The sequence below is a fragment of the Ensifer sp. VA4 genome (genome assembly GCF_055710065.1).
Genome location: NZ_JBVQPO010000021.1, coordinates 1 through 54,079 on the forward strand (window position 1 = coordinate 1; position 54,079 = coordinate 54,079).

General features: G+C 60.8%; 57 protein-coding genes and 3 pseudogenes (1 of these 60 cut by a window edge). 30 read left to right on the forward strand and 30 right to left on the reverse strand.

Annotation, left to right across the window (positions count from 1 at the left end):
* Positions 1–167, reverse strand: a pseudogene (locus AC0C6X_RS27535) (molybdate ABC transporter permease subunit); the annotation flags it as partial.
* 419 nt (positions 168–586) lie between these two features.
* Between AC0C6X_RS27535 and AC0C6X_RS27540 the strand changes: the two are divergent.
* On the forward strand, positions 587–1,198 hold the full coding sequence (locus AC0C6X_RS27540) for an RBBP9/YdeN family alpha/beta hydrolase (RefSeq protein WP_472956231.1): 612 nt from the start codon (positions 587–589) through the stop codon (positions 1,196–1,198).
* Between the two features lie 318 nt (positions 1,199–1,516).
* Positions 1,517–2,923 carry an FAD/NAD(P)-binding protein gene (locus tag AC0C6X_RS27545; protein ID WP_472956233.1) on the forward strand — a complete coding sequence of 469 codons (1,407 nt, stop codon included), beginning with the start codon at positions 1,517–1,519 and terminating at the stop codon, positions 2,921–2,923.
* Positions 2,924–3,137: 214 nt separating this feature from the next.
* Here the strand turns inward: AC0C6X_RS27545 and AC0C6X_RS27550 are convergent, their stop codons facing one another.
* Positions 3,138–3,686 carry a flavin reductase family protein gene (locus tag AC0C6X_RS27550; protein ID WP_173518400.1) on the reverse strand — a complete coding sequence of 183 codons (549 nt, stop codon included), beginning with the start codon at positions 3,684–3,686 and terminating at the stop codon, positions 3,138–3,140.
* Between the two features lie 185 nt (positions 3,687–3,871).
* Between AC0C6X_RS27550 and ssuD the strand changes: the two genes are divergently transcribed.
* A complete protein-coding gene (gene ssuD, locus AC0C6X_RS27555; protein ID WP_472956234.1) occupies positions 3,872–5,053 on the forward strand; it encodes an FMNH2-dependent alkanesulfonate monooxygenase in 1,182 nt (393 codons plus the stop codon).
* Positions 5,047–6,492, forward strand: coding sequence for an FAD/NAD(P)-binding protein (locus tag AC0C6X_RS27560; RefSeq protein ID WP_472956294.1), 1,446 nt, complete (start codon positions 5,047–5,049; stop codon positions 6,490–6,492). The genes ssuD and AC0C6X_RS27560 overlap by 7 nt, the downstream gene beginning before the upstream one ends.
* Positions 6,493–6,591: 99 nt before the next feature.
* Here AC0C6X_RS27560 and AC0C6X_RS27565 read toward each other — a convergent pair whose 3' ends face one another.
* The 5 genes from AC0C6X_RS27565 to AC0C6X_RS27585 all read right to left on the reverse strand — a co-directional run bounded on the left by AC0C6X_RS27565 (position 6,592) and on the right by AC0C6X_RS27585 (position 9,970).
* Positions 6,592–7,305 (reverse strand): MOSC domain-containing protein, encoded by a 714-nt coding sequence (locus AC0C6X_RS27565; protein WP_472956236.1) that lies wholly within the window; start codon positions 7,303–7,305, stop codon positions 6,592–6,594.
* Positions 7,298–8,005 carry a glutamine amidotransferase gene (locus AC0C6X_RS27570; protein WP_472956237.1) on the reverse strand — a complete coding sequence of 236 codons (708 nt, stop codon included), beginning with the start codon at positions 8,003–8,005 and terminating at the stop codon, positions 7,298–7,300. Before AC0C6X_RS27570 ends, AC0C6X_RS27565 begins: the two co-directional genes overlap by 8 nt.
* 12 nt (positions 8,006–8,017) lie before the next feature.
* Positions 8,018–8,581 (reverse strand): redoxin domain-containing protein, encoded by a 564-nt coding sequence (locus AC0C6X_RS27575; RefSeq protein WP_472956238.1) that lies wholly within the window; start codon positions 8,579–8,581, stop codon positions 8,018–8,020.
* 48 nt (positions 8,582–8,629) lie between these two features.
* On the reverse strand, positions 8,630–9,178 hold the full coding sequence (locus tag AC0C6X_RS27580) for a carboxymuconolactone decarboxylase family protein (protein ID WP_173518395.1): 549 nt from the start codon (positions 9,176–9,178) through the stop codon (positions 8,630–8,632).
* Between the two features lie 210 nt (positions 9,179–9,388).
* Complete coding sequence (locus AC0C6X_RS27585; RefSeq protein ID WP_472956240.1) at positions 9,389–9,970, reverse strand: MarR family winged helix-turn-helix transcriptional regulator; 582 nt, start codon at positions 9,968–9,970, stop codon at positions 9,389–9,391.
* Between the two features lie 227 nt (positions 9,971–10,197).
* On the opposite strand from AC0C6X_RS27585, the gene AC0C6X_RS27590 reads away from it, so the two are divergent.
* The 4 genes from AC0C6X_RS27590 to AC0C6X_RS27605 all read left to right on the forward strand — a co-directional run bounded on the left by AC0C6X_RS27590 (position 10,198) and on the right by AC0C6X_RS27605 (position 14,243).
* A complete protein-coding gene (locus AC0C6X_RS27590; RefSeq protein ID WP_173518393.1) occupies positions 10,198–10,644 on the forward strand; it encodes a pseudoazurin in 447 nt (148 codons plus the stop codon).
* 114 nt (positions 10,645–10,758) lie between these two features.
* Entirely contained in the window at positions 10,759–11,289 is a 531-nt protein-coding gene (locus tag AC0C6X_RS27595) for an MgtC/SapB family protein (RefSeq protein ID WP_173518392.1), read from the forward strand.
* Positions 11,290–11,545: 256 nt separating this feature from the next.
* Positions 11,546–13,426 (forward strand): patatin-like phospholipase family protein, encoded by a 1,881-nt coding sequence (locus AC0C6X_RS27600; RefSeq protein ID WP_472956242.1) that lies wholly within the window; start codon positions 11,546–11,548, stop codon positions 13,424–13,426.
* 355 nt (positions 13,427–13,781) lie between these two features.
* On the forward strand, positions 13,782–14,243 hold the full coding sequence (locus tag AC0C6X_RS27605) for a histidine kinase (protein ID WP_173518390.1): 462 nt from the start codon (positions 13,782–13,784) through the stop codon (positions 14,241–14,243).
* A gap of 97 nt (positions 14,244–14,340) precedes the next feature.
* On the opposite strand, the gene ppk2 is transcribed toward AC0C6X_RS27605, so the two are convergent.
* From ppk2 to AC0C6X_RS27625, 4 genes are all read right to left on the reverse strand, one after another.
* Positions 14,341–15,198: a polyphosphate kinase 2 gene (gene ppk2 / locus AC0C6X_RS27610; protein WP_472956243.1), complete on the reverse strand. Its 858-nt coding sequence runs from the start codon at positions 15,196–15,198 to the stop codon at positions 14,341–14,343.
* Entirely contained in the window at positions 15,167–16,963 is a 1,797-nt protein-coding gene (locus tag AC0C6X_RS27615; RefSeq protein ID WP_247961043.1) for a SulP family inorganic anion transporter, read from the reverse strand. Before AC0C6X_RS27615 ends, ppk2 begins: the two co-directional genes overlap by 32 nt.
* Before the next feature lie 548 nt (positions 16,964–17,511).
* On the reverse strand, positions 17,512–17,712 hold the full coding sequence (locus AC0C6X_RS27620) for a hypothetical protein (protein ID WP_173518387.1): 201 nt from the start codon (positions 17,710–17,712) through the stop codon (positions 17,512–17,514).
* A gap of 430 nt (positions 17,713–18,142) precedes the next feature.
* Positions 18,143–18,631: a RidA family protein gene (locus AC0C6X_RS27625; RefSeq protein WP_173518386.1), complete on the reverse strand. Its 489-nt coding sequence runs from the start codon at positions 18,629–18,631 to the stop codon at positions 18,143–18,145.
* Between the two features lie 193 nt (positions 18,632–18,824).
* Here AC0C6X_RS27625 and AC0C6X_RS27630 point away from each other — a divergent pair, with 193 nt between their 5' ends.
* Positions 18,825–19,523, forward strand: coding sequence for a TetR/AcrR family transcriptional regulator (locus tag AC0C6X_RS27630; RefSeq protein ID WP_247961042.1), 699 nt, complete (start codon positions 18,825–18,827; stop codon positions 19,521–19,523).
* A gap of 91 nt (positions 19,524–19,614) precedes the next feature.
* Here AC0C6X_RS27630 and AC0C6X_RS27635 read toward each other — a convergent pair whose 3' ends face one another.
* Positions 19,615–20,586, reverse strand: coding sequence for a DMT family transporter (locus AC0C6X_RS27635; RefSeq protein ID WP_247961059.1), 972 nt, complete (start codon positions 20,584–20,586; stop codon positions 19,615–19,617).
* Positions 20,587–20,729: 143 nt separating this feature from the next.
* On the opposite strand from AC0C6X_RS27635, the gene AC0C6X_RS27640 reads away from it, so the two are divergent.
* The gene (locus tag AC0C6X_RS27640) at positions 20,730–21,659 is read left to right on the forward strand and encodes a LysR family transcriptional regulator (protein WP_173518384.1); all 930 of its coding nucleotides are present in this window, start codon (positions 20,730–20,732) and stop codon (positions 21,657–21,659) included.
* Between the two features lie 209 nt (positions 21,660–21,868).
* Here the strand turns inward: AC0C6X_RS27640 and AC0C6X_RS27645 are convergent, their stop codons facing one another.
* The 3 genes from AC0C6X_RS27645 to AC0C6X_RS27655 form a co-directional block, all read right to left on the reverse strand.
* The gene (locus AC0C6X_RS27645; RefSeq protein WP_173518383.1) at positions 21,869–22,324 is read right to left on the reverse strand and encodes a carboxymuconolactone decarboxylase family protein; all 456 of its coding nucleotides are present in this window, start codon (positions 22,322–22,324) and stop codon (positions 21,869–21,871) included.
* 23 nt (positions 22,325–22,347) lie between these two features.
* Entirely contained in the window at positions 22,348–22,764 is a 417-nt protein-coding gene (locus AC0C6X_RS27650) for a cupin domain-containing protein (RefSeq protein WP_247961041.1), read from the reverse strand.
* Positions 22,765–22,927: 163 nt separating this feature from the next.
* On the reverse strand, positions 22,928–24,136 hold the full coding sequence (locus tag AC0C6X_RS27655) for an NAD(P)/FAD-dependent oxidoreductase (RefSeq protein WP_247961040.1): 1,209 nt from the start codon (positions 24,134–24,136) through the stop codon (positions 22,928–22,930).
* A gap of 273 nt (positions 24,137–24,409) precedes the next feature.
* Between AC0C6X_RS27655 and AC0C6X_RS27660 the strand changes: the two genes are divergently transcribed.
* Positions 24,410–24,949, forward strand: coding sequence for an RrF2 family transcriptional regulator (locus AC0C6X_RS27660; RefSeq protein WP_173518380.1), 540 nt, complete (start codon positions 24,410–24,412; stop codon positions 24,947–24,949).
* Between the two features lie 185 nt (positions 24,950–25,134).
* On the opposite strand, the gene msrA is transcribed toward AC0C6X_RS27660, so the two are convergent.
* The 4 genes from msrA to AC0C6X_RS27680 form a co-directional block, all read right to left on the reverse strand.
* Positions 25,135–25,650, reverse strand: a complete 516-nt coding sequence (gene msrA / locus AC0C6X_RS27665) for a peptide-methionine (S)-S-oxide reductase MsrA (RefSeq protein WP_472956247.1) — start codon at positions 25,648–25,650, stop codon at positions 25,135–25,137.
* Positions 25,651–26,094, reverse strand: a complete 444-nt coding sequence (gene msrB, locus AC0C6X_RS27670) for a peptide-methionine (R)-S-oxide reductase MsrB (protein ID WP_173518378.1) — start codon at positions 26,092–26,094, stop codon at positions 25,651–25,653.
* 90 nt (positions 26,095–26,184) lie between these two features.
* Positions 26,185–26,340 (reverse strand): DUF1127 domain-containing protein, encoded by a 156-nt coding sequence (locus AC0C6X_RS27675; protein WP_173518377.1) that lies wholly within the window; start codon positions 26,338–26,340, stop codon positions 26,185–26,187.
* A gap of 96 nt (positions 26,341–26,436) precedes the next feature.
* A complete protein-coding gene (locus tag AC0C6X_RS27680; protein ID WP_472956250.1) occupies positions 26,437–26,973 on the reverse strand; it encodes a YkgB family protein in 537 nt (178 codons plus the stop codon).
* 259 nt (positions 26,974–27,232) lie between these two features.
* Between AC0C6X_RS27680 and AC0C6X_RS27685 the strand changes: the two genes are divergently transcribed.
* Positions 27,233–27,865, forward strand: a complete 633-nt coding sequence (locus AC0C6X_RS27685; RefSeq protein WP_247961037.1) for a TetR/AcrR family transcriptional regulator — start codon at positions 27,233–27,235, stop codon at positions 27,863–27,865.
* Between the two features lie 28 nt (positions 27,866–27,893).
* Entirely contained in the window at positions 27,894–28,802 is a 909-nt protein-coding gene (locus tag AC0C6X_RS27690) for a LysR family transcriptional regulator (RefSeq protein WP_173518374.1), read from the forward strand.
* Here AC0C6X_RS27690 and AC0C6X_RS27695 read toward each other — a convergent pair.
* Positions 28,799–29,755 carry an alpha/beta fold hydrolase gene (locus tag AC0C6X_RS27695; protein WP_173518373.1) on the reverse strand — a complete coding sequence of 319 codons (957 nt, stop codon included), beginning with the start codon at positions 29,753–29,755 and terminating at the stop codon, positions 28,799–28,801. The two genes, AC0C6X_RS27690 and AC0C6X_RS27695, sit on opposite strands and share 4 nt — an antisense overlap.
* A gap of 391 nt (positions 29,756–30,146) precedes the next feature.
* On the opposite strand from AC0C6X_RS27695, the gene AC0C6X_RS27700 reads away from it, so the two are divergent.
* Complete coding sequence (locus AC0C6X_RS27700; RefSeq protein ID WP_173518372.1) at positions 30,147–30,587, forward strand: VOC family protein; 441 nt, start codon at positions 30,147–30,149, stop codon at positions 30,585–30,587.
* Between the two features lie 95 nt (positions 30,588–30,682).
* Positions 30,683–32,002, forward strand: coding sequence for an epoxide hydrolase family protein (locus tag AC0C6X_RS27705; protein ID WP_247961036.1), 1,320 nt, complete (start codon positions 30,683–30,685; stop codon positions 32,000–32,002).
* A 112-nt stretch (positions 32,003–32,114) separates the two neighbouring features.
* On the opposite strand, the gene AC0C6X_RS27710 is transcribed toward AC0C6X_RS27705, so the two are convergent.
* Complete coding sequence (locus AC0C6X_RS27710; protein WP_173518370.1) at positions 32,115–32,420, reverse strand: hypothetical protein; 306 nt, start codon at positions 32,418–32,420, stop codon at positions 32,115–32,117.
* Between the two features lie 837 nt (positions 32,421–33,257).
* On the reverse strand, positions 33,258–35,675 hold the full coding sequence (locus tag AC0C6X_RS27715; RefSeq protein ID WP_472956254.1) for a TOTE conflict system archaeo-eukaryotic primase domain-containing protein: 2,418 nt from the start codon (positions 35,673–35,675) through the stop codon (positions 33,258–33,260).
* Positions 35,676–35,949: 274 nt separating this feature from the next.
* Between AC0C6X_RS27715 and AC0C6X_RS27720 the strand changes: the two genes are divergently transcribed.
* The 3 genes from AC0C6X_RS27720 to rpsU all read left to right on the forward strand — a co-directional run bounded on the left by AC0C6X_RS27720 (position 35,950) and on the right by rpsU (position 37,161).
* The gene (locus AC0C6X_RS27720) at positions 35,950–36,216 is read left to right on the forward strand and encodes an antitoxin (protein ID WP_173518368.1); all 267 of its coding nucleotides are present in this window, start codon (positions 35,950–35,952) and stop codon (positions 36,214–36,216) included.
* Entirely contained in the window at positions 36,213–36,650 is a 438-nt protein-coding gene (locus tag AC0C6X_RS27725; RefSeq protein ID WP_173518367.1) for a type II toxin-antitoxin system VapC family toxin, read from the forward strand. The genes AC0C6X_RS27720 and AC0C6X_RS27725 overlap by 4 nt, the downstream gene beginning before the upstream one ends.
* Before the next feature lie 280 nt (positions 36,651–36,930).
* The gene (gene rpsU, locus AC0C6X_RS27730; RefSeq protein ID WP_173518363.1) at positions 36,931–37,161 is read left to right on the forward strand and encodes a 30S ribosomal protein S21; all 231 of its coding nucleotides are present in this window, start codon (positions 36,931–36,933) and stop codon (positions 37,159–37,161) included.
* 480 nt (positions 37,162–37,641) lie between these two features.
* On the opposite strand, the gene AC0C6X_RS27735 is transcribed toward rpsU, so the two are convergent.
* A complete protein-coding gene (locus AC0C6X_RS27735) occupies positions 37,642–38,727 on the reverse strand; it encodes a nucleotidyltransferase family protein (protein WP_472956257.1) in 1,086 nt (361 codons plus the stop codon).
* A 355-nt stretch (positions 38,728–39,082) separates the two neighbouring features.
* Here AC0C6X_RS27735 and AC0C6X_RS27740 point away from each other — a divergent pair.
* Positions 39,083–39,467 (forward strand): annotated as a pseudogene (locus AC0C6X_RS27740) (type II toxin-antitoxin system RelE/ParE family toxin).
* Positions 39,430–39,753, forward strand: a complete 324-nt coding sequence (locus AC0C6X_RS27745) for a helix-turn-helix domain-containing protein (RefSeq protein ID WP_173518361.1) — start codon at positions 39,430–39,432, stop codon at positions 39,751–39,753. Before AC0C6X_RS27740 ends, AC0C6X_RS27745 begins: the two are co-directional and overlap by 38 nt.
* A 51-nt stretch (positions 39,754–39,804) precedes the next feature.
* Here the strand turns inward: AC0C6X_RS27745 and AC0C6X_RS27750 are convergent.
* Positions 39,805–40,491 (reverse strand): annotated as a pseudogene (locus AC0C6X_RS27750) (LysR family transcriptional regulator).
* On the opposite strand from AC0C6X_RS27750, the gene AC0C6X_RS27755 reads away from it, so the two are divergent.
* A complete protein-coding gene (locus AC0C6X_RS27755) occupies positions 40,490–40,855 on the forward strand; it encodes a helix-turn-helix domain-containing protein (protein ID WP_472956259.1) in 366 nt (121 codons plus the stop codon). The pseudogene AC0C6X_RS27750 and the gene AC0C6X_RS27755 sit on opposite strands and share 2 nt — an antisense overlap.
* Positions 40,856–41,389: 534 nt before the next feature.
* On the opposite strand, the gene AC0C6X_RS27760 is transcribed toward AC0C6X_RS27755, so the two are convergent.
* Together AC0C6X_RS27760 and AC0C6X_RS27765 are read right to left on the reverse strand one after the other, a co-directional pair.
* A complete protein-coding gene (locus tag AC0C6X_RS27760; protein ID WP_472956261.1) occupies positions 41,390–42,154 on the reverse strand; it encodes an EAL domain-containing protein in 765 nt (254 codons plus the stop codon).
* Positions 42,155–42,220: 66 nt separating this feature from the next.
* Positions 42,221–42,904: a hypothetical protein gene (locus AC0C6X_RS27765; RefSeq protein ID WP_472956296.1), complete on the reverse strand. Its 684-nt coding sequence runs from the start codon at positions 42,902–42,904 to the stop codon at positions 42,221–42,223.
* A 315-nt stretch (positions 42,905–43,219) separates the two neighbouring features.
* Here AC0C6X_RS27765 and AC0C6X_RS27770 point away from each other — a divergent pair, with 315 nt between their 5' ends.
* Positions 43,220–44,605 carry a sensor histidine kinase gene (locus AC0C6X_RS27770; protein ID WP_247961072.1) on the forward strand — a complete coding sequence of 462 codons (1,386 nt, stop codon included), beginning with the start codon at positions 43,220–43,222 and terminating at the stop codon, positions 44,603–44,605.
* A gap of 5 nt (positions 44,606–44,610) precedes the next feature.
* Positions 44,611–45,252, forward strand: coding sequence for a LuxR C-terminal-related transcriptional regulator (locus AC0C6X_RS27775; protein ID WP_173518357.1), 642 nt, complete (start codon positions 44,611–44,613; stop codon positions 45,250–45,252).
* A gap of 49 nt (positions 45,253–45,301) precedes the next feature.
* Here AC0C6X_RS27775 and AC0C6X_RS27780 read toward each other — a convergent pair whose 3' ends face one another.
* Complete coding sequence (locus tag AC0C6X_RS27780) at positions 45,302–45,784, reverse strand: hypothetical protein (RefSeq protein ID WP_173518214.1); 483 nt, start codon at positions 45,782–45,784, stop codon at positions 45,302–45,304.
* 657 nt (positions 45,785–46,441) lie between these two features.
* On the reverse strand, positions 46,442–46,822 hold the full coding sequence (locus AC0C6X_RS27785) for a hypothetical protein (RefSeq protein WP_472956265.1): 381 nt from the start codon (positions 46,820–46,822) through the stop codon (positions 46,442–46,444).
* Between the two features lie 125 nt (positions 46,823–46,947).
* Here AC0C6X_RS27785 and AC0C6X_RS27790 point away from each other — a divergent pair, with 125 nt between their 5' ends.
* From AC0C6X_RS27790 to AC0C6X_RS27820, 7 genes are read left to right on the forward strand one after another with little or no spacing between them, the layout of a single operon-like run.
* Entirely contained in the window at positions 46,948–47,874 is a 927-nt protein-coding gene (locus AC0C6X_RS27790; RefSeq protein ID WP_472956266.1) for an amino acid ABC transporter permease, read from the forward strand.
* The gene (locus tag AC0C6X_RS27795) at positions 47,871–48,635 is read left to right on the forward strand and encodes an amino acid ABC transporter ATP-binding protein (protein ID WP_472956268.1); all 765 of its coding nucleotides are present in this window, start codon (positions 47,871–47,873) and stop codon (positions 48,633–48,635) included. The genes AC0C6X_RS27790 and AC0C6X_RS27795 overlap by 4 nt, the downstream gene beginning before the upstream one ends.
* A gap of 31 nt (positions 48,636–48,666) precedes the next feature.
* Positions 48,667–49,527: an ABC transporter substrate-binding protein gene (locus tag AC0C6X_RS27800; RefSeq protein WP_472956270.1), complete on the forward strand. Its 861-nt coding sequence runs from the start codon at positions 48,667–48,669 to the stop codon at positions 49,525–49,527.
* Positions 49,528–49,550: 23 nt separating this feature from the next.
* Positions 49,551–50,357 (forward strand): GntR family transcriptional regulator, encoded by an 807-nt coding sequence (locus AC0C6X_RS27805; RefSeq protein WP_472956272.1) that lies wholly within the window; start codon positions 49,551–49,553, stop codon positions 50,355–50,357.
* Positions 50,354–51,094, forward strand: coding sequence for a BtpA/SgcQ family protein (locus tag AC0C6X_RS27810; RefSeq protein ID WP_472956275.1), 741 nt, complete (start codon positions 50,354–50,356; stop codon positions 51,092–51,094). Before AC0C6X_RS27805 ends, AC0C6X_RS27810 begins: the two co-directional genes overlap by 4 nt.
* Entirely contained in the window at positions 51,091–51,609 is a 519-nt protein-coding gene (locus AC0C6X_RS27815) for an ureidoglycolate lyase (RefSeq protein ID WP_472956276.1), read from the forward strand. The genes AC0C6X_RS27810 and AC0C6X_RS27815 overlap by 4 nt, the downstream gene beginning before the upstream one ends.
* On the forward strand, positions 51,606–52,550 hold the full coding sequence (locus AC0C6X_RS27820) for a carbohydrate kinase family protein (RefSeq protein WP_472956278.1): 945 nt from the start codon (positions 51,606–51,608) through the stop codon (positions 52,548–52,550). Before AC0C6X_RS27815 ends, AC0C6X_RS27820 begins: the two co-directional genes overlap by 4 nt.
* 167 nt (positions 52,551–52,717) lie before the next feature.
* On the opposite strand, the gene AC0C6X_RS27825 is transcribed toward AC0C6X_RS27820, so the two are convergent.
* Positions 52,718–53,770, reverse strand: a complete 1,053-nt coding sequence (locus AC0C6X_RS27825) for a sugar phosphate isomerase/epimerase family protein (protein WP_472956280.1) — start codon at positions 53,768–53,770, stop codon at positions 52,718–52,720.
* A 208-nt stretch (positions 53,771–53,978) separates the two neighbouring features.
* Positions 53,979–54,079: the 3' portion of a substrate-binding domain-containing protein gene (locus AC0C6X_RS27830; RefSeq protein ID WP_173518343.1), read on the reverse strand. Its footprint extends 853 nt past the window's final position; 101 of the gene's 954 nt are visible here — the last part of the coding sequence; the start codon falls outside the window, past its right edge — the gene reads right to left on this strand; the stop codon is at positions 53,979–53,981.

Sequence of the window (54,079 nt, forward strand, 5' to 3'; positions counted from 1 at the left end):
ACGAACTCGGACCAGCCGAGCCCGCTGGCCCGGACCACCAGCCCCGACAGCGGAATCAACACGATCAGCACCAGCCAGCTCAGCGTGATCCCGAGCGACAGCCCAAACCCGGGCAAGACACTCGGCTGGCGAAACCGCCAGCGGCTCCCATTGCGTCGCTCCGTCAACTTCCGGTCACCTTTTCAGCCCTGCAACCGCAAAGGGTTGCGCCATCCCCTATCCATACCGATCATCAAATCGCCGGTTGGCCGGCTTGTCAGAGCGCCGGTGTATTTCGGCGCCAAACTAACAATTTCACGGGCTCCAACAACGCAAATTTTTGACGCTGGGACGGGTCACAAGGAAACTGATTTCGCTTTTGAGCCGCGTCGAAGGAAACACTCTACTGCGGATATTGTTCCATGTCCGATTGTCGATCGCGGGGGCGTGATCTCCAGGTCAGAAAATAAATACTATAGAAAATATAGATATTAGGCGTTCCTTGCTTCTCCGCCGTCTGTCGCTTGCGCATAGTCGATCCAGAACCGGATCTGTTTGCAACGGATCGTTGCAGGTCCTGGATCGCCCATCGCAAGAGATTGATGTCATGGCAAAAACGCTCATCATTCCGGGATTGTTCGGATCCGACGAGGGACACTGGCAACGCCATTGGCTGAGGGATCATCCGGATGCGGTTCTGGTCGAACAGGACGATTGGAACCAGCCAAGGCTCGATGATTGGCGCGATGCTCTCGAGCGCGAAATCCTCCGGCACGGGATAGTCGACCTGGTGGCCCACAGTCTCGGCTCGCTTCTTGTCGCCGATTTGGCGCGGCGACCCCTGGCAGGGCATGTGCGCAGCGCGCTGCTTGTCGCGCCCTGCGACCTTGGCCCAACCGATCGCCTGCATCCCGGTGCCATCGATTTCGGCCCGATGCCCGATCTGCCATTGCCTTTTTCCAGCCTCGTCGTCGGCAGCCTCAACGACCCCTATATGCCTTTCGATCGCCTGCGGTACGTTTCGACGCGATGGGGCAGCCGTCTCGTCGATCTCGGCCATGCCGGCCATATCAACATCGCCAGTGGCTTCGGCCGCTGGTCGCATGGCTATGATCTGTTGCGCGTTCTGAACGGCATCGCGCAGCGGGAGCCATCGCGGGCGCAACCCTTCGAGCTTGAAGTCATGGAACGGGCACCCATGCCGAGCAGCCCAGCCTGAGGCGCTGTAACGGCTGGACGGACATACTTCCACGCAGCACTTGATGTTGAGATCGTTTCGCGCTCTAATAGCGCACTAACTTTATAGAGTATGCCGTCTAGGGATGACCATGCGCCAGAGTGCCAGGCCAGCCAGAACAACGGATACGGGCTCGACCGCTGCCGCGGTGGGCGCTATGTTTCTCCGACCCCGCGACTATCGCATATATCGACACCTGGGTCGGCATTTTGTGACCATTCGGTCGGTGTCCGCGTTCCGGACCGAAACAGCCATGCGTTTCAGACTTTGCCGGGCAGAACCGGCCATGGGAGAGTGCACATGACTGTCCATGGATTGTTTGCGAAGATTGCTCCCGAGGGAGCCGCTGCCAGAGCCAAGCCGCATATCGCCATCATCGGTCGCGGATTTTCCGGCGTGATGATGGCCATTGCGCTGATGAAGTCGGTGCGATCCGCGTTTCACGTCCACCTTTTCGATCCGCAACCGACGATCAGTGGTGGGCAGGTGTTGGCCGCCGCCCAAAGTGGCGAGATCCTCAACAGCCGGGTGCGCGACCTCTCGGTCGCCGCCGGGCAGCCGGAGGACTTCAACGATTGGCTCCTGGCCAATGCCGAGTTCCGCGCGGCAGTTTCCGCCGCGATTCCCGGCTTTCAGCAGATCTTCGTGCCGAAGAGCATCTTCAGCGACTACGTCTATCAACGTTTTTCCGAAGCGCTGACGCGCCGGCCCGATATATCGATACAGCTCTCCTGCCAGGCGGTGTTGGGGCTGCGCAAGCAAGCCAATGGCCGCTTCCTGGTAATGCAGGAGGACGCAACGGTGGAGTGCGATGCCGTCGTGCTGGCCACCGGATTTGGCCTGCGCCAAGGCGAGATGGAGATTGCCGAAGAGGAGAGGCCCCTGGTGCGCGCCCGCCGGCTGGTTGTTCCGCGCCATACGGTCCTGCTCGGCAGCGGCGTCCGGGTGGTCGACCGCCTGCTGCAACTGCGCGACAACGGTTTCGCCGGCGAGATCACCATTCTCTCCCGGCACGGCTTTCTGCCGCAGCCGCATACGCGCCTCGCGGCGGCGCCGACTTTTCCGGTTGGACCGATGCCGACCCGACTCGGCGAGATCGTCCGCTTCGTGCGGCAGGCCTGCGCGGATGCGGAGGCCGCCGGCCTTGGGTGGCAGGCGGCCATGAACGGGCTGCGTCGGCGCGCACGTTCGCTCTGGCAATCGTTGCCCGAAGAGGAAAAGCACCGATTCAACCGGCACCTGCGCTCGATCTATGACAGTCACCGCAACCGCCTGCCGGCGCCTTTGCATCTGCGGCTCCAGCAGGAACTCGCCGGCGGGCAAACCACCATTCGGAAGGGTTGGGCGGGCAAGCGCCGCCCAGATGGATTGATGGTGCGCTGGGCGGGCGAAAGCGAGGAGACGCTGCTTTCGGCCGATCAGGTGATCGACTGTCGTTGTTCGGCGCCGGACCTTCGGGCGCCGCTGATGCAGAGCCTCTTTGCCGGCGGGCTGGCAGAGCCGGACGAGCTCAGTCTTGGGATTGCCGTCAGTCCGGCCGGCGAAGTTCTGGCCGGCGGACAGCCGACGCGCAATCTCTACGCGATTGGACCACTTGGCGTCGGTAGTCTGCCGGACATCGATCTGGTGCCTGAGATCGTGACGCAGACCTATGCGGCAGCGCGGTTGATCGCCACGCGGCATCGCGTGACGCTGAAGACTGGATGACGGTGACGCCCGGTCTCCCAAGGCATCACCGTCCTGTGGACCACGGTGGCAGCCATTGGTCGAGCAGCCGCGCCGTCATCTTGACCGTTGCGAGCCTCATGGCACTGCTGATTGGAGCCTTATATATGGATACATTGCTGCTCCGCAGCGGGTCCATTCCAAAGCGGGGGCGGTTCGGCGTGGTTTCGTGGGCCTGCAGAGTTTCGCTGCGACGTTAACGATCAAGACCGCCGTAACGGCCGTTGTGGTAGAGGATCGGCTCGCCGGAGCTCGTGGAGATGGCCACGACCCGGCCAAGGATGATGGCGTGGCTGTGGCGCTCGATGATTTCCTCGACCTCGCAGTCGATCGCGGCCAATGCCCCGCTCAATGCTGACGCGCCGCTTGCCAGCCGAACCCAGTCGGCTCCCTGATAGCGGGCCGGCCCCTTGGCGCCATCCAGGCCGGAGAAGCGTTCCGCCACTCTCTGCTGCTCTCGTGAGAGGATGTTGACGCAGAAATGCCGATAACGCTGGATGACGGGCCAAGTCGAAGAGGTCCGATTGATATTGACGATCATGGTCGGCGGATCCACCGACAGCGCCGTCGCCGAAGTGACGGTGGCCCCGGTCCTTTCGTCTCCGATGCCTGCGGTAATCACGGAGACGCCGCCTGACAGATTGCGCATGGCCGCCTTTAGAGCCGGCGCCGTGATCGGCTCGTAGCCATTGCCGGTTGGAACACTTGCGTCGAATGCGGGAGATGCGGCGAGCGCGATCGTCATGGCCAGTTCCTCGAAATTTTCGCCTAATTCCCGGGCGCGATCCGCCGATACGGGAAAAATTTTTCCTCGCTCCAAAGATGACTGTCCAATTTTTGATTGTCAATAAAAATTATAGAGTTGATGTTTTTATGGTCGGCAAGGCGTTCATGGCTGCCGAAGACCAGCTTGCAAGGAGGCATTCGCCGATGGACACTGCGCCCGTGAAAATTCCCGAAAAGATCAACGTTCTCTGGTTTCTGCCGACCCACGGTGACAGCCGATATCTCGGCACCACGCGTGGCGGCCGCCACGTCGATATCAACTATCTGAAGCAGGTGGCTCAAGCCGCCGACGCGCTCGGCTATTATGGCGTTCTCATTCCGACGGGCCGTAGCTGCGAAGACAGCTGGGTGGTCGCCTCGGCGCTGGCGCCGCTTACGGAAAAGCTGCGCTTCCTGATCGCCGTGCGGCCTGGCCTTTTATCACCGACCCTGGCGGCGCGCATGACGGCGACGCTCGACAGACTTTCGAATGGGCGGTTGCTGATCAACGTCGTTACCGGCGGCGACCCGATTGAAAACCAGGGCGATGGCATCCACCTCTCGCACACCGAGCGTTATGAGGTAACCGAGGAATTCCTCAATATCTACAAGGCCGTGCTGCGCGGCGAAGAGGTCGACTTCAAGGGAAAACACTTCGATATCGAAGGTGGCAAGCTGCTGTTCCAGCCTGTGCAGAAGCCGCGTCCGCCGCTCTATTTCGGCGGTTCCTCGGGCAAGGGCCAGGAGGTAGCGGCGCGCACGATCGACAAGTACCTGACGTGGGGAGAGCCCGTCGACGACGTTGCCAGGAAGATTGCAGAGGTTCGCGCGCTCGCCAATTCCGAGGGCAGGGAGGTAACCTTCGGCATCCGCCTCCACGTGATCGTGCGAGAAACGGCCAAGGAAGCATGGCAGGCCGCTGACGAACTGATACAATATGTCGATGACGACACGATTGTTGCGGCACAGAAGGTGTTCGAGCGTATGGATTCGGTTGGTCAGAGCCGCATGAGCCGCCTGCATGGCGGCCGACGCGACAAGCTTGAAGTCGCTCCAAACCTCTGGGCTGGGGTCGGCCTGGTTCGCGGCGGTGCGGGCACGGCGCTGGTCGGCGACCCCGAGGAGGTGAGGGCGCGTATCGAGGAATACCGGCAGGCCGGTATCGATAGTTTCATTCTGTCCGGCTATCCGCACCTGGAAGAGGCCTATCGTTTCGGGGAACTGGTGCTGCCGAACCTGCCGCTTGCCCATGCCGTTCGGACCCACGAGGCGTCGATCAATACCGGGCCGTTCGGCGAAACGATTGCCGGCGACCATCGTCCGAAATTGAAGGTTTCCCAATCGTGACGGGACCGACGCGCCGACCCGTGATCGCCATCGTCGGCGGCGGTTTCACCGGGGCGGCGGTTGCCGCAAACCTCGCGCGGAACGCGGCGAGCGACGGCGCGACCATTATCGTCTTCGAGCCGAGGGCGCGCCTTGGCGCGGGCCTCGCCTACGATACGGACAATCCCGCGCACCGCATCAATGTGCCGGCGGCGCGCATGAGCTTGGTTCCCGACGATCCCGACGATTTCCTCAACTGGATGGCGGCAAAAGGCGAACCGCGCGACGATCCCGACGCTCTGGCGGTCGACGGCAATCTCTATCCGCGCCGAGCGGTGTTCGGCCGCTATGTCTGCGAGTTCGTCGCGCCGTTTCTGAAAAGTGGAAAGGTCGAGCATCGGCGTGAACATGTCGAGCATATCGAGCGCCGTGGGAATCGTTGGCGACTGAGTAGTTCCGCCGGCACGGACCTGCTGGCCGATATCGTCGTTATCGCCACGACGCATCCGGCGCCCTGCGCCCCACGCGGCGTGGATCAGGCGCTTCGCGGCCACCCGCGCTATGTGCCCGATTCCACCGTTGCTGGTGCGCTGGACTGCATCCGCCCCGATGACCACGTCCTCGTCGTCGGAAACGGGCTGACGGCAGCCGACGTGATTGCTTCGCTGAGGCTCGCCGATCATCGCGGCCCGGTCGTCGCATTGTCGCGCCGGGGCCTGCGGTCGCGCGGTCATCCGGGCGAGCCCCAGGAACCGTTCGGCGATTTCTCCAGCAACCCGGCGCGAACCGCGCTCGACTTGCTGCAGCGCGTCCGGCGCGCCCTGCGCCAGGCCGCCGAAATCGGTACCAGCTGGCATGGGGTTTTCGACGCGCTCCGCAGCCAGGGCGGTCAGGTCTGGAGGGCCCTGCCGGTGGCGGAGCGCCGCCGCCTCGTGCGCCATCTGCGTCCATTCTGGGACGTCCACCGCTTTCGCGTGGCACCGCAGATCGATGGAGCGATCCTGCATGGGCTGGAGCAAGGGCGGGTGCGAATTGTCGGAGCTGCGATCGAGCAGGTCGAGAGACGCGGCCATGTCATCGCGGTCGATATCCGTCACCGACATGTCGGCCGCCGGGAGCGCCTGCTGTTCGATGCCTGTGTGGTGACCACCGGTCCGGCTCATACCGGCATCCTCTCGACCCAAGGCTGGCTGGCCGACCTCGCTTCACAGGGATGGTTGCGTTTGGATGACGTGGGTCTGGGCCTTGCTTGCGACGAGGCGAGCCGCGCGGTTGGCGCGAACGACACAGCGGAGCGATCGCTGATCGTTGCCGGCCCGCTGGCGCGTGGCACCTTCGGCGAACTCATGGGCCTGCCGCAGGTCAACGACCATGCAATTTTCGTCGCCGAAGAAATTGCCGACATGCTGGAAAGACCGGCGCGAAGCGGCCAGCGCGTCGCATCCGTCACAACAATCTAGCAACAGCCGTCACTGCCCGCCCATGGTGCGGCTGGAACATATCCGTGTGCGGTTTTGCGATAAGGCGCAAGGCGCGATTCCGAGAGATCGCCATGCACTTTAGCCGCTGACCGGCGCGGTTTCGCCATCGAGTCGTCGCGACCAGTCCTCGACCCTGCGCGTCTGCAGGCGCTTCGCTGCGTAATCCCGCCAGTTCGATGGGAGAATGGTTAGGTTCGCGATCTCTTCAAGAGCCTCCCTATTCAGGGTATCGACGTAGAGAAAGTGCCAGAGCCGGGCGATCGTCCATTCCGGGTGACGGCGCTCGACGAGGTGCATTCGGTCGCCGGCCGAAACCGGTCCGCTCTCGATGACGCGATAATACCAGCCGGTGCGGCCGGATTGCTGAAGACGCCGGGCCATATCGGCCAAATCGAAGCGGCGGTTTAGCTTCCAGCAGGGCTGCCTACCCTGGCTTACCTCCAGAAGAGCGCCGCCCAGGCGGAACCGGTCGCCGACCGCGACGTCGCTCTCCGTCAGCCCCAGGGTCGAAAGATTTTCGCCAAAGGCGCCCGGCTGTTGCAACAGCAGCATGGAGCCGATCTCATCCATCCAGACCCGATAATGGTCCCGAGGGTAATGATGCACGGCCTTGTCGACACCGCCATGCCTTTTGAGGTCCCCCTGGTGATCGCCGGAAAAGCCGGTGGCGCCGAGCAGCACGGCGCCAACGATTGGATATTTGACGATGCCACTCAGGGTTCCCCGATCATCGATCGGCGAGAGGCTGCCTAAGAGCAGGGCGTCGAGTACAATCGGCTGCCGGTCAATCATCGATATGCTCCAGCCAGTCGCCAATCATCGCTGCGGCGGCGCGCTTCAGGCTGGGGCCGAAGCGCCGGGCATCGGCACGAAGACCCGCCACGCTCAACCCAGCAGCCGCCAGTTCGCAGGCATGGCCGACCAGCCAGCGTTCGAAGGCAGCATCCGTTTCAGCCTCTGGGTGGAACTGCAAGCCGAGCACCTTTCGTCCATGCATGAAAGCCTGCCGTGCGATATCTGGCGTCGAGGCCAGCAGCTCAGCACCGCGCGGCAGGTCAAACGTATCTCCATGCCAGTGCAACACGGAAACGTCGGCGAGATGACGGAGAGGTGAAGCAAGGCCGGCGGCAGAGAGGCTCAGCGGCGAAAAGCCGAACTCCTTGATGCCGGATGAATAGACGCGAGCGCCAAGCGCTCGGGCGATCAGTTGCGCGCCCAGGCAAATGCCAAGCGTCGGTCGGTCGGCGGCAAGACGTGCTTGCAGCATTGCGATCTCGTCTGCGACGAACGGATAGGCCGTATCCTCGTAGACGCCGATCGGGCCGCCGAGCACGACGAGAAGATCCGGCTCGGTCGGATCGAACGAAAGATAGTCGTCACTTCCTACGTCTCGATACTCGATGGCAAACCCCGCCGCGCGCAGCGGAGCCGCAAGGGTGCCAAGGTCCTCGAAATGCACGTGCCGTACGGCGACGGCCTTCTTTGAAGTCATCAGCCGTCTCCTCTAGCGGCATTCATCATGAGTGTTGGGGATCGTGCAGCCGTCGTCCGTGCACCCGCGCGTTTCCGGACTTTTGGCGGCGACGTCCGGGTTCGGCGCCGCGAGCAGCGTGGCGAGGCGAGCGCCGATGACCATGTCGTCTTCGATGCCGAAGCGGTGATATTCAACATGACCGTCGCGGCCGATGATGATCGCGGTTGGCGTGCCGCGCATCCCGTAGCGTTCCATCGTCTTCGGTATCAGCCCGTCATCCGATGGTTGATCGACGGCGATCGGGAAGGTCAGACGGTATTCGTGAATGAAAGCCTTGAGCGCGTCGGGCGTCATGACCGCGTGATGCTCGAACACCGAATGCAGGCCAATGACCTGGAGGTCGGTCTCGCGGAAGACGGCCTGCACGCGCTGGGTCTGGGGCAGGCCGTGCGAGACGCAGGCCGGGCAGAGCATCTGAAAGGCATGGAGGAAAACGACCCGTCCGCGAAGCCGTTCGAGGCTAGGCGGCGTCGGGGAATTGAACCAGGTTGAAACGGCGAGTTCCGGCGCCGCGATCCGATAGCTGCTATTCATTGTCTTCTCCGGAGAAGACCGGACGGGTGCTGCCGTCCGGCCGCCTTGTCAGGCCGCTTCGCGAACGAGCTTCACGCCGGGGAAATCCACCGGTACGGCGAGCGCGACGTTGATGTAGTTGGTGAAGAGGTTGAGCGCGACATGGGCAATGATCTCAACGATGTCCTGATCGTCGTAACCGGCATCGCGCAGCGCCCGCACATCCGCGTCGGTGACCTGGCCACGTGCCTCGACGAGCTTCTGGGCGAAGATCAACGCGGCTGCGGTCTTCGGGTCGGACGATTTGCCCCGTTGCGCGCCTGTCATTTCCTCGGCGGTCGCTCCGGCCTTGCGGCCAAGAGCGGTATGGGCGGCGAGGCAATAGTGGCAATCATTGCGGTCGGCGACGGCAACGGCGATCTGTTCGCCGAGCTTGGCGCCGAGGCGGCCGTTTCCGAGCGCGCCGAAAGAGCCCCACATGCTGGCAAGTGCGGCCGAGGAATTGGCAACCGCCCGGAACATGTTGGGGGCGATCCCGAAGGCTGAGCGGATCTCGCCAAGCAGCTCACCGCTGGCACCGGTTGCCGAATTGGGGTCAACTAGATTAATTCTGCTCATGGTTTTCTCTTTCTATTTGCGTGGAGGGAGAAAATTGCCGGTCCGCCGATGGCAGTCGTCGGACCGGCGCCAACATCATCGGTGCCCGTCCGCGGTACTGAGAACGGTGCTTGCGGGATCCGATGTTGAAGCTCTTTGCGAAAGCAAGGTGGTGCTTTCGGTCTGCCCCGGGCCTGGTTGCCGGCGCTGGTGTATCCTTTCATTTTCATGTCAGACCGCACCGCGGTTGAAAACGCGCCAAGCAGCGTCCCGCTCAGCGGCGTCGGCGCCTTCAAATTCACCGCAGTCAACGCGCAATTCCGCCGGCCCGAAGGCGGCATCGACGAAGGCGCAATGGTGCGGGGCCTTCGCATCGTCGTAGACATTGGGCCGGAAGTAGCGACAGTTGACGCACATGCGCTGCTCAGGGATGGCTCCTGCCGTCTGCAAGCGGCGGATGATCTTGACGAGGTGCGTCAGCAGGTCCTGCTGCTCGAGCTTGGAGAGCGCCGCGATGGCATCCTCGGTCGCCGATGCCAGCTGACCGGCCTGACGAACAGCGGTTTCGCCTTGCGGCGTTGCCGCGACGGAAAGCGCACGCGCATCGCTGGGGTCGGCCCGCTTCTCGACAAGGCCCTTGCGCAGGAGCGCATTGACCGAATCCGTCGTCGTGGGCTGGCTGACGCCGAGATAGGCAGCGATCTGCTTTACGCGCATGCCGCTTCGGCCGCGGGCGACGAGAAAGGTGAGGATCTGCAATTGCGTCGGATTGAGGCCGATGGCCTCGGCCGCCGTCCAGGCCTCGCTACGCATGGCCGTTGCCAAGCGCGATAGTCCGTCACCAATTCGGTCGACCAGAGGGGGTATGCTGCCAGGTTCGTTGCTCATGGCGATTATTAGTATAGGATTCCTATGCATTGTCAACGGGCGTTAGAAAAGCGCCGCGAATTTGACGCGCATCAAAGTAGAGGGGGCATCGCGAGCTTAATTCTCTGTTCGAACAACCCGAGCACGGGCTGGTCGCTCAAATGGAGAAGACGATGTTGAATGCAATCAAGAGCGGATTGGGTTTCGCCATCGCGGCAATGCTTGTCGCAGCACCTGCAGCCGCCGCAGACTTTGAAGTGCACATGCTGAACAAGGGCAAGGACGGCGCGATGGTGTTCGAGCCGGCGTCGCTGAAGGTCGCGCCCGGCGACACGGTTACCTTCATCCCGACCGACAAGGGGCACAATGTCGAAACCATCAAGGGCATGATCCCGGATGGCGCCGAGGCCTTCAAGAGCAAGGTCAATGAAAACTACAAGGCGACCCTCACCGCTCCCGGCGTCTACGGCGTCAAGTGCACGCCGCACTACGGAATGGGCATGGTTGCCGTCGTCCAGGTCGGAGACGCCCCAGCCAATCTTGATGCCGTGAAGGCCGCCAAGAACCCGAAGAAGGCGCAGGAGCGCCTGGATGCCGCCCTGGCGGCGCTCGGAAACTAAGCGTCGACTTCGCTTCGGAGCGGGGTGGGGACAGGCCGCTCCCGGCGACCGCGCACTGGGTGAGGCGCGGCGCCATCATGCGGAACCAATGCGAGGACTTCGCGTTGGTTCCGCATGGATCAGATCGCCGCCGAATTGTTCCCGCCGTCACAGATTCCTTATCCCGTCGTATTTGCGCGCATCCTCGGCGCACTGTTCCTGGGGGCCGTCATCGGTTTCGAGCGCGAGACAAAGGCGCGACCGGCAGGCCTCAAGACCCATATGCTCGTCTGTCTTGCTGCCTGCACTTTCGGCGTCATTTCGCTTGAGAGCGTCCGACTCGGTGGCTTCTTCGACGATCGCGTCCGCCTCGACCCGCTGCGCGTGGTGGAAGCGGTGACCGCGGGCGTTGCCTTTCTCGCCGCCGGCACCATCGTGCTTTCCAGGGGCGAGGTCCAGGGAATAACGACTGGCGCCAGTCTCTGGCTCGCAGGGGCCATCGGTCTTGCGGTGGGCTTCGGCCAATGGGGCGTCGCCGGCCTTGCGGCGGCATCCGCCTTTTCCGTCCTTTTTGTCATCGGCTTTATCGAGGCGCGGGCCATGCGGCACGAACAGCCAGACGTCGAGCCTCGGGACGAGGCGAAAGACATCCACGCCAAGCGCTAGGCTTGACTGCCGGTCAGCCCGATAGAACGGAACTGGCGTTATCAATTCGCATGAAGCAGCGGTTCTAGTGATTTGATTTCCACTGAGATTGTAGCTGCTTGAGTAAGCTGGCTCCTCCAGCCAACTTTCGTCCGGTTCCCGCCCGCTCGGGCGTCCAACAACGTCACACGTTAGAGAGGATCGCCCACACCAAATCTGTTCGGCAATTCCCGTGGGAACCGCTAAGGTTGACCGACGCTGCACCAAGGAAGGTTCGATGGACTCCACCGGTTCCCTTGCCGCCAAATTGCTGTCGGCGACGTTGTTGTTCGACCAGACGTCTTTGGCCGCGCTGGAGGCTCTGGCCGCCAACTCCGATCGCCGGATTTTGCGACGCGGCGAGGTTCTCGTTCGTGAGGGAGACCGGTCGGACCGCTTCTTCGTCGTTCTGTCGGGACGCTTCACGGTGCACCGGGAGGGCATTGGCGAGACTGTCGCAGAGATCGGACAGGGCGAACTTGTCGGGGAAATCGGCTTTTTCGCCGCGTTGCCGCGCATTGCCACCGTCGTTGCGGCGCGCGATTCGATCGTACTCGAAATTCGCGACGATCAGTTCGAGCGGGCCGCCAAGGCGTTGCCCAGCCTGCGCCAGTCGGTGACGACGTTTCTCGCGCGCCGGTTCGCGATGCAGTCTCCGGCGCCCACGCAGCCCAAGCAGCCCTGCAAACTCCGGACACTGGCGATCGTACCTGCGGGCCGCAGTCGCGTTTCACCCGACTTCATCTCGCAGCTCCGTGCCGCGTTTTCTGCGGACAAGCGGGCCGTTTTCCTGACCCGGCGAGAACTCTTAAGCCGGTTCGCCGGCCTGCCGATCGACGATCAGTCCGTGCTCGACTGGCTGAACCATCTCGAAGGCAAGGCCGATATCATCGTTTATGTCGCCGATGACGAGCCAAGCGAGTGGACGCGCGTTTGCATCCGCCAGGCCGACAACGTGTTGCTGTTCGCCAATGCATCCGACCCGGCCGACCTCAGTTCCTGTGAGGCGCTGGCGCTTGCCATCCATGCGCCGTCGAACCTTCGGCTTGTACTCGTTCATCCGAAGCGCACTGCAACGGTTTCCAGAACCGCCGCCTGGCTCGACGCGCGACCCGGGGTCCGCCAGCATCACCACGTTTCGCTGGAAGACGGGCTGGACGTCGAGCGCCTGGTCCGTTTCATCTCGGGTGAGGCGAGGGGATTTGTCGCGGCCGGTGGAGGCTCGCTCGGCTGCGCACATATCGGCGTTTACAAAGCCTTCGTCGAGGCGGGAGCCTCCTTCGACTATCTCGGCGGCACCAGCTCGGGCGCTGCGATGATGGCAGGCTTCGCCAGAGGATTGGACGCTGACGCAATCGACCGGGGAACGCATCTCATCTTCGTCAAGAGCCGCGCGTTTCGTCGTCTCACCTTGCCGCAATATGCGCTGCTCGATCACAAGGTGCTCGACCGCACGCTGCAGGCGGAATATGGCGACGTTCTCATCGAAGACCTGTGGCTTCCGTTCTTCGCTCTGTCGACCAATCTCAGCAGTCGGCGGGCGCATGTCCACCGTCGGGGAAAGCTCTGGCAGGCCGTCAGGGCGTCAGGCTCGATCCCTGGTGTCCTGCCGCCATTCTTCACGGCCGATGGCGACATGCTGGTCGATGGCGCCATCATGAACAATCTACCGCTGGAGCAGATGAAGGAACTCAAGACCGGGCCTAATGTCGTCGCGAGCTTAGGCTCCCACGGACCAAGAAAGCATCATATCGACTATGACAGCATACCGGGGGCATCCGAGCTGGCGGTGCGGATGCTCACACCCTTCGGTCGTGCCAGCCTGCCGAAGGTCCCGAGCATGATTCAGGTGATCACGGCGAGCGTGCTGGCGCACAGGCCCGAGGAAGTCATGCTCGGTGAACGGGATATCCTCGTCTCCCCGCCGATTTCGAGCGCCATCGGGTTCATGGACTGGAGTCGGCATTCCGAACTCTATGTCGAAACCTACGAGTGGACGAAACGATGGATCGTGGAGCGTCTTCGCGATAACGACTCGATACTCCTGCGAATACTTGGCATTCCGGCAGCGCCCGGATTGAAGCAGGCGGCGAGTGACTTGGACCGGTCCGTCCTGTGACGGGGCGTGTTCGGTAGGACGGACATCCGTCGGATAAAGGACGTTTGCCTCGGAGTTCTGAGGCAAATTCATCGCCCCTTGCCGAATTGTCACCGTCCCCTTGCGGTTGTAGTATTTTAGGATAGCCTTGCGGGGGATTAGCCCGCATCGGCTATTCCGCTTGAAAGTGAGAAAGATCAGCAAATAGAGAGCCCTTGGACGAGAAACGGCTCAAATACGAAAATGCTTCGTCCCCGAATTGGTATGCCGATCGGGTTCCCTTGGATGTATTTGCGGGACGTCTTTGGTGTGCGGCGCACGGCAGGCGTGTAGTCCAATGCCACAGTGGTCCCATTGCTTGAAGTGGATCGACGTGATGGCTGAGAATAAGAATGCGGGCGCACCTCCGAGTGCACAGGACCTCCGAATGCAGATCCTCCAGCGGGAAATGGAGGAGATGGACAAGGAGCGGCGATTGAAGGCGATCGAGGAACAGAAACACGCCGATTTTGCCGCAGATTTTCTTGAGAAACAGGTGACGGAGGAGGAAATCGCCATCGTTCGCCGCCTTGTGGCGAACGCCGTCAAGGCCGGCAAGTTCGAAGCGATGGTTTACAGCTTCCCCTCCGAGCTTTGCAGCGATAGCGGTCGCGCAATCAACAGTGGCGACCGCGACTGGCCGCAGACGCTGCAGGGCAAGGCGAAAGAATTTTTCGATCGCTACCAGACCTATGGCAAGCCGCAGGGCTACAAGCTGAAGGCGATGATCATCAACTTTCCGGGCGGCATGCCCGGCGACGTCGGGTTCTTCCTGAACTGGGCGCCGGACAAGGCCTGAACGCGACCGACTCCCGTGTCGGTAATCGCGTCGGCACCCGTGCTTCAGCGCATTCAACCTTCGGAAGCCCGCGCCGCAAGACGCGGGCTTCCTAGTCCTAGAAAACGTCAGGTACCGTCCTGCGAATGTGATCATCGTCCGCGAAGTCGTTCGGCCGCTTCTGGCGCTTGCCGAGGTCCGGTTCGATAAACTTCACACGTTCGTAGGGGATCGAGGCGAGCATGTGCGAGATGCAATTGATGCGCGCCCGCTTCTTGTCGTCTGACGGTACGATCCACCAGGGGGCATACTCCGTATCCGTCATGCGGATCATCTCGTTATAGGCCCGAGTATAGTCCCACCAGCGCCGATAGGACTCGACGTCCATGGGGCTGAGCTTCCATTGGCGCAACGGATCGACGATGCGCTGGCGGAACCGGCGCTCCTGCTCCTTCTCGCTGACATCGAGGAAGTATTTGAGCAGGACGATGCCGCTTTCGACCATTGCCGCTTCGAAGCGCGGTGCGAGTTCGAGGAAGCGTCGCGCGCTGTCTTCCGAGCAGAAACCCATGACGCGCTCCACGCCCGGGCGGTTGTACCAGGAGCGATCGAAGATCACGACCTCGCCGGCAGCCGGCAAATGCTGGATGTAACGCTGCATGTAGATCTGAGATTTTTCCCGGTCGGTGGGCGCGGGCAGGGCGACGACCCTGAAGACGCGGGGGCTGACGCGTTCGGTCAGCCGCCTGATCACGCCGCCCTTGCCAGCGGCATCGCGTCCCTCGAAGACGATGACGATGCGAGCGCCGGTCTTTTTCACCCAGGCCTGCAGGTGCGCAACCTCTTCCTGCAGTCGGGCAAGCTCCTTGGCGTAGCCGCCGGACGACCGCTCCTCTGGCGCTGCTGCTTCGGCAACCTTGTCGGCGTCGTTCTTGTTCTTATTCTTATTCTTTTTCTTGCCTTCGTGTTTTCCCATCTTTCTCTCCCGTTTCGAAGCTATGTGCTGTTCCCATGGCGTTGGAGTTCGCAGCGATTTCCCCTTCCGGCGCCTGGCTTTCGCCATACCGGGCCTCGTAAGCGTCGAGTGCATCCTCCATGCCCTCGAAGATCATGTTCGGCCCGATTCTTTCGATGATGCCGGCCCGGTCGAGCAGGGCGCGCGCATCCGTGTGCAGCTCCGCCAGACCGAGTGCGATGCCCCCCGCCTTCAACTCATCAGCAAGATCCCCGAGCATCTCGGCGGCGGTGCTGTCGATCTGGGGGATCGCACTGGCATCGATGACGAGCCAATGGGCGGGCGGCGGCAATTCTTCGGCTATGGCGGTCAGGCGCGCTCGCACATAGTCCGCGTTGTAGAAAAGCAGGCTGTCCTGGATCATGCAGGCACCGAAGCCCGGCACCGGCCGTGCATCCGGCGCGCGATGCAGCTTGTAGAAGCCATCCCGACCAGGGATTCTGCCGAGCAGGGCGTCGTGCGGATACATGGTCTGCAGCAGGAGATAGATCAGGGTCGCAGCAATGGCGATGACCACGCCATTCAACACACCGAGGCCGATTGGTCCCCATAAGGCGATCAGCGCAAAAACGAATTCGATCCGGTTGATGCGCCATATCCGTCTGAGGCCCTCGATATCGATCAGGCTGAGAGCCGTTGCCGCGAGTATCGCGCCCAGGCCGGCGATCGGCAGGATGCGCAGAACGTTGCCGAGGAACAGGAGCACCGCCATGAGGGTAGCGGCCGCGACGAGGCTGGCGATTTGCGAACGACCGCCGACGGCGAAGTTCACGGCGGTGCGGGAATCCGAGGCCGTCACCGGAAACGTTCCGAACAGTCCGGCCGCGAAGTTTGCCGCTCCGAAACCCGTCAGTTCGCGGTTCGGGTCGACACGGTAGCCGCCGATCGTAGCGAAGCTACGGGCGGCGATGACACCGGAGCCGAAACTGACGAGGAAAATCGCCGCCCCGCCGGTAAGCAAGGCGTCGATCGGCAGGTTGTCGATGCGCGGCAGCACGAGCGATGGCAGCCCTTGCGGGATGTTGCCGACGATCGCCATGCCGCGCCCTTCGAAGTCGAAGAGAAAGGAAAGCAGCACGGCCACGAAAACGACGATTACCGGGCCCGGTATGGGTGAGCGATAGATGCGGGCCACTTGCAGAAGTGCAAAACAGGCCAGGGCGAAGGCCAAGGTCGGCCAATGGATCGAACCGACTTGTCGCAGGAGCTCGAGCACGGGCGATATGAGTCCTTCGGACTCGATATCGACGCCGGTAAAGCGCTTGATCTGCCCGACCAGGATCGACAGCGAGATGCCGGCGAAGAAGCCGGTCAGGATCGGGCGTGACAGAAAGGTCGCGAGCACCCCGAGCCGTATCAGGCGCGCAAGCAGGCACAGGATGCCGACGATCAGCGCCAGCAGCGCGGCCGCCGTCACGCGGTCGACCGTCGCGCCGGGGGACGCGAATACCGCTGTCAGAACCGCTGCCAGCACGGTCATCGTCGCAGCATCCGGTCCCACGATGAGTTGGCGCGATGGACCGAAGAGCGCATAGGCGATGAGCGGCGTTATGCTGGCGTAGAGACCCGTTTCGGCAGGCAGTCCGGCTATGGCGGGATAGGCGATGGCGCTTGGCAGGCCAACGGCGGCAATCGCAAGTCCAGCGGAAATATCGCTGCGCAGCCAACTCACCCGATAACCATCCAGGTTCGCGAGTAACGGCAGGCGAGGCAGGTGAAACGGCATGCTTGTGCCCCCGGATTATGCCTCCTCCAACCGGCAACGGATTCATACCCATGGGAGGGGCAAACGGTTGGACCATAGCATTGGAAATATTAGAGATGCAAAACTTTTCGTTTTGGCGGATTCTGCGTAATCCGCGAAAGTTGCATCGGTCGCATCATGCAGGTTCCTGCAACGTGTGACATCCCTGAAGGCCGCCCCAGAATGGCCGGATGCGAGAAGTCCCGTGGCGGCAAGCTATCACTGTGCAGCGTGTTTACTGCGGACGGCGATCCAAGCGCGTCCGGCGCTGCCTCGCTGCTTGTCGCCCTATGAGATGGAGAGTTCGAAGTCGGATATCTGGGCGATCCAACGCAAGTTCCCGTCTTGGAGAGGCGCCGGAAAGGCTTGGTCCGGCGCCAAGGCTCCGCAACGAAGCTTGTTGCCGGATGGCGATGCGGTATCGACTCCCGTGGCGGTCCGCGCGAGCGCAGGTGAACGACGGCCTCTCGGTGTGGACGGAGCACTGCCGTCAGTGCGCGGTCCACTGAAATGCCGGCCGGGGCGCCTTGTTACACCTTGGGCATGATACCTTTGTTGACGAGCCAGGTCTCGAAGGTGCCCGGGCATCCTTCGCTGAGCCATTTTCCCCGATAGGAAAAACCGGGGGTGACGCGCCCGCCGCCGACGAGGCCATCGTCATAGCGGCCGACGAGCCCAACTGCCTTGTGCATCTTTCCGGGATGTTTTCTCTTGGTCTTTGCGAGCTTCATTGAATGCCCCTACGCACTACAACCTAAAGCAATAGCGTCCCACAATGCACGCGTCCGTCAAGGATTAGATAGGTGCGTAAATGGGGTTAGGAGTCGAGAAAAATGCGATGCGCCGATCGATGGGCGCAGCCAAAGTCTGCCACGCAAGCATGTTCCAACGATCTCGACGTTCCAGGAACAGACTCGGTTCTGTCGGTCGGCAGCCGCAGGCTTTGCCATGACGCAGCCGCAAGGTTTGCCGACCGCAAGTTTCAGTCGAAAGCTATGGCGCCTGGCTGATTGCCCGGCTCCGAAGGGTGGCAAACTGAGATCGGCGGCGCCGTCGTAACCGCGAAGGGCAGGGGGCAGAAGGGCGGCGGGTGGCGGCTTGTATTTACGCCCCACCGCCGCCGCCCTCTATCGACATCCTCGCGGGCCAGTCCGAGCAATACTATTGCAGAACGACGACGGCTTCGACCTCGAACAGCATGGGGTCGACTGCGAGGTTCGGAACGGGAACCAACGTTTGTGCCGGCAGCGCGGTCCCAAACATTTCCCTGACGTTCTCGGTCAACACCCCAAGCTTGGACATATCGTGGTCGACCACGAAGATTGTGAGCTTGGCAACCTGGTCTGGCCGGGCGCCGAGTGCGTCGAGGGCAGCGCGCAAATTCGCATAGGCCTGCTTAACCTGAACGGCGAAGTCGGGCGACAAGGCTCCCGAGCTGTCTTGCCCCCCCTGTCCGGAGATGTAGGCCACCCGCGCACCAGGGGGCGTGACCACCGCGGTGCTGTAGCCATTCGGCGTCGGGTCGTAGAGCGTCTTGGGATTGACAATGGTCAGCTCGAGATTGCCCTCGTTGGCTGTTGCCGCACTGGGAACTCCAATGTTCATGATGACTAGCCCTCCGGTAAGCACATGTTTGACTGTGCGTGACATGATTTTCTCGCTCCGAACGCCATGAGCACGGGCCTCGCGCCGGCATAATGTGAACCTTGAGACCAATCGTCGATGATTGACTCGTACGATGTACGATTTTTTTTGCATCGTACATTGTACGAGTCAATGGGTGAGGTCGACATTCACTGTGTTTCCGGCCAAATTCGGGGGGGCGAATGAAAAGGAAGACGGAATGGTGGCCAAAAGCAGCGGCGCCCGGACTAAACGATCACAACGGAAAAGTGGGAGTCGCCAATCCAGCCGGGAACCGCGCGGCGACGGTTCGCTCTCCCTCGAACGTATCATAGCGACCGCTATCGAACTGCTGGACGCTCAAGGTGTTGACGGATTGACGATGCGACGGCTGGCTGATCGTCTCGGCTCAGGGGTGATGAGCCTCTATTGGCACATCGACACCAAAGAGGATGTTTTTGATCTCGCACTCGACGCGGTGCTCAAATACCGTGGCTTTTCGCAAACGGGTGAACTCGGAGAATGGCGCGCAGAAGTCGTCGATATGCTCGAGGACTGGCGCGTCTGCATGCTGCGTCATCCTTGGTCGGCTTCGCTGCTGCCGAGCCGTGCGCTCGGCGCCAACATGCTGCGTCGCTTGGAACTGCTGGGCAGCAGCTTATCGCGTGCCGGTGTCGCCGATGCGGATCTCAACGTTGCGATCTGGTCGCTTTGGAATCATGTCCTGGGCGCCACCGTCACACGGGCAAGCTTCGACCTGTCGGATGAGGACAAGGCAGCGGCGCAGCAGCGCCTTACGCATCTCAGTGAACGCTACCCGACGATCGAACGCTCCCGTCTCTTGTTGGAAAACGACTGGGACGGCACCTTCAGGAAGGGCCTCGATTTCCTGCTGGATGGTCTGACGCCGAAACTGTGATCGGGTTCGCGTCGAGGCCGTCGAAGTCTTCCGGCCCGGCATCAATGACGATCTTGCCGAGCGCGGCTAGCGCCTTCGATCGCCACGAACCTCAGGATGGCTGCGGAATAGCCTCGTTCATATCGACCTGTTGGCCATAGAACACACGGATGGCTAGAACGACGCCAGCGATCAGTACTACAACGCCGGTGGCCTCCATCATTGTGGGCCATCGCGCATGGACAACGAGCCCACCGATCACGCCGAAGGCGGTCTCCGAGACGATCAGTTGCGCCGCGAGCGCGACGGGCAGGGCACGCGAAGCGACATTCCACGCCCACACCCCGCACACTGTCGCCATCAGGGCGAGCGAGGTCCCCCACAAATATAGGGAGCCGGCCGCTTCCCAGCCGAAACCGAGTTCCGGAAGCTGAAAGAGGCCCATCGCTGCACCAACCGGGTAGAATGCGAGCATCTGCACACCACCGCCGATCAGGATGAGCGCAGACCACGTACCTGAGGGCATGTCAGGGCGAATTGCGAGCGCCGCCTGATTGGCGATCGCAAACCACACCCATAGTCCAACCGCCGCAAGAGCAAGCGGAATACCAATCCAAAGCGACCGAACGGAAGTGAGGCTGTCAGTTGTGAATGCCGAGCCGTTGACCAGAATGAGACCCATCACCACAAGTGCGAGCGGCGTCATCAAGAAGCGCCACGGGAGCGACTGCTGACGCCGGTTTCCAATGATCGCCAGCACGATCGGCACCAGGCCAAGGAAGGCCGGCGCAATGACCGGTCCACTGAAGATTGCAGCTCCCGTCACCGTCAGAAAGTAGCCGACGTAGCCGATGAAGGCCAATCCCGTTGCCGCCATGGCGTTGCGGAACGTCAAATGGCGTAGAGCCGTCTCTCGTCTCGAAAACAAAATGACAAGACCAACCAACGCCGAGACGACGTGCCGGATCAGGGCGAAATCGAAGGTGGAGTAGTCACCGATAATGAATGGCACGATATAATTGAGGGAGAAGGCAAACGCTGCAAAGAGCGCCGCGAATACGCCGACCGAAAATTGCCTGTTCATCATGAGCACAGCCTCGAGCGTTTGAATGAGCTTTGCCGATTTCTCATTGCCCAGCTCCGTTTCTACGATGCTTAAAGGGATAGACCTTCCCTTCGGCCCGTTCGACGCCTAAGTTCGCAAGAGGGTTTTCGAAAAATAGAAACATGAACTGGAACGATGTCCGCTACTTCCTCGCAGTGACACGCCAGGGCGGCCTCACCGGCGCTGCGCGTGAGGTGAAGGCCAGTGCTTCCACGGTCGCGCGACGAATAGAGACCCTGGAATTCGCATTGAAAACGCGACTGTTCGAACGCAGACCAGAAGGCTATGAACTGACGGATGCGGGCCGCGCCATGGTTGAAAAGGCGACGGCGATTGAAACCGCAATGCACGAGCTGGAGGGCAGTTTTTGCGGGCAGGATGGTAGCGTCTCGGGAACGGTGAGAGTTATCACCGTCGATGCGCTTGCCCATCATCTCCTGATGCCAAGCCTGCCGGCGCTGCAGGATGCCTATCCCGACCTCTCGTTGGGAGTTGTGGTCAACGCCGCATCCTTCGCCCAACTTCCGCAAAGGGAAACGGATATCGGCCTTCGGCTCTGCCGTCCTGAACAGGGCAATTACGTGGTACGCCGGATCGGTATGATCGCATTCGGTCTTTACGCGTCGAGTGATTATCTGAAGCGCTATCCCGTTCGGGAAGATCAGTTGCCCATCACCGGCCATCGGCTCATCACCTGGGGCGACCCCTTGTCGTTTCTCTCTCTTCCCACGACGTTGCGCTCATGGGTCGATAGCGGTGTCACCAATTTGACGGTCGATTCCATGCAAGCGCAGCTGTTCGCGATGAAGGCGGGCAACGGCATGGGCGTGCTGCCGTGCATTCTCGCGGACAAGGAGGAAGGGCTAGTCCGGGTCAAGCCGGACCTTTGCCGGCAGGAAGAGCCTATCTGGCTGATCGTCCATGAAGGGGTTCGCGGCGCGAAACGCATCCGCGTCGTCTGCGAGTTTCTCGAGACCATCGTGAAGCAGGGGCAGCGGGCGCTTTCGGGGGGGATCCCTATCGAACATCAAGGCACAAAACGCGAAGCCTAAATGTCGCGGGGCTGGTACCTCTGCACAGCTTTTCAGCAGTCGCGCTGGACAAGGGCAGGGATGTTCCAGTGTGAGGACGTCGTTGACGCCTGCAATAATCTCATAAGCACTGCGTGCGGAACATCCTGGACGACATCGTGGAGGCCGGCAGCGACCTGGAGACTTTGCGGGGCGCGGGGCGACCGCGCGCCCCGCAAATGCGGCGTAAGCTATTTTTCAATCGCAGCCTGTGGCGTATTGCGGAAACTGATCGCCATTCGGTTATAGGCGTTCATCAGGCTGATCGCGATCGTCAGGTCAGTGAGTTCACGCTCGGTGAATTCGGCACGTGCCGCTTCATAGGCTTCGTCCGGCACACCCGTCTCGGCGACCCGCGTGACCGTTTCGGCCCAGGCAAGGCCTGCTCTCTCACGTTCATCGAAGAGGTTGCCTGCCTCCTTCCACGCCTGCACCAATGCGATCTTCTCGATCTGTTGGCCCTTCTTCAAAAGGTCGCGCGTGTGCATGTCGAGGCAGTAGGCACAGTTGTTGATCTGCGAGATGCGCAGATAGACCAGTTCGACCAGCACCTGCGGCAGGCCACTCTGGAGGACGTAGCCGTATACACCTCCAAGGGCCTTGGCGCCAGCCGGAGCGATTTGGTTGTAGTCGAGACGCTTGCTCATTTGTTCGGTTCCTTAAGTCGGGTTTACTCGATGGGGGTGGTCAGGGTCTTCTCGCCGCTATCAAGGACGAAGACCGCGAGGAGCCTTGCGGGCTTGGTCTTGCTGACGTTGCGGCTGACGAGGTGCTTGGAGGCCGGCGGTTCGTACCAACTCTCGCCGGCGCGATAGGTCTCGGCCGCACCGTCATTGACCTTCGATTCGATTTCTCCAGAGAGGACGTGGGCAAAGATGAACGACGAGTCCGCGTGACTGTGCGGGACGGAGGCTCCGCCCGGTGGGTAGTCGACGATCACCACTTTCATCGTCTTGCCCGGAATGTTGGGTATCGCCTTTTCGAAATGCGGCGTGACCGTTTCGGTGGCGCCATGTGCTGCGACTGGCATGGCGGTGGCTATGGCGGTGGCTGCGTAGGCTGCACCCACGATGAACCTTGCATTCATGACGACATTCTCCTTTCATGACGTCTTGTGGGAAAGCGAGCCCACCGCCTTCCAGAGAGGACGAAGGAGCGGGCTCGCTTGTGGCAGCCGGCGCGGCTTGATCGGTGCGCTGGCTGCCAAGTGGTCGTCGCTTCGTAGGCGGACCTCTTGGCCGCTCCCACGATCAGGCGACCACGATGCGAAGAGGGTCGGCAGCCGCAAGCGCTGCTGCGCGTTCGGCACTCGGCGGATAGATCCATTCGGTGTTGATCTTGGTTTTCAGCCTTTTGGCTTCGTCACCCGAGAGCTTGACCTGGCGGTCCCAGCCTTCCGTGTAAACGGCGCCCCACGGGCCGAGGTCGAGGCACGTCACGTACTTTTGTTGGCTGTAGGCGATCGGATCCGTTCCGAGCAGATCTGCCGCGACGTTGTGTCCAGCGGAGCGCCCGAGGTTTTGAGCATGTTGGCAGCTCATCATCGTACGGTTGCCTATCTCATCGGTTGCCGCGCAGGCGACGTCGCCGGTTGCGAAGACGTTTGCGTGACCGATGACCTTCAGGTTCCGATCGACATGGAGGCGTCCAAAAGAATCTTTGTCCGCATCGATCTGGCTGGTGATCGGGTTGGCGCGAGCGCCAGCCGTCCAGATGACCGTTGCTGCGTCGATGCGTTCACCGGATGCCAGGGTGACGCCGTTTTGGTCGATGGCAACGATCGGGGAACACAAGCGCGTCTCGACGCCGAGTTCCGAAAGCGCCCGCTCGATGACTGGACGCGGGCCGGGGCCGAGATCCGGTCCGATTGCATTGCCACGCTCGACGATCACGACGCGAACATCCGCGTTGTCTCCAAGTGCGGCGCGAAGGCGATGTGGCAATTCGGCGGCCGTTTCGATGCCGGTGAAGCCGCCGCCGGCGACGATCACGGTGTTGCGTGCAGGGGTTTCCGGCAGACGACCCAATTTGGCGATGTGTTCCTCCAACTCCGCCGCATCGGCAAGCTGGTCGACATTGAAGGCGTGGGCAAGCCCCGGGATATCCGGTCGAAACAGGACGCTGCCGGTGGCAAGAACAAGCTTGCTGTAGCCGATCGTCTGCTCGTGGCCATCCTTATCCGCGTAGGTAACGGCGTTGTCCGCTGCCGAGATGGACGTCGCGTAGCCCTTGATGAAACGCACGCCGACATTGGCGAAGATCTCGGTGAGGGGCGCCTTCATCTTCGCCGCGTGCTTTTCGTAAAGACGGGGGCGAATGTGCAGCTCGGGTTGAGGTGCGATCACGGCAACCTCGACGGAACCGTCGGCCTTTCCCTGCTGGTCCAGTAGCCGCATGGCGCCGAGTGCCGACCACATTCCGGCAAATCCAGCGCCGATAATCAGAATTCGTTCACGCATTTCTTTTCCTCAGACAAGGCTTCGCCATCGGCTAAACAGGGCCAGCCATCGGGCATTGCCGTTTCGGTTAGGAGTCTCCGGAGGCGGAGACGGTTTTCGCGATGATCCAATGTCGTCGCTTAACTACGACTAGCGCAGTCGTAGTTAATCAGCAACGATAAATCCGGTCGATTTCGGAAACGCATTGTCAACGCGTCGGAGACACCCAAGGACTTGCGCCGGAGAAGCTTCGATGTTATCTCCGACTGCATTTGTCGGTGTTTTGGTGTTTCCGTGGCTCACATAAGCGCAGGCGTCGAATACGCTCTCCACTGTCTCCTGTTCCTCATCGAGACGGAGGAGTTAGACCAGCCGGCAAGTGCACGCGATCTCGCCGAGCTGCAGAAGATTTCCACCGAATTCGTTGCGAAGCTTTTCACTAAGCTCCAGAAGGCCGGCATCGTCGTCGCCCGAGAAGGTATTGGCGGCGGTTTTGCGCTTGCCCGCCCCGCCACCGACATCACCGCACTCGATGTTATCGAGGCCATCGACGGACGGAAGCCGCTGTTCGAATGCAAGGAAATCCGTGGCCAGTGTGCGCTGTTCGGCGATCGGACGCCTGCCTGGGCGGAAGACGGCGTCTGCTCCATTCACGCGGTCATGATCGAGGCCGAAAAGCGGGCGAGAGAAGTGATGGCTGGCCATACGCTGGCGACCATTGCCGCACGCGCATCGTCAAAGGCGCCCAAGGAACACGCGGGCAACATAAAGGATTGGCTTGCCGCCCGGACACCGCAACGCCGCCGCCGCGGCATCTCTGCGAAGGCTGGGTGATGCTCGGTGCCGCGCCTGACCGCCTTTTCGAGGGCCGTACGCTCAAATTTTCCTGTTTGCAGAGAATATCGAGGCCTGCGCGATAAACGCAGTCGCAAAGGTTCTTCCCCTGGTGTCGCCTCAGGCTTGGGAAAGTTCGGGCAAGCTGTCTGCTCGCCCGAATTCACGCCGACATCGGAGGTCAGTTATTCAGCGGCTGAGCGCTGCGGCAGAACCCAGTTCTGGCGCGGGAAGTGGCAAGTGTAGCCGTTGGGATAGCGCTCCAGGTAATCCTGGTGCTCCGGCTCGGCCTCCCAGAAATCTCCTACGGGCTCCACTTCGGTCACGACCTTACCCGGCCACAGGCCTGAAGCGTTGACGTCTGCAATGGTGTCCTCGGCTACCCGCTTCTGCTCGTCGTCGACGTAGTAGATTGCCGAGCGATAGGACGTGCCGATGTCGTTGCCCTGCCGGTTCTTGGTGGTCGGATCGTGGATCTGGAAGAAAACTTCCAATATCCGCCTGTAGCTGATCGTCCCCGGATCGAAAACGATCTCGATACCCTCGGCATGGGTGCCGTGGTTGCGGTAGGTGGCATTGGGCACATCGCCGCCGGTATAGCCCACCCGCGTCGCGATGACCCCGGGAAGCTTGCGGATCAAATCCTGTATCCCCCAGAAGCAGCCACCAGCCAAAACAGCTCTTTCAGCTCTATCGGTCATTCAGATATCCTCCACCTGGTTGATGAATGCGCCGTAACCCTCCACCTCCATTTCCTCGCGGGGAATGAAGCGCAGGGCGGCGGAATTGATGCAGTAACGCAAGCCGCCTCGATCCCTAGGCCCGTCGGGAAAAACATGGCCAAGGTGACTGTCGCCATGTTTCGAGCGCACCTCGGTGCGGAGCATACCATGGCAACGGTCCTGTAGTTCCTCGACATTGGCAGGCACGATCGGCTTGGTAAAGCTCGGCCAGCCACAACCGGAATCGAACTTGTCGGCCGAGGCGAACAGCGGTTCGCCGGAAACGATATCGACATAGATCCCCGGCCTCTTGTTGTCATTGTACTCGCCCGTGAAGGGACGCTCGGTCCCGCTCTGCTGCGTTACGCGAAACTGCTCGGGCGTCAGCTTTTGGATCGCTTCGTCTGTCTTTCTGTAAGTCATTCCTCGTCTCCAATAGGGTATGCTGCTTGGAACCGGCGTTGAAGCTGCGACGGTGGTGCTCGGCACGCCGGCCCACGCGTCCGGGCTTCGTCACCAGTTGAACTGTCGGCGAGCGATATCGTCGATTTCGAAGCGGTAGATGCCGATGTCGTCGAGCTGGTGGTCGCTGTATCGCCCGAGTTCCAGAGCGGTCTGGCGGTAGCGCTGATGCGCGCGGATCCTCGATATAAGATAGTGCATGATCATGAGGCGCTCCTCTTGTTCAGCCGGCGGATCGCCGGAGATGGTGTAGTCGCAGTTGGGCTGGATGAGGGCACACCCTTGGGCCGCCCTTTTCGTCAATCAGGCCCGTGTCGCACGGAGCGCCGCAAACGAGTCGACGGCGATCCAGAGAGAGAGGGCGAAGAGCCCGGCGTCCTTGAGCAGAAACTGCCCGGGCGCAACGGAGATCGCCGGAAAGCCGAGCTCAGGCACAAACACCCCGGGGGTCGTTGCCATGAAGCTGAGGGTCGTTGCGAAAAGTCCAGCCGAAAGCAATCCGCCGACGAGCGAGTAGATCGGCTTTATCAACCGGGCCACAATGAGGACGGCAATGCTGAGTTCGAGGAAGCCGAGGAGGTTCGAGAAACCCTCCGCGCTGAACAGCGAATAGGTCCAACTCAGCAAGGGATTGTTGCTGACCAGGCTGACCAGGCCCTCCGCTTCATAACGGGTAAACTTCATGCCGCCGAACCAGCCGTAGATCACGGCGAGGGAGCCATAGAGGCCAGCGGCAGTGACGGCTTGACCGTGGCTGTCGATCAGGTCGAGCGCTAAGGTGGCGGAACGAGCGTGGACACGCGGACGCGCCGCGCCGCGGTGTGCGAGATCACGAAGCATTGTCTTCTCCTGGTTGGTGGCGTCGGGCAATTCTCCCGACTAACCTGGTATTCGATACAGATCTGTATCGTTGAGTGATTAATATACCGATCTGTATCGTTTGGCAATCCCGGCTCTGGAATTTTGTGGTCGCCGTCGTTCAATGGGAACTACTCGCGAGTGCGAGCGCGCGCCGCCTTTTCGAACTGCAGGTCTCGCTTGCATTTCCCAGACAGCACAATAAAATGATACAAATCTGTTTTGTTTTTTTGAGGCTAACATGCGCCGTTCAGAGATCCGCGGTCATCTGCTCGATACCGCCCTGCGCCTGTTTAACCTGCACGGCTACCAAGCGACCGGCATCGATCTTCTCATCGCCGAGGCTGGGGTGGCCAAGACGACGCTCTATCGGCACTTCGAAACCAAGGAGGAGCTTATCCTCGCTGCCCTTGGGCGGCGAGATGAAGAATCCCGCGCTGAAATGCGGATCTTTGTCGAGCAGCGTGCGGACGATCCCTATGAGCGCCTTCTGGCGACTTTCGATTTTCTGGAGGCCTCGGTTCGGGACAAGCAGTTCCGCGGCTGCATTTTCATGAGCGCTGCCGGGGAACACAAGGAAGCCGTCGATCCGGTCTTCCGCGCCGCCTTGATGCACAAGCGGCTCGTTCTCGCCTATTTTGAGGAACTCGCGCATGCCGCCCGTTTCGCGGAACCGAAACGCGTCGCAGAGACGATCAACCTGCTGCACGAGGGGGCGACCGCCGTTGCGCAAATGACGCGGACGGGCGAGCCGGTCCGGCAGAGCAAGCGCATGGCGGAGAACCTGCTTGCACAGGAGGTCCGCGCGCCTTCGGAACCGCAGGGCAGGAGCGCGGGTACCGTACCGCATGCGAAGACTTCGAACGCTGGCTAAGCAACGTCGGAAGCGCCGGGGGCATGCGATGGATCGTCTCGAAGCAATGAAGATGCTGCTGGCAGTCGTCGACGCCGGCAGCATCTCGGCAGGGAGCAGGAAGCTGAATGCGCCACTGCCCAGCGTCAGCCGCAAGGTGGCCGAACTCGAACGGCACCTAGGCGCGAGCCTGATCGTGCGCACCAGTCGCAATCTTCAGCTCACCGATGCGGGCAGGGAATATGTCGAGGCAGCCCGCAAGATCATGGCGGACCTCGAGGAGGCCGAACGTCGGGCGTCCGGCGAATACCGGACCCCTCGTGGCATCTTGACGATCACCATGCCGGTCGAGTTCGGCGCACGCTACGTCATGCCGGTCGCGCTTAGCTACATGGAGACATATCCGGAGGTGTCGCTCAACCTACTCTCACTCGACCGGACAGTGCATCTCGTGGAGGAGCAGGTCGATATAGCCATCCGGTTGGGCGACCTCGCCGATAGCTCTCTCTACGCGGTGAGGGCTGGGGAGTTTCGCCTGCTGACCTGCGCTAGCCCGACATACTTGCAGCGCCGGGGCGTGCCGAAACATCCGAGCGATCTCGCAGACCATGAAGGAATACTCTTCAACAAGAGGACGTTCTTCTGGACATTCGATGTCGATGGTCACGAGGTGGAGGCAATTCCACGCAACCGTCTCGAGGTTAACACTGCGGCCAATTGCGTGGCTGCGGCGGTTGGCGGAGCCGGCATCGCCCGTTTGTTCGATTATCAAATCCCGGACGAGCTCGCTTCAGGCGCTCTCGTGCCGGTTTTGGAGGCTTTCGACCAGGCGCCGCGGCCGATCCACATTGTCTATTCTGGACAGGGTCAGTTGACGCTGAAGGTGCGGTCCTTCGTCGACTGGGCGCTGCCTCGCCTTCGCGCTGCCTGCAGAAGAGGCGAGGCGCCGCAGGCCTAATTGGCAAAGGCAGCCCTAACCTTTTCGACAGTGGTGGCTGTATCCTGCAGGTGCGGGAAATGGCCTATACCTTTCACTATGTCGAACTCCGAATTGGTACTCTCGGCGAACTCCTTGCCCATCTCCGGCTTGATGTAGATGTCTTTTTCGCCCCAGATCACTTTGATCGGAGTCGTGAGCCTGCCGAGGTTGGCTTCGAGATAGTCCTCGTCGCGCGTGAAATTGGAATAGTAAAAGGCGAAGGCGTCGGCGCTCGTTATGCCATCGCGCAGCCAGGAATTCTTCATATCCGCTTGTACCTCAGGCGGCAGTTCGTACTGGGCGTCGGGTGTAAGGCCGCGGCGATGGACGTTTGCTAAGATTTCGTCGCTGGTCTTGTTCATGTAGGCACGCGTCGGCGTCGCCGTCGGCTCTGTCTTAAGGTTTTGCAGGCTCTCATACATGTATTGCGGCCGGTTGAACGGCGCGAAGTCGCCGACGATGATCGTCCTTGACACGGTTGGTTCGTCGAGGGCCAACAGCAGTGCGGGCAGGCCGCCGATATCCGAGGCGTAGATGACCAGATTCGATCGGTCGATGCCCGTGTTCTCAATATAGGCCTTGAGTATCTTGGCGTAGTCCCTCGGCGAATAGGAGAACTGTGACGGCGAGGGGCGTGACGACTGGCCATATCCGGGCCAATCGAAAGCGTGGACCTCGTAGTCCGTGCCGAGTGTCGTCGCGATCTCTTTCCAGACGGCGAGCGTTTCGGGGAAGCCGTGCAGGAAGAGAACCGTGCCCCTGGGAGAGGCCGGACGGGTAACCATGCGCCGCAGCGTGATGGTCTCGTCGATCTTGATGAAGTCGATCTTCGGGCCGGTTACCGGGATGGCTGTGCCAGCCGATGCTGATGCCGCCGATGCCATTGCCACGGAAGCGGCGGCCACGAAGTTCTTCAGCGATGGGATAACCATGTCAGGCGTCCTCCTGGTCAAATCCAAATCTGATGAGAAGATCCGATATCCAACGGGTCGCTGGCAGATGGTGTTTTTGAGAGGAACCCTCTTGAATTGAGCAAAGGCCCCGCGGTCGCAGGCCGCCCATTCCCATGCGAGAGGTTTCCATCAAACGCAGACGAGGGATCTCGTCTCGGCGTTGGCCCTTCCTGCGATCCGGCGTCCGGCCGCTCGCCGTCCCGATCGAACCAAGTGTCCGCGTGAGAGGATGGCTCTCAATTCCGCTGGGTGCCGGCCGCCCGGTCTCGTTCTTAGATTTCCGTTCATTCGCGGATCGTCCGTTTTCGGCGCGATCCCAAGTGAAACCGGCGAGGCGAAAAATCGCCCGCTTAAATAAAGGAAGATCAGAATGAACGATGTTACGTCCTCCTCGCAAAAAGCGATTCCGGAAAAAGCCAGGGCGCTCCCCGGCCACTCGACCGTCGGCACGAACGACCTCGATGCCGCTGCCGCCTACTACGACAAGCTGCTCGCCGTCTTCGGTATCGGTCGGGTGCTCGTTCAGCCGGGACGTGCCGTCTACTACGGGCACCGTGCCCTCGAGTTCGGCGTGCTCAAGCCGTTCAATGGCGGGACGGCCATTGCCGGCAATGGTACGATGACCGCCTTCGAGGCCCGCTCGCGAGCGCAGGTGGATCTCGCTCATGCGACGGCCCTGGAAGCAGGCGGTTCGGACGAGGGAGCCCCCGGTCCGAGAGGCCCTGATGGCGGTGACCCCTACTGTGCCTATTTTCGCGATCCGGAAGGAAACAAGTTCCTCGTCTACCGCACTGGTCCCGACGAGGTCTGACAATCAGCATAGCCCGGGACCTCGCCGCCACCGGTGAGGCCCGGCGTCGAGTCCAAACCCAGTCGATTGTGCGTGTTTGCAAAGGAAACTCTCAAATGGACCTGGAAAACAAGGCTCGAAAGAGTCAGGTCACGCGGCGCTCGTTTCTGCTCTCGGGCGCTGCGATCGGTGTCGCGGCAGCGGTGCTGCCTGCGCCCGGCGCGACCGCCAACATGAATACGTCGGTCAAGAGCGACGATATCCGTCCGTTCAGGGCTGCCATTCCCGAGACGGCTCTCGCGGATCTCAGGCGCCGTCTAGCGGCGACGCGCTGGCCGGACAGTGCGACCGTCAAAGATCGTTCCCAGGGCGTCGAGCAGCGGACGCTCCAGGAACTCGTGGCCTATTGGCAGTCCGCCTATGATTGGCGCGGGGCGGAACGAAAGCTTAACGCGTTTCCTCAATTCCTGACGAACATCGATGGGCTGGACATTCATTTCATCCACGTGCGCTCACGCCATGAAAACGCACTTCCATTGATCATGACTCATGGCTGGCCCGGCTCGGTCTTTGAGCTGCTGGACGTGATCGCCCCATTGACCGACCCCACCGCCCATGGCGGCAAGGTCGAAGATGCTTTCCATCTTGTCATCCCTTCGATCCCCGGCTTCGGATTTTCGCAGAAACCAACCTCTACGGGCTGGGACGCGCAGCGGATTGCCATGACCTGGGACCGGCTGATGAAACGGCTGGGCTACAACCGCTATGTCTCGCAAGGGGGCGACTGGGGCGCCATCATCAGCGACGCCCTCGCGCGTCAGGCGCCGGAAGGGCTGCTCGGTATCCACGTCAACAGGATTGAGCGCGCGACGACGTTTCCAGCCAACGCCGCGCAAGCGCTGAAGACTGGAGGGCCGGCTCCCGACAGCTTGTCAGCCGAAGAGAGGAAGGTCTTCGACGAGGCGCGTGACTTCCTCAACAGCGGCTTTGGCTACGCTTCGATCCTCAGCACGCGTCCGGAGACGGTCGGGTACGGGCTTGCGGATTCTCCGGTGGGGCTGGCGGCCTGGCTCTACGACAAGATCGCGGATTGGGTGTTCACACGCGGCAATCCGGAACAAACTTTGAGCCGAGACGATATTCTCGACAACATCACTTTGTACTGGCTGACGAATACTGGCCCATCGAGCGGACGTATCTACTGGGAAAACCTCAAGGCAGGAGCCAAGCTTACCGCCGCCAAAGTTCCCGTCGCCGTGACCGTATTTCCGGGGGAGGTCTATCGGCCGCCGCGAAATTGGCTATCAAAAGCCTATCCGCAGCTCGTGTACTATAACCGCGCGCCGAAAGGTGGGCACTTTGCTGCCTGGGAGGAACCGGAACTCTTCGCCGAAGAGGTCAGGGCAGGTTTCACGGCCATGCGTGTTCGGAACTAAACCTCGAACCCGTCGTGTACGAGGGAGGCCAGCCTAGACTACAATTGCAAGCGGTACTCCAGTTGGGGATAGCTCGACTGGATCTTGTTCCTCGCCGCGCCGGCGCGAGTTCTCAAATTCCTGACCCGTCGAGTTCCTGGTCGTCGTCGCCTTCCCAAGGGGAGGGCATCGCGCTGCGAGTGAGGTTGGCCGATGGCATCGGCATCCAGCACTTCAATTCCGGCTCGGCGTATTCGACGATGCGGCCGGGCGAGGAATCCGAGGCGCGCCAGCCTTCTGCGCCGAACTGATCGCCATTCGACCAATATGCGAGATCAACTTCTGCCGCCCCTTGTTCGGACGGACGGATCGTGACGAGGATCCGACTGCCATTCTTCGGCGCGCTTGCCATGTGGCGCCATTGGTCTGGCTCGGCCATTATTTTTCCTCCTGTCTTGCTGCAGGTTGCAAGTGTGGCCTCGCTACTGAGAGCGGTCAACCCACACTGTGCGCCCGGGGAGAGTGACATTCCTTTATTGTGGAAACAGGATTTTTCAACTTTTCGGCTGCATATTTGAAGATGACGCAAAGTAGTAAAACTAGAAACGTCGTTTGTAGTTGTTGTTGTTTCAAGCGGAGTAATTTGCGTAATACACGGACGCAATCCGCCGTTCGGACGGAACTGGTCAGGGTCGCGGCCGTGTCGGCGGCGGATGACCCCAAATAAACTTTAGCTTTAGGTCACTCTCCCGCTTTCAACTGAGCAAGGGCTTACTGCTGGCCGGGAGATGGCCGCGGAATCATTGGCGGGGACCAATGGCCGCCAGCCTCCGTGGCAGTGGAACTGACAACTCATATGCGTCGATTAGAGCAGCATATCCCGCAGGGATCGCTTTCTCTGGCAACCAGCGTCCGTGAAAAACGCTTACAGCGTCCGAATATGGCTTCCGCTGCGACGCATTCATGAATTTTGATATCCGCACGTGAAAATCAACCCCTAAGAAAGAGTTTCATGAAAACTGATAACGCGCAAGCGCAGCCATGTGCGGAACGGACGCCACTTCTGAATCTCAAACACACGAGCGTCGTAGGCGTCGAAGCAGAACGAAGAGTACCGGGGAGCCGACTGGGGCTTCGCCTAAAGTCGCTGCGGCGTAGCGGCTTCCGGTCTGGATCCTAGGCGATTTTGCTTACAAAAACACAGCCCGGGAGGCGTTTTGAGAATAAGCCCCACCTGCCAAGTGCACTCCGCTTCCCGCAGAGAGCGGGCAGGCGGCTACTCGATCATGTAGCCCAGCGCCCGATAACCCGCACGTCGTTTCGCAGCCATCCGGACCAGAACCGGGACGGCGTTGTCGACATAATCAACGACCAAGACATCTTTCTTGTCATCATGCTGGCGATGGAGCCGGCCGACATACTGTGCCAGGGTCCCCTTCCAGGCGATCGGCATCGTCAAGAACAACGTGTCAAGCCGCGCATCATCGAAGCCTTCGCCTATATAGCGGCCCGTTGCAAGGATCAGCCGCTCGGCGTCCCCAGGGACATTCAATGCGATGTTGGCTTGCTTACGGTCTTTTGCGGACATGCCGCCGCGCAGCACCACGAGATTTCTCACGAAGGGTGAGAACTTCTCGCGAAGATACTCGAGGTGGTCTTTGCGCTCTGTCAGGACGATCGGCGAGCGCTTCGCCTCGAGCGATTTCAGCACATCATCGAAAATGAGATCGTTCCGCCCGCTGTCCTGCGCCAAAGCCGCATAGATTGCGGGTATGGAAGGGTGTTCGACTGAAGCCAGGGACGGCGGCAATTCAAACTTCGTTGCACGATCGCGAGCGCGATGGCGGATGCCGCGTTCGGTAGCTTGAACTCTTGCATCAACCCGATGACGAACGGGGCCGCATTGCATGAAGATAATGGGATGATGCCCGTCCTTCCGAGCGACGGTCGCGGATAGACCCGCCACGTATCGCGCTTTGGACCGGCGAGCGACAAGCTCAAAGCTTGCCGCGGATAGATGATGGCATTCGTCGACAATCAAAAGGCCATAATCGGCGACAACATCGGCAACGTCCCCGTTGCGGACAAGGCTCTGGATCAACGCCACATCAATGACGCCCGTTGGCCTTCTTTTCCCGCCGCCGATAATGCCGATCTGCTTCGGGTCAATGTTCAGAAAGGAACTGAGACGCGTGACCCATTGATCAAGCAGTTGCCGTCGGTGGACAAGGATCAGCGTGTTTCGCGCCCGATGCGCGATGAGCGCTGCGGCGACAACGGTTTTGCCGAAGGCGGTCGTTGCCGCGAGCACGCCGTTGTCGTGAGCAATGAGAGCGTCGAAAGCCTCCGCTTGCGGCCGTCGCAGTTGTCCTTGGAACGAAACGCGGGAGGGTAAAGCCCTTCCACCTTCGCGGTGATCCTCCAAAATGGCGGTCGCACCGTGGTTCTTGATGAGGTCAATCGCCTCGTCGAAACAACCCCGGGGCAGGGCGACGTGCCGCGGATGAAGCTCTGCGCATGAGACCACCCGGGGCTTGCCGAAAGTCGGCAGCCGCATGGCCTGCGCGCGATAGAATTCCGGGTTCTGGAACGCTGCTAGGCGAACAAATTGCGCAATCAGGGCCGGCGGTAGTTCTGTCCTGTCGATGTAAACCTGGTCGGCGACCACGACGCTGATGCGTTGCGGTAGTGCGGCTTCTATTCGCCGTGGCTCGCTGTGGCGTGACGGCAACATCTTCCACGGCTCGTCGGCGTGTTCGTCGTCGATCGGCATGCGAACACCCAAGACCCGACCCGACAATTCTGCCTCGTCGGCGATCTTGAAGACCGTGTCGGCGGACAATCTCGGCAGAGATGCAAGGTAGGCCCACTGGTCAGCGTAGGGTCGCAGATCCTCGTCGACAAAAACGCTGTTGCCGACTTCACGTGCCTTTCGTTGAAGCGGCAAGGCGATCAGATTGCCGAAGCCCCCAAGAGGCATCGTGTCCTGATTGGGAAAGAAGCGATCGTAGGACGCGAACCCGATCTCTGGGCGTCGCTCCATCGTTTCCGTGATCAGGGCGGAGCCAAACTGCCTGGCGATCCGGGCCGGAACGGGCTCGGCGAAGAATATCCAGACATGGCCGCCATTCCCCGATCTCGACCGCTCCAGGGCGGCGGCAATTCCCTTTGCGTGGCACGTGTCCAGCAATGCCCTGGCATCGTCGGCCCAGCTTTCCTTGTCGAAGTCCGCGGCCAGAAACCAGCACGTTTCGTCCTGCAGCAAAGGATACACTCCGGCGACAAAGTCGCCGGAGCGAAGGTCACCTCCACGCAGGTGCTTTTCGATGATGTCGGTGGTCGGTGGGATGAAGGCCTGATGCGGGCATTCTCCGCATTTCACCTTCGGTTTGCCGCAGATCCCCTTCGCCCACTCGTTGGTACAGGCCGGTGAATACCCTGAGCGGCCTGCTTTCCTGTTCTCCCATCGCACCGGAAAGACATCAGGGCGTCCAGCAAACAAACGGCGGAACAACTCGATCTTCTCGACCGATGGCGAGTTGTTGCTGACAGCAGCCCCGACAAAGGACGATCGGTCAGACGCGCGGCTATCGGCCGCCAGCTTTTGCTCAAGCGCTTCCAGCACACGCTCAAGTTCCATGCGCTCGGCATCGATATCAGCCAAGCGCCGCCGGATGTGCGCAATCTTATCCAATGTGTCATCCCAATCCGTCAACACCGCAGTCCACACCCCGAGAACTCCTGCCATGGAGCAACATAGAGCAAACGCAACTCGTGCTTAAAGGCAGAGAAGTGGGCGAAGGCTGTTTGGATGAGGAGGGGCAACGCGCAGGTCCCCTCTAACCGTCCCTTTCGCGACGGATCGTCATTTGCCCGAAACTGGACCTCACCGAGCAGACCCGGCTCTCGCTTGAAATCCTCCTAGCCAACATGTATATGCAGATGTATATGCAGAAGAGGAGAGTTTCATGCCGCAGACCAGACACAACGAACCTCCTGCAAGGGAAGCTAAGCTCTTCCGGAATAACAGGAGCCAGGCTGTTCGCATCCCGGCCGACTTTGAGCTTCCTGGCGATCGCGTGATGATCCACCGTGACGGGGATCGGCTTATCATAGAGCCGGTGCGCCGCAAGAACCTGCTGGAAGTCCTGGCAGGTCTGGATCCCCTTGGGCCTGAGGATCAGTTCCCTGATATTGACGAGACTTTGTTGCCCGCCAAGGAAATCGACCTGTGAGTACCCTTTTCATGCTGGACACCAATATTGTGTCGGAGCTGGCCCGGAACCCGAGAGGGCAGATCGCTGAACGCATTGCCGAGATCGGACCGGAGGCAATCTGCGTCAGCATCATAACGGCGGCAGAGCTACGTTATGGCTGCGCCAAGAAGGGATCCCCGAAACTGCTGGCCCAGATCGAAGCCATTCTCGGAAGCATTCTGGTGCTCGCACTCGACTTGCCCGCCGACACCAAGTACGGCGACATCCGGACTGAACTGGAAGCCAAGGGCAAACCAATCGGTCCAAATGACCTATTGATCGCTGCTCACGCCTGTGCCGCCGGAGCAGTCCTCGTTACGGCCAATACCGGGGAGTTTATGCGCATTCCCAACCTCCACGTTGAAAACTGGCTGGAGTTGATCTCAAGGCAATCAAAGGGCGTCGCCAGTTGAGGGGTTCTCAGGCGTCGCCAAGGTTCATTGTGTTACACCCCGGTTGGGGGGCTATACCGGCTACACACACACACAATGATGATGAGTGTCGCATAATATACATTATGGAACAGCAGAGCGGTTTCGTTTCTGTTGCTTTTTCATCGGTCAAGCAATCCCGATTTTCCTGATGGATCAGGACTGTTGAGATGGGTAAAGCTCGAATTTCTGCGAACTGTGAACTTGGAATCCGCTCGAAAACTTGTAAGTTGAGCGACCTTTTCCAACCTACGAGCGGCTAATGCAGGTTCTAGTACGCGATAACAATGTCGATCAGGCGCTCCGCGTCCTGAAGAAGAAACTCCAGCGCGAGGGCATTTTCCGTGAAATGCGGATGCGCGAGGCTTTTGAAAAGCCCTCGGTTAAGAGGGCGCGCGAGAAAGCCGAGGCGGTGAGCCGCCAGCGCAAGAATGCTCGCAAGCAAATGCAACGCGAAGGCCTGATCTCGTCGAAGCCGAAAAAGAGTCGATAGCTCTCGAACATCTCGGAGAAATAGCGCTCCGAGTTGACCTTCTCGATCGCCTTGTCGCTGCACTCGATGTCGACATCAGCTCCAACGGAATCAGCCCTACCGCCGGATCCTTTGAAGGTCTGCAAGACTACGAAGTAGCCTTCTGCTTGAACGCAAAAACGCAAAAGAGTGCCGATCGATACATTGTGCCATTTGCGGTCATCGCAATCGGATCAGCACGCTGGACGAAGAAGCCACAAAGCCCGGTTGCGCACTTCGTGATGTAGGTTCATCTAACTCGCTGATCATTATAAGGACTGCTCGGGCTGGCTATTGAACGGTATAACCGTGGCCGACCTGAAGGCCATGATCTCAGATTCCGAAGTTCTGTATTGGGAATTCTTCGACGTCACCATGGGAATCGCGCCGCGATCCAAAGGATCGGCATCGGCGCGAGTACTTGGTCAGAAACAAGCTGCTAAATCTGTGAAATAGCCGCCCTTACCTATCTTCCTTGAATGGATCGACACCGAGTTCCTTGAACAACGCTTCCGTCTTCGCCCGATCAGCGCGGCTCATGTAGCCGATCCCGGTCTTGATCGCGTAGCGCCAGGCCTCTCCCCTCTCCAATGCCTCGTGCAGGGCGTCCGACAGCTCATTGAGCCGATTGGCGACATCGAGCGCTTCGAACAGGAGAACGGCCTGCCTCAAGTCCTTGTCTCGTTTCGCGGAACCAAGCGTGTCAACGACGCGGCGGCTGGCGACGATCAGCTTGTGGATCGCGTAGCGCTCCGGAGCTGGTACGATCACGCTGATGCCTGACTTGTGCAACATGACGGCTCTGATCGGCTCATAGATCAGGAAGTCCAGGAATCTCAGCGGTTCGGCCGAGGCTCCACCAAGGGCGGGCATGTCGACCGGTTTGTCCATGCGGTCATCTGATCCCCTGTTTCCGGTCAAGAACTCGACCTTGTAGCCGCTGCGATTGATGAAGCCGGTTACACGCGGTGAACCCGAGCGATGCATGACCGGCCGGAATGTCGGATCGAGGCCCTTCAGGATTTCGAGAATAGGTGGAAGGCTGTCCCCTACTTCGGTCGAGATCGCATAATCCTGGGCGAAGTCGGCATCTCCGGTCTGGAATGACGCAGCAGGCAGACGGACGCCAAGATGTCCCGCATAGGTCGAGAAGGCGACCGATCCGACGAGGCAGGCCCGCAGGCGGAAGATTCCGGCATTGGCGAGAGCTTCGACGACATCGCCCGTAAAGCGATCCGGTTCCGGCAAGCCAGCCTCACGAACGAGCGTCGAGACGAATTTGCGGCGAGCTTTCGTATCGTCTTTGATCGCCTTGAAGTCCTCGACCCGTTTGTTGATCTCCGGATCGTCGGCCGGTCCAACATAGCGGCGCTGTTGGCGATACCCGTCCCCTTCCGGCGGCTGGTCGAAATACCAGTATTTCCGGCCCTTGTTGTTGACCCCGACGAAGCGGCCTTCAACCGGGAAGTCGGCCGAGAAGGAAGCATCGAGCAGCCGTTGTCCGAGTTCGGCGGTCATGGTGCGATACATAAGATCGATCTGCTTCATGTTGTCTCGCTGTACTAAATCTGAATTTTTAGTACATCGCCCGCGATCCATCAGGGGAATGGTAGAGCGGTGCATGTTATACTAAATTTGCAAAATTAGTATAACGCCGACCCCACTTTTTCAAGAGCAATCTTCGCCGGGATATCGACGCGATCTGTAACGCCATCGATCTGCCCTGGAGCAATGGTCAGGCAGAAGGTCAAATCAACCGGTCGCCAACCACTACGGTCGCTTCCTTCTACAGGACAAAGCGGCACTTGGTGCGAAGCTTCTGAGACAGGTATGGGAAGCAGCGTAGTCCCCGCAAGTTTTCCCGACAACTTGATAGGTGTAGCACCTAGTGCTATATGAAGTGATGTCAGAACGAACTTTCAAAACGGCGTGGTTTTCCAAGGCAGCGAAGAAAGCGTGGATCTCCGACAAGGCCCTTGCAAGGCGATTGAGCAAGTCGCACGCGGACAGGCTGACGATCTCGGTGGCGGCGTGTTCAAGAAGCGGCTCAACATAACATGCATCGTTCGATCGTTCTGGCGAAAGCCGGTGAGTACTGGGTGTTCGCCTATCTGTTCGCGAAGAAGGACCGCGCAAACATCGATGACGACGAGTTCCTGGCTTTCCGGAAGCTCGCCGAACTCTATCGGCGCAAGACGCAGGCCGAGCTTGATGCCGAAATCGGGACCGGCGCCCTACTGGAGATTTGCAATGACGACCAAGCGCAAGTTCAAGAGCGATGCCTTTGAGGCGATCCATAGCGCCGTCGAAGACATGTATGCGGCAGGCACCATCGACAAGGAAACCATGAAGACCTTCGACGAGACTTGCCTGTCCGTCCCGCAGGAGCTGACGCCGGGTGAGATCAAGGCGCTGCGCGAGAACAATCATGTCAGCCAGCCAGTCTTCGCGCGCTACCTGAACACCAGTGAATCCACAGTGCAAAAGTGGGAAACCGGCGCGAAGCGGCCGAGCGGCCCAGCATTGAAGCTGCTCTCGATAGTGCAAAAGCATGGTCTCGGATTGCTGTCTTAGGGGACAACTCTGCGGAATGGGCATGCGGCTTCCACGCAGCGCCTAAGTTCCTCACCTACCCGGCCGTGCCAGTGACCGGGCAATGTCGATGATGTCGTCTCTCGACGTCGGATCTTCCTTGTTCCAGGCAACGCCAAGACCAATCTTGAGATCGACCCCGCGCACGGGTCTGAGCTCGAGGTTGCGATTCGGGAGATCCTTCGTCCATTCCGGCGCAAAGCCGATGCCAAGACCGGCAGAAACCAGCGACACCAGCGAGAAGGTGTCGTCGCAGCTGCTCGCTATAGGACAGGGTTCTGACGGGAGAAAGCGATGATCTTCTCTGAGCGAAGGTCCTCGATATCGATCTCGCTTCGAAGCGCCAGCGAGCTGCAGCGCGACATCCGGGAACGTTCGGCCGATGCGTGCCAGAAACGCCGGCAGCACACCAGTCGTTACCGGATAGACGGTCCCGATCTTGATCGTCCGTGCCACCTTGCCGGCCACCGATCGCGCCACATCCATCGACAGCCCGACATCGCCAATGATCCGCAGCGCCCGATCGTGGAACACCTCCCCTGCCCGCGTCAGCTCGACCCGGCGCGTCGACCGTTCCAGCAATCGGACATCGAGCTCCTTCTCCAACGCTTGGATATGCGAGCTCAGCGCCCGCTGGGCGATGCACATCCGCGCGGCCGCACGGTTGAAGTGCAACTCTTCGGCTACGGCAACAAAGTAGGAAAGCTGACGTAGTTCCATGTCCATGCTCCGATTTTCGGCCCACGTAAACGCGAGTGATCCGCCCCCATGCAACCAACAATACCCTATTTGGGGTATCCGAGAATCGGTTTTATTGAAGGCGTCTGCTTTCTCAAACTGGCGCTCTAATTTGTTTTCGTTCCACGCAATGGTTTACGGTCGAATGATTGACGGGCTCATCGCGGCTCGCAAAGTTGCGAACATCACTCAGGTCGAACTAGGGCAGCGTATTGGCCAACGGCAAACGTTCGTTTCCAAGGTTGAACTTGGGGAACGCCGGTTGGATGCTGCCGAGTTCGTGAAAGTCAGCCGTGCGATCGGCGCCGACCCGTTTGATATCATGCGCAAAGCAGAATTGGACTAGCCTTTGCGCCAGCGCCCTCGCTAACCTGCGGGCGGTTCCTGACGATACATGGCCTTTATCAACATGGGGTAATCGCGGGAGCGGTGCCCCATGTTGATAAAGGCCACGTCGTTTAGCGGGAAATCAACGTTACGCCCTAAAATACCTTGCCCCCGCGGAAGTTTTTGAACTGCTCATCCAGCACCAGAGAGCCGCGCGTCGCCCAGAGAATATGCGTTGCGCGGAGTTCCCACCCGGGAGATGACACAACCTAAGACTTAGGTCCGATGCACTCAGGCAAAGGTCGTAGTTGCATTGCCGAATCCGATTTGCCCTGACATTGCTTGGTGAGCGCCAACGGCACCGGTGGCGCTCGGGATCCCAGAGCACCCCCAGCCCCAAGCGACCAGATGCTCTGGGATCCCCTCTTCTCCGGAACATTTTTTAGGCGGCAGGGCGATTATTAATCAGCGCTCGGCTGCACACTATTGCGAGACTGGAGGTGTGCGTCCGAAGGCAGGCAGTTTAATGAAAACAGTGATCTTGCCCCTGCTCTCAGCACTCCAACGTCGCGCGAGAGCGGAATTCTCCACCAAATAGCGGAGTGAGGGTAGGCTCGGAGAGCAGAAACCCTTGAACATGCGTTGCCCCTGCGACCTGCGCGGCTTCGAATTGCGCATAGGTTTCGACGCCTTCAATGACCACGATCGGCGCGACGCAGGATGCAAGACCGACCATATGCGAGAGAAAACGCTCCGCGTCACCACGATCCAGACGCAGGAAAAATCCGTCGATCTTCACGATGTCGACCGGCAGCGACAAGAGCGCCTCAGGCGTCGAGAATCCGGTGCCGAAGTCATCGACGGCAATCCTGTAACCGAGCGCCTGCAGACTTTGAAGGAAGCGGCAGGCCGCCGGAATTCCCGACATGGGCAGGCTTTCCGTCAGTTCGAGGACAAGCCGCGATGCAAACCGCGCGTTAGCAGACAGCAGATCGAAGAGAAGCGCTCTGTTGCGTTCGTCGGAAATGCTCTCGACCGAAATGTTGCAGCCGAGGACACCGTGTGGCTGGCATGCGAGCCAGTCAAAAGCCAGGGCGAGCATATGCCTATCGAGTGTCGCGATGCGGCCCGCCGCCTCCAGATAGCCGACGAACTCGCTGGCTGTCATGATTTCGCCGTCGGGCTTGACGAGCCTACCCAAGCATTCCGAATAAAGCACGTTGCCGACGTCGGCGGCTGAGTTGATGTGTTGAAGTGAAAAGCCGACGCGTCCTTGTTTCACGGCGTAGTCGAAGGCTTCCGCAACACGATCAAACATTCGAACTCCCGCCTGGTTGGCAACCGGCCCGACAACAGTCGCCGGAGCCGGCTGCCTGTCTTTGTTTTATTGAGCGATTTCTGCGTCCGGATCGGTCTCATCCACCGTCGCTGGCGGCAGTGTTTCGCGGATTTCGTCGATCTTTCCGACCGCAGGGCCAACGCCGAGGATCTCCTTGGCGTCATCGACCATATCGTCGGTCACGACACCGTCCTTGGTGAAGCCGGCGAGCGCGTCGCGCAACGCTTCGTCGCTCAAGGCCGGATCCGTAGGGACGGCATCCACGCCATTTTCAGCCTCAAACTCGGCATAGGCCTTCGCGTAGGCCTGGATACCGGCCATCTTCGGATCGTTCGAATTGAGGTAGGCGTGATAGTTGCGGTTGAGGGAAGCGAAACCTGGTGTTGCTCCCGGCGTCACAGGTTCAACCACCGGCTCAGCAACAGGTTCAACCACCACCGGCGCTGGTTTGACGACCTTTTCGGCCTTCACCGGTTTGGACGCATTTTCTTTGCCCTTCGAGACGTTCGACTTCAGGCGCGACTTCTCGCCGGACTTGCTTCCCTTCGTCTCCTTGGTGCTCTTCGCATCGTCGGATTTACCGTGGCCGGAATTGCCGCCACGATCGCTGCCGTGGCCGCCTCCATGATCGCCACCATGATCGCCGCCGTTGCCGCCCTTGGCATAGGCGACCCCGCCCAGCGCCAAGCTACCGCCAGCCACGGGCGCGATTGCCAGCGTCAATGCCATGATGCCTCGTGCGACCAGTTTCGTCGTCGTAGCCATGTGAAACTCCTTATTCCGACTTGCTATTACTGTCCTCTCGCGGAACCGAGCGGACGGCGTTTGATGCAAGGACGATATCTGCGCGCCGGATACGGCGCCACCGGCCCCAGACCATTGCCTCCGCGCCCGGGACTTAGGTCTGAGCCTGGGACATCAAAGGTCCGATCAAAATTGCTGAGATTGCCGCGCCATTGACCGCGTCCTGACAGTGGTTAGGTTGGCGTGGCCTTGCTACAATCGTCACGCCGTACGAGCCGGCGGCCCGATCCGAGAGACCTGGTGCGCGTAAATCGACTCATAACCCGTTGGAATTCTCAATCGCTTGCCACGCAGTTCCTGCTGATCGGAGGAGCCGTTGCCGCATGCGCCATGGTGCTGATCGGAGCCTTTGTTTCGAACAGAATCGAAGACGCCGTCACCCGAAACTCGGCCGCGACGACAGCACTCTACGTTGATAGCGTGATCGCGCCGCTGCTACCCGACATGCAGAAGAATGAAGTCCTCGACGAGACCGTGGCTCGGGCGCTGGACGAGACCCTTGGCCAGGGCGCATTGGGTGACCGGCTTCTCTCCTTTCGTCTTTGGCGTGCGGACGGCACGCTCCTCTATGCGAGTGATCGGGCCGCTGTCGGTGCGAAGATTGGGCTCAGCGATGAATTACAAACCGCATTCTCGGGCAAGATGGCCGCACGCTTCGACCCGGAAGGAGAAGTAGCGGCTGACAAAGGTTCAGCCGTGCCGGCGCTCGTTATTTACAATCCCGTGCTGCAGCCCTGGTCCGGACAGGTGGTTGCGGTGTCGGAATTCCACGAAGTTGCCAATGAGTTTCAGCAAAGTCTCAATCAGGCGCGTATGCACACCTGGCTGGCGGTCGCAGCCTTCACACTTGCCTTCTTTGTCGTGCTGTCGGCAATCGTGCTTCGCGGCAGCAAGACGATCGAGATCCAGCGTCATGCCCTCAAGCAAAGGGTCGATGAGCTCTCGGCATCGCTTGCCCAGAATGAAATGTTGCGGGGTCGCCTCCAGCGCGCGTCGCAGCGCGCCACAGCGTTGAACGAAAGCTATCTGAGACGCATCGGGGCGGACCTGCACGATGGCCCTGCGCAACTCGTGGCCTATGCGTCGCTCAGATTGGACAGTGAAGCCTTGAAGCGCAGCAAAATGCCGGTGGCCACGCGTGATCGCGAAATCGCTGCGATAAAGGCGAGCTTGGACGAGGCGATGCAGGAGATTCGCACGATCTGCGGCGGTCTGGTCCTGCCGCAGATAGAGACGGCAGGTCTGACTGAGATTCTGGAGCGGTGCGTAAAGGCGCATCAGCAGCGGACGGGGGCGCCGGTCGAACTGCAGTTGACCAAGCCTCCCGAACGCCTCTCGCACGCCGCGAAGATATGCATCTACCGATTCGTGCAAGAGACGCTCAACAACGGCTTTCGTCACGGCGGCGGTATTGGGCAACGGGTGTCCCAGCGGATGGATGGCGACCGCGTCATGATCGAGGTTGTGGACAGTGGGCCCGGTTTTGATCCGGACACAGTTCTGCCCACAAGTCTTGGTCTTGCCGGCCTCAGAGAACGGATCGAAAGTCTCGGAGGAACGTTCGAGGTCGTCACAGCGGCGACCGGGACAACCGTTCGCATGACGACCAGCGTCAAGGAGCTATGACAATTATGGTGTTTCCAATTCGCGTTGCTGTCGTGGACGATCATCCCTTGTTTCGGGAGGGTGTGATCCGGAGCCTGTCGGAGATCGAGGGCTTCGAAATTGTCGCCGAGGGCAGCTCGAAGGATGATGCCACCCAGATCGCGGGAAGCCTCCGGCCGGATATCATGCTCATGGACATTTCCATGCCCGGCGGCGGGCTGGAGGCGATACCGGCGGTGCTGCAAATCGTCCCGTCGCAGAAGATTATCATGCTCACCGTTTCCGAAGACGGTGACGACGTGACAACTGCACTGGATCGGGGGGCCACCGGTTATGTGCTGAAGGGCGTTGGCGCAAGAGCGCTTGCCGACGTCATTCGCACCGTGGCTTCGGGGGACCGCTACGTTGCGCCGACCTTGTCGGCCAAGCTCCTGTCCAGCCGGGCACCGGCGGCGGGCAGCAAGTCTGGCCTGGTCGCCAACCTAACGCCTCGTGAACGGGAGGTTCTGGAATTGGTGGCAGCCGGCATGAGCAACAAGCATGTTGCAATCCAACTGGACCTGCAGGAAAAGACCGTAAAGCATCACATGACGCAGATCATGACGAAACTGGGTGCCGCCAATCGCACCGAAGCGGCGATGGTGCTGCGCGATGCGCGCGACGTCTGATCCACATCGTACCAGGACCGTCCGACCGGCTTTGTGCGACCGCCATTGGCTAATGCAAGAACGAATCTATTCGTTTTCTATCGCTTGCCGTCGCGCGGCGATTGATGATCGTGCGTCCGCGGGCATCCTTCATGATGTAGCGGCCATTCGCAATCTCTTCGGTGATGCCGCCTTCGTGGCGTACGCCGACATCCTCTCCTTTGGCCTTTGTGCCACGATTGGAGCCGTTGGAACGCTCGCTGTTGGAGTTGGAGCGATCGCCGCCATTTGAGCCCCCGCCTCCGTTCCCGCCACCATTTCCTCCACCGTTCCCACCGCCATTGCCGCCCCCGCCTCCGCCACCATTGCCATTGTTGGCGAAGGCTGCCGACTTGACGATCGCAAGCCCGGCGCCCGACATTTCGAGGCTGTAGGGTGTAGAGATGGCGAGGGTGCAGACTGCCGGCAAGAATGCTGTCAGGATCATCCGACGCGTAATCATCATGTCTCCAAGGTCTTTTCGTGCGCAAAGCGCACTCAGCGCGGCGGGCAACGAACGAACTTTGCCCCCGACCGAGACACGCAGTCAACTCGCCCCGGCAAAGATCCTGCCTGTACAGGACTTTTCCCCCAGATGGGACAGACCTTCGTCCCATCCAGGCCAGACGATGGTCGGAAAACCGGGCGGGGATTCGCGGGCGCGATCTGGCGGATCAGCTCGGCAGACGCGACCGAGCCTGTCTCTGCTTGCTGTTATCGGGTTGAGCCCTATGACGCTGTCTGGCGAAAAAAGACGGCCCCCTGAGGAGCCGTTGAGGTAAACCAGGGGCCAAGTGCCAGGGTTGCCGATCTTGTGAAGGCTCCCCGTTGGCCCCAGTTGTCGGCATACCGCAGGGCGGGCCTGGAAACTGCCGCTCCGGTGTATGGAGCGTCTCAAAAGGTAGGTGGCGCCAAAGCGTACGCCATGGGACTTCAGTCCCCATTCTTTGCCGCAAAGGACTTAGTTCGGTTGTCCCCGGTTCCGGTTTTCGGCCCTTCGATCCGTGACTGTGACACGATAGGTTGGTGCGACCAGTTGGGGAGTAGATTGCTTGCCGGCTCGTTGTCGTGGGTTCGTGCGTATAGGACCTAAGTCCTATGCAGGGCGGCAAAAGTCCTACTCTCCTTGTCGGACAATTCAGTCGCGGAATATGCTGATACAACCTTGGCGTCATCCACCGCCGGGGTCGCAAAAGTGGTTCCAGAGTCGCTTGCGACGCCTTTCCGGGCGGCTCTGGACCACAGTATCAAGCGCCTGGCGGTTGCATTCGTGCTGAAAGCGACCCGCCTCATGTGATCCTAATCCCTGCTGCGACATTTGTGATGATTCGACCCGTTCAGCCGCAACGCTTTTCTTGCCGTTGAGCTGATCCGGCGTCGAAGAGCAGCACAACTTCTCCCTGCTGCGGTCGGCGCGGTTTCGTTGTTGCGCAAACCGCCATGATGGCTGCTTCGTCCGGCGGGATTCGGCTGAGATATCGAGAGTTTCAGAAGCAGATCCCTCTCGCCTGATCCGCCGCAGCCCCGACGCGCTTTTCGAGAATGCCGCCATTTGCAGCCTCCAGCATCGCGTTCAGCCCGAATATGCGCAGCGAGAAATATTCTCGGGACGCCCGCTTGACTTCCCCCTAGGCGTGCCCGTATCAAGTTGTAGGCCTAACCCTACAAGCGGATGCCATGCACCACTCTCAGTCACCTTCAGCGTCTGCGCTGTCACTCGCCGACCTTCCTGGACCAGACGTCGCCGTCCGCCGCTTGCGCCACCCGGGACGGTGGATCAGTGGCGGCCTTGTCATTCTGCTGCTTGCCGTGATCGGACGCGCTTTCGCGGTCGGGCAGATCCAGTGGACCGTGGTCGGCGAGTTCCTGACGGCGGGCGTCATCGTCACCGGGTTTGGCTGGACACTCCTGATATCAGCCTGCGCACTGGTGCTCGGTGTCTTGCTCGGTTTCGCTTTCGGCATCATGCGGCTGTCGGAGAATCCGATCCTGCGCCTTGCCGCATCGCTCTATGTCTGGGTGTTCCGTGGCACGCCGGTGCTGCTGCAGCTTCTCATCTGGTTCAACATCGCGCTGGTCTTTCCAAGACTCTACATTCCCGGTCTCGTCGATGCCCGTATGGTCGATGTGGTGACACCCTTAGTCGCCGCCGTCCTCGGCCTCGGCGTCAACGAAGGATCCTATCTGACGGAGGTCGTTCGCGGGGGCATCGCTTCGGTCGACAGGGGCCAGAAGGAAGCAGCCCATACGCTCGGCATGACGCCCGGGCAGACAATGCGGCGCATCATTCTACCGCAGACCCTGCGGCTGATCCTGCCGGTGCTCGGCAACAGTGCGATCGGCATGCTCAAGTTCTCTTCGCTTGCCGCCACCATCGCCATGGGCGAGATGCTGAACGCGGCGCAGCGCATCTACTTCATCAACGGCGCCGTTATCGAGCTCCTGTTCGTCTGCGCCGTCTGGTACCTGGCCGGAACCACCGTTCTATCGATAGGCCAGTATTATCTCGAGCGTCATTTCGGCCGCGACGCCGCAGCGACCACCAGCGATCGCCGCTGGTTCAAAGGATGGGCGCGGCGTCCCGCCGTGGCGGGTGAAGCATGAGCCTCGCAGTCAAGGCGGTCGGTATCCGCAAGCGTTTTGGCAGCCACGAGGTGCTGAAGGGCCTCGACCTGGACGTTACCTATGGCGAGGTGCTCTGCATCCTCGGGCCCTCGGGTAGCGGCAAGAGCACGTTCCTGCGCTGCATCAACCACTTGGAGACGCCGGATGGCGGCTATGTCTGGGTGGACGGCGCGATCATGGGTTACGAGCTCAGCCGCGGCGCCCTTCAGGAGTTACCGGTCAAGCGGGTGCGCGCGCAACAGAGCCAGCTCGGCATGGTGTTCCAGCATTTCAATCTTTTCGCGCACCGTACCGTGCTCGGCAATGTCATCGAAGGCCCGATGGTGGTGCGGGGCCTGAGCCGCGCAGAGGCCGAGACCCGCGCAATGGGCCTGCTGGAGCAGGTCGGCATGGCCGCCAAGGCATCAAGCTATCCATCGCAGCTTTCCGGCGGCCAGAAGCAGCGTGTGGCCATCGCCCGGGCCCTCGCCATGGAGCCGCGCGTGATGCTGTTCGACGAGCCGACCAGCGCCCTCGATCCGGAACTCGTCGGCGAGGTGTTGGAGGTAATGCGCAATCTCGCGCGCGGCGGCACGACGATGATCGTCGTCACCCATGAGATCGGTTTTGCCCGCGAGGTCGCCGATCGCGTCGTCGTGATGATCGACGGCGAAATCCGCGAAAATGGCGCGCCCCAGCAAGTTCTGAGCAACCCCGGCGATCCCCGCGTGCGGAGCTTCCTCAGCCGGGTTCTGGCCTGATGAAAAGAGTTCAATAAAGGGAGAACAGGAAATGAAACGAATGCTGCCGATGGTTCTGGGGCTTGCTTCTGCCACGTTCATCAGCCTTGCCGCGGGGAGCTTTGCGCGTGCCGCTGACGAGAAACTGATCGCCGCCCTGCCGGATGCCGTGCGCGATGCCGGGAAGCTGAATGTCACGATCAGCCTCGCCTATCCGCCGATGGAGTATAGCGATGCCGGCTCGATGGAGCTGAAAGGCTTCGACATTGATCTTGCGAAGGCAATCGCCGAGCGGCTCGGGCTGACGGCTGAGTTCCAGAATGTCGAATTCCCCCAACTGATCCCGCAGGTCGTCACCGGTCGTTCGGACCTGATCATGACGGCCTTCTCCGACAAGGTGGAGCGCCAGACGCAGCTCGACTTCATCGACTACTTCAAGACCGGCAACGTCTTTTATTCGACCGCCGATCACCAGGGCGAGATCAAGGCCGAAGCCGATCTCTGCGGCAAGACGGTCGCGGTCGCGACGGGCACGAGCTGGGTCACCTGGGCGGAAGATGTCGGAAAGGCCAATTGCGCGCCCGACAAGCTGATCACCGTCATCCAGATCCCGACCCAGGCGGAACACATCATGCAGATCCGCCAGGGGCGCGCTCAGGCCTCCGTCATCGGTCTCGAGGGATTGCTCGACCTGATGAAGCAGGAACCGGACAAATTCTACCAGATCGGCGACGTCGGCGATGTCAACCACTACGGCATCGCGTTCGCCAAGGCGAATGGGCAACTGCGCGATGCCGTCAAGGGCGCGCTCGACGCGATGAAGGCCGATGGGACTTATGCACAGATCCTCGACCGCTATGGCTTGAAACAGGCTGCGGTCGAAGAGTTCAAGATAAACGGAGCCACGAAGTAACGAGAAACGCGCCGGAGCCTGCCTTGACCCATCCTTCCATGTCAGATGCCTCAACCGCAGCGGGTGAACGCCCCGACGACCGACTGTCCAGGCTGCGCCTCGATCTCTATTCGAGCGAGCAGCTCTACCGGCAGCTCTATCGGGCGCTGCGCGCTGCGATCCTCAGCGGCGATTTCTCCGAAGGCGAAGCCATTCCCTCGGAGAACCAGTTGCGCGACCAGTTCGGAATTGCCCGAACCACCGTGCGCAACGCGATGGCGCTACTGGTATCGGAAGGGCTGGTCCAGCAGGTTCGCGGCCGCGGCACGATCGTGTCGCACCGGCCGATCAGCCACAACATCTGGAACTTCGGCAGCTTCACGGAGCTTGCCCGCAGACAGGGCCAGCGTCCGGTGACGCGGGTGCTGGAACACCGGGTGGAGAACGGCGAACTCTTGCTGGTGCGCGCCCGCGGGCTGGCCAACGGCGACAGCGTGACATGGCTGAACGTCGACACGTCCGTGCTCGATCTCGCCCTCTATCCGGGCATCGAGCATTACGATTTCGCGGCGCAATCGCTCTATGAGGTCTTGCGCCGCGACTATGACCGCCACCCCTTGCGCTCGGAATTGCTGCTGACCGTGGTACCGGCTTCCGATCGCCTGCGGGAAGTCTTCGCCCCGGCGCATGACGTGCCGGGCTACCTTTGTGCCAGCGGGGATGTGCTGGATGCCGACGACCGTTTGGTCGAGCGCACGTCGATCGTCTACTCGCCCGCCGTCCAGATGAAATTCGCAACGCGCTGGGGCCGCGAGACTGCGCCACACAGCGCGCAGGAGAACAAGACATGAGCCGATTCGGCGACACCTTCAGGACCCATAAACCGATCCTCGGCATGCTGCACCTTGCCGGCGACGGCCCGGCCGCCAAGCTCGCCCAGGCCGAGGAAGAGGCCCGCATCATGGCAGGCGAAGGCGTCGACGGACTGGTCGTCGAGAACTATTTCGGCGATGCCGAGGATGTTGAGCGGGTGTTGGAGCGGCTTTTCGGCCTCGACCTCGGGACCCGCATCGGCGTCAACGTGCTGCGCGACGACGCGCGCGCCTTCGCGCTCGCCAAAACGTACCCCGTTTCCTTCATCCAGGTCGATTCCGTTGCCGGTCACCTGCCGCCGGAGGCGGACGAACCCTTCGCAGCCGGCCTTGCCGCGCGACGCGAAGGCGTTTCCGCACTGTTGCTCGGTGGCGTGCGGTTCAAATACCAACCGGTTCTGTCCGGCCGGCCGGAATCGGAAGACGTGCGCATCGGCGCGGCGCGCTGTGACGGGCTGGTGGTGACCTCCGACGCCACGGGTCAGCCGACCGACATGGAAAAGGTGGAGCGCTTCCGCGCCGCGACCGGCGGAGCGACACCGCTGCTGATCGGCGCCGGTCTGACTGAAGCCAATGCCGCGGAGCAATTGGCAAAGGCCGATGGCGCCGTCGTCGGTAGCTGGTTCAAACACGACCACAAGGACACTGGCCGCGTCGAGGCCACCCATGTCGCCGGGCTGATGCGTGTCGTACGCGCGATCAGGAGCGCCGCATGACCACCGCCGCCACGGTCCTGGCCCGGCCAGTCACGGCCGAGAACTTTTCGCGATACGGCAAGGTCTATAACCTGACGGGCGACGCAGACCCCAAGGCGATCTGGACCGCCGGCGACGGCTGGCATGACGGCTTCACGAAGACACCATTGATCGACGGTCGCGGCCATCTCGGCGTCACTCGCGGCGGCGGCGCGCCGTGGCACTGCAGCGCAATGGAGCGGCATCCGCAAACCGAAGAGGCGATCTTCTGCCTCGCCCAAGCGGTAATTCTCGCGGTAGCACCGGCCTCGGATGCTGCCGCGCCGCATCGCGATGACATCGAAGCCTTCGTGGTCATGCCTGGGCAGGTCGTGGTGATGAAACGTAACGTCTGGCACGATGCCTGCCGGGGTGTTTCCGGTCCCACGCCCTATTACTGGATGGCCGTTTGCGGCCTCGGCGAGAGTCCGTGGGTGGCGGTTTCCGGCGGCTCTAAGCTGGTGCAGGCCGCTCCAGGCGAAGGACCGATCGCATGACAAGCTTCTTCATCGGAGACGTGGCCCTCGACGAGTATTATACCGCCGACCGCTGGCCGGGCCGCGCCGACAAGGGTATGATCAAGGAGCTTGCAGCCGAAGCGGGCGGCTCCATTGCCAATGCCGCCGTCGTACATGCTGGACTTGGCGGCGAGACGCAGTTCATCTCGTTGCTGAACGACAGTCCCCTATCGCAACGACTGATCGGCGATTTGAAGGAGAGCGGGGTCGGTGTCGATCACATGCTGATCGATCCGGCCATTCCGGAATCGAGGAACTTCATCTTTCTCGTCGATGGCGAACATGTCGTTCTGACGGTGGAGATGGGCGAGCAGCCGATGTGGCTCGATGCAACCGCCCTCGCCGCGCTGCGCCAACCAGGCTTTCTCTACACGACGCTCTATCGTGTGCGCCGTCTCCATGCCCGGGCGGATCAAGGGATCCTCAAACAAGCCGATCTCCTTGCAGATCTGCGCCAACACGGCCGCCGCGTCATCTTCGATCTCGATGTCGGCGGCTGCGTGCCGGAAGATCTGCCTTATCTCGTAGGTGCCGCGGTCGTCATCTTCAACCAGGTCGGGTTCCGTGCGGCCTTCGGTCATGACGAAATCACTATCATCGGCGACTGGATGCAGGCGCACGAGATCGATTGGGTGATACGTACTCTCGCCGGGGATGGCGCTGAGGCCAGTAACGGCGACACGGTTCTTCGCGTGCCCGGTTTTCCGGTTGACGTCGTCGATGTCACCGGCGCCGGCGACACGTTCGGAGGCGCATTGACCTGGTGCTTGTCGCAAGGTCAGACCATCGAAGAAGCGCTGGACTTCTCCGTCGCCGCCGCCTCCCGCTCTGTCACCATCCACGGCCCGCGGGCCGGCAAGGCAAATTCGGATGAGATCCATCGTTGGCTTAAGGAGGAACGGCAGACAAGGATGCGGTGAACCGCCCACCGGATCGGATCGTGCGATTGGGATCTAATTTGCATTCGGCCCTTCCCGCCTTGTGCACGCGGCCGGCCGAAACGGCCTCGGTACGCGGCGCTCCAGAGGCGGCCTCAAGCGCAGGACGGAAAAGGTGTGCCCCTAAGGCGCTGGCGCGAGGAAAAGCCTCAGATCCCGAGCATGCGCCGGTTGGCCGCCTCGTCGCTGCCGGCGCCGGCGAAATCGTCGAAGGCCTTCTCGGTGACGCTGATGATGTGGTGCTTGACGAAGTCGGCCCCCTCGCGCGCGCCGTCCTCCGGGTGCTTCAGCGCGCATTCCCATTCGACCACCGCCCAGCCGGCAAAATCGTTGGCCGCCATCTTCGAGAACACCGCGCCGAAATCCACCTGGCCGTCGCCGGGCGAGCGGAAGCGGCCGGCGCGGTTGACCCAGCCCTGATAGCCGCCATAGACGCCCTGCCGTCCGCTCGGGTTGAACTCCGCATCCTTGACGTGGAACATGCGGATGCGGTCCTTGTAGATGTCGATGTTGTCGAGATAATCGAGGCACTGCAGCACGTAGTGCGACGGGTCGTAGAGCATGCAGGCGCGGGCATGGTTGCCGGTGCGCTCGAGGAACATCTCGTAGGTGATGCCGTCGTGCAGGTCCTCGCCCGGATGGATCTCGTAGCAGATGTCGACGCCGCAGTCCTCGGCGTGATCGAGGATCGGCCTCCAGCGCTTCGCCAGTTCGTCGAAGGCGGTCTCGACGAGGCCGGCCGGCCGCTGCGGCCAGGGATAGACGAATGGCCAGGCGAGCGCGCCGGAGAAGCTTGCCATCGCCTTCAAGCCCAGATGCTGCGAGGCCGTCAGCGCCAGCTTCACCTGCTCGACCGCCCATTGCTGCCGTGCCTTGGGATTGCCGCGCACCTCCGCTGCAGCAAAGCCGTCGAAGGCCTCGTCATAGGCCGGGTGCACGGCCACGAGCTGGCCCTGCAGATGGGTCGACAGCTCCGTCACCTCGACGCCGTTTTCGCGCGCCGTGCCGGCGAACTCGTCGCAATAGGTCTTCGAGCTTGCCGCCCTCTTCAGGTCGATCAGCCGCCCATCCCAGCTCGGCACCTGTACGCCCTTGTAGCCGCAATCCGCTGCCCATTTGGTGATCGCGTCCCAGGAATTGAACGGCGCCGCATCGCCGGCAAACTGCGCAAGAAAGAGCCCTGGCCCCTTGATGGTCTTCATGTCTCGTCTCCTCCGTTGGAAGTTTCGCCGGACGATTGGAAGGCGTCTCCCGAGCCCCCCGGGCCCAAGACGACCGTATTTTTCGGTTTTCCAGACGAGCCGGCCCAGGTAGCGCACGCGGCCCGTAGCGCTCATGCGCAGATGGATGTCGATGCATATTGGTGGCAGCCCGCGCCAATTGCGGGCCGCCCATTGCTTCGGCTCCGGATCAGAATGGCGAATCCGGGAAGTAGAAGTCCTTCGCATTGTCCTTGGTCACCAGCGTCGCGTCGATCGTGTAGACGCCACGCACCGGCACCTGGCCGTAGA

What these genes read in the sequence shown, in the direction of transcription:
- AC0C6X_RS27540 (WP_472956231.1), top strand. Translation starts at nt 587, where the DNA reads ATGGCAAAAACGCTCATCATTCCGGGATTGTTCGGATCCGACGAGGGA.
- AC0C6X_RS27545 (WP_472956233.1), top strand. Translation starts at nt 1,517, where the DNA reads ATGACTGTCCATGGATTGTTTGCGAAGATTGCTCCCGAGGGAGCCGCT.
- AC0C6X_RS27550 (WP_173518400.1), bottom strand. Translation starts at nt 3,686, where the DNA reads ATGACGATCGCGCTCGCCGCATCTCCCGCATTCGACGCAAGTGTTCCA.
- ssuD (WP_472956234.1), top strand. Translation starts at nt 3,872, where the DNA reads ATGGACACTGCGCCCGTGAAAATTCCCGAAAAGATCAACGTTCTCTGG.
- AC0C6X_RS27565 (WP_472956236.1), bottom strand. Translation starts at nt 7,305, where the DNA reads ATGATTGACCGGCAGCCGATTGTACTCGACGCCCTGCTCTTAGGCAGC.
- AC0C6X_RS27570 (WP_472956237.1), bottom strand. Translation starts at nt 8,005, where the DNA reads ATGACTTCAAAGAAGGCCGTCGCCGTACGGCACGTGCATTTCGAGGAC.
- AC0C6X_RS27575 (WP_472956238.1), bottom strand. Translation starts at nt 8,581, where the DNA reads ATGAATAGCAGCTATCGGATCGCGGCGCCGGAACTCGCCGTTTCAACC.
- AC0C6X_RS27580 (WP_173518395.1), bottom strand. Translation starts at nt 9,178, where the DNA reads ATGAGCAGAATTAATCTAGTTGACCCCAATTCGGCAACCGGTGCCAGC.
- AC0C6X_RS27585 (WP_472956240.1), bottom strand. Translation starts at nt 9,970, where the DNA reads ATGCGTAGCGAGGCCTGGACGGCGGCCGAGGCCATCGGCCTCAATCCG.
- AC0C6X_RS27590 (WP_173518393.1), top strand. Translation starts at nt 10,198, where the DNA reads ATGTTGAATGCAATCAAGAGCGGATTGGGTTTCGCCATCGCGGCAATG.
- AC0C6X_RS27595 (WP_173518392.1), top strand. Translation starts at nt 10,759, where the DNA reads ATGGATCAGATCGCCGCCGAATTGTTCCCGCCGTCACAGATTCCTTAT.
- AC0C6X_RS27600 (WP_472956242.1), top strand. Translation starts at nt 11,546, where the DNA reads ATGGACTCCACCGGTTCCCTTGCCGCCAAATTGCTGTCGGCGACGTTG.
- AC0C6X_RS27605 (WP_173518390.1), top strand. Translation starts at nt 13,782, where the DNA reads ATGGCTGAGAATAAGAATGCGGGCGCACCTCCGAGTGCACAGGACCTC.
- ppk2 (WP_472956243.1), bottom strand. Translation starts at nt 15,198, where the DNA reads ATGGGAAAACACGAAGGCAAGAAAAAGAATAAGAATAAGAACAAGAAC.
- AC0C6X_RS27615 (WP_247961043.1), bottom strand. Translation starts at nt 16,963, where the DNA reads ATGCCGTTTCACCTGCCTCGCCTGCCGTTACTCGCGAACCTGGATGGT.
- AC0C6X_RS27620 (WP_173518387.1), bottom strand. Translation starts at nt 17,712, where the DNA reads ATGAAGCTCGCAAAGACCAAGAGAAAACATCCCGGAAAGATGCACAAG.
- AC0C6X_RS27625 (WP_173518386.1), bottom strand. Translation starts at nt 18,631, where the DNA reads ATGTCACGCACAGTCAAACATGTGCTTACCGGAGGGCTAGTCATCATG.
- AC0C6X_RS27630 (WP_247961042.1), top strand. Translation starts at nt 18,825, where the DNA reads ATGGTGGCCAAAAGCAGCGGCGCCCGGACTAAACGATCACAACGGAAA.
- AC0C6X_RS27635 (WP_247961059.1), bottom strand. Translation starts at nt 20,586, where the DNA reads ATGAACAGGCAATTTTCGGTCGGCGTATTCGCGGCGCTCTTTGCAGCG.
- AC0C6X_RS27640 (WP_173518384.1), top strand. Translation starts at nt 20,730, where the DNA reads ATGAACTGGAACGATGTCCGCTACTTCCTCGCAGTGACACGCCAGGGC.
- AC0C6X_RS27645 (WP_173518383.1), bottom strand. Translation starts at nt 22,324, where the DNA reads ATGAGCAAGCGTCTCGACTACAACCAAATCGCTCCGGCTGGCGCCAAG.
- AC0C6X_RS27650 (WP_247961041.1), bottom strand. Translation starts at nt 22,764, where the DNA reads ATGAATGCAAGGTTCATCGTGGGTGCAGCCTACGCAGCCACCGCCATA.
- AC0C6X_RS27655 (WP_247961040.1), bottom strand. Translation starts at nt 24,136, where the DNA reads ATGCGTGAACGAATTCTGATTATCGGCGCTGGATTTGCCGGAATGTGG.
- msrA (WP_472956247.1), bottom strand. Translation starts at nt 25,650, where the DNA reads ATGACCGATAGAGCTGAAAGAGCTGTTTTGGCTGGTGGCTGCTTCTGG.
- msrB (WP_173518378.1), bottom strand. Translation starts at nt 26,094, where the DNA reads ATGACTTACAGAAAGACAGACGAAGCGATCCAAAAGCTGACGCCCGAG.
- AC0C6X_RS27675 (WP_173518377.1), bottom strand. Translation starts at nt 26,340, where the DNA reads ATGATCATGCACTATCTTATATCGAGGATCCGCGCGCATCAGCGCTAC.
- AC0C6X_RS27680 (WP_472956250.1), bottom strand. Translation starts at nt 26,973, where the DNA reads ATGCTTCGTGATCTCGCACACCGCGGCGCGGCGCGTCCGCGTGTCCAC.
- AC0C6X_RS27685 (WP_247961037.1), top strand. Translation starts at nt 27,233, where the DNA reads ATGCGCCGTTCAGAGATCCGCGGTCATCTGCTCGATACCGCCCTGCGC.
- AC0C6X_RS27690 (WP_173518374.1), top strand. Translation starts at nt 27,894, where the DNA reads ATGGATCGTCTCGAAGCAATGAAGATGCTGCTGGCAGTCGTCGACGCC.
- AC0C6X_RS27695 (WP_173518373.1), bottom strand. Translation starts at nt 29,755, where the DNA reads ATGGTTATCCCATCGCTGAAGAACTTCGTGGCCGCCGCTTCCGTGGCA.
- AC0C6X_RS27700 (WP_173518372.1), top strand. Translation starts at nt 30,147, where the DNA reads ATGAACGATGTTACGTCCTCCTCGCAAAAAGCGATTCCGGAAAAAGCC.
- AC0C6X_RS27705 (WP_247961036.1), top strand. Translation starts at nt 30,683, where the DNA reads ATGGACCTGGAAAACAAGGCTCGAAAGAGTCAGGTCACGCGGCGCTCG.
- AC0C6X_RS27710 (WP_173518370.1), bottom strand. Translation starts at nt 32,420, where the DNA reads ATGGCCGAGCCAGACCAATGGCGCCACATGGCAAGCGCGCCGAAGAAT.
- AC0C6X_RS27720 (WP_173518368.1), top strand. Translation starts at nt 35,950, where the DNA reads ATGCCGCAGACCAGACACAACGAACCTCCTGCAAGGGAAGCTAAGCTC.
- rpsU (WP_173518363.1), top strand. Translation starts at nt 36,931, where the DNA reads ATGCAGGTTCTAGTACGCGATAACAATGTCGATCAGGCGCTCCGCGTC.
- AC0C6X_RS27735 (WP_472956257.1), bottom strand. Translation starts at nt 38,727, where the DNA reads ATGAAGCAGATCGATCTTATGTATCGCACCATGACCGCCGAACTCGGA.
- AC0C6X_RS27745 (WP_173518361.1), top strand. Translation starts at nt 39,430, where the DNA reads ATGACGACCAAGCGCAAGTTCAAGAGCGATGCCTTTGAGGCGATCCAT.
- AC0C6X_RS27755 (WP_472956259.1), top strand. Translation starts at nt 40,490, where the DNA reads ATGTCCATGCTCCGATTTTCGGCCCACGTAAACGCGAGTGATCCGCCC.
- AC0C6X_RS27760 (WP_472956261.1), bottom strand. Translation starts at nt 42,154, where the DNA reads ATGTTTGATCGTGTTGCGGAAGCCTTCGACTACGCCGTGAAACAAGGA.
- AC0C6X_RS27765 (WP_472956296.1), bottom strand. Translation starts at nt 42,904, where the DNA reads ATGGCATTGACGCTGGCAATCGCGCCCGTGGCTGGCGGTAGCTTGGCG.
- AC0C6X_RS27775 (WP_173518357.1), top strand. Translation starts at nt 44,611, where the DNA reads ATGGTGTTTCCAATTCGCGTTGCTGTCGTGGACGATCATCCCTTGTTT.
- AC0C6X_RS27785 (WP_472956265.1), bottom strand. Translation starts at nt 46,822, where the DNA reads ATGGCGGCATTCTCGAAAAGCGCGTCGGGGCTGCGGCGGATCAGGCGA.
- AC0C6X_RS27790 (WP_472956266.1), top strand. Translation starts at nt 46,948, where the DNA reads ATGCACCACTCTCAGTCACCTTCAGCGTCTGCGCTGTCACTCGCCGAC.
- AC0C6X_RS27795 (WP_472956268.1), top strand. Translation starts at nt 47,871, where the DNA reads ATGAGCCTCGCAGTCAAGGCGGTCGGTATCCGCAAGCGTTTTGGCAGC.
- AC0C6X_RS27800 (WP_472956270.1), top strand. Translation starts at nt 48,667, where the DNA reads ATGAAACGAATGCTGCCGATGGTTCTGGGGCTTGCTTCTGCCACGTTC.
- AC0C6X_RS27810 (WP_472956275.1), top strand. Translation starts at nt 50,354, where the DNA reads ATGAGCCGATTCGGCGACACCTTCAGGACCCATAAACCGATCCTCGGC.
- AC0C6X_RS27815 (WP_472956276.1), top strand. Translation starts at nt 51,091, where the DNA reads ATGACCACCGCCGCCACGGTCCTGGCCCGGCCAGTCACGGCCGAGAAC.
- AC0C6X_RS27820 (WP_472956278.1), top strand. Translation starts at nt 51,606, where the DNA reads ATGACAAGCTTCTTCATCGGAGACGTGGCCCTCGACGAGTATTATACC.
- AC0C6X_RS27825 (WP_472956280.1), bottom strand. Translation starts at nt 53,770, where the DNA reads ATGAAGACCATCAAGGGGCCAGGGCTCTTTCTTGCGCAGTTTGCCGGC.